The sequence below is a fragment of the Hominimerdicola intestinalis genome (genome assembly GCF_054655215.1).
In genome coordinates this window covers 1-57,671 of record NZ_BAAHNZ010000001.1, presented here as the reverse complement: position 1 = coordinate 57,671, position 57,671 = coordinate 1, and the positions used below count along the sequence as shown (strand labels likewise).

50 protein-coding genes, 1 tRNA gene and 1 other annotated feature are annotated in these 57,671 nt (G+C 43.8%); of the genes, 34 read left to right on the top strand and 17 right to left on the bottom strand.

Annotated elements, in window-relative coordinates; genetic code table 11:
* Positions 1–265: 265 nt before the first annotated feature.
* The 5 genes from nifJ to ilvA form a co-directional block, all read right to left on the bottom strand.
* The gene (nifJ, locus tag ACYQ0H_RS00255; protein ID WP_459810826.1) at positions 266–3,835 is read right to left on the bottom strand and encodes a pyruvate:ferredoxin (flavodoxin) oxidoreductase; all 3,570 of its coding nucleotides are present in this window, start codon (positions 3,833–3,835) and stop codon (positions 266–268) included.
* Between the two features lie 257 nt (positions 3,836–4,092).
* A complete protein-coding gene (locus ACYQ0H_RS00250) occupies positions 4,093–5,253 on the bottom strand; it encodes a chloride channel protein (RefSeq protein ID WP_459810825.1) in 1,161 nt (386 codons plus the stop codon).
* Positions 5,254–5,457: 204 nt separating this feature from the next.
* On the bottom strand, positions 5,458–5,832 hold the full coding sequence (locus tag ACYQ0H_RS00245; RefSeq protein WP_459810824.1) for a RidA family protein: 375 nt from the start codon (positions 5,830–5,832) through the stop codon (positions 5,458–5,460).
* 1 nt (position 5,833) lies between these two features.
* Positions 5,834–6,064, bottom strand: coding sequence for a hypothetical protein (locus tag ACYQ0H_RS00240; protein ID WP_459810823.1), 231 nt, complete (start codon positions 6,062–6,064; stop codon positions 5,834–5,836).
* A 12-nt stretch (positions 6,065–6,076) separates the two neighbouring features.
* Complete coding sequence (ilvA, locus tag ACYQ0H_RS00235; protein ID WP_459810822.1) at positions 6,077–7,276, bottom strand: threonine ammonia-lyase; 1,200 nt, start codon at positions 7,274–7,276, stop codon at positions 6,077–6,079.
* A gap of 511 nt (positions 7,277–7,787) precedes the next feature.
* Between ilvA and sfsA the strand changes: the two genes are divergently transcribed.
* Entirely contained in the window at positions 7,788–8,462 is a 675-nt protein-coding gene (gene sfsA / locus ACYQ0H_RS00230; protein ID WP_459810821.1) for a DNA/RNA nuclease SfsA, read from the top strand.
* 77 nt (positions 8,463–8,539) lie between these two features.
* Here sfsA and ACYQ0H_RS00225 read toward each other — a convergent pair whose 3' ends face one another.
* The 7 genes from ACYQ0H_RS00225 to ACYQ0H_RS00195 are packed head-to-tail and all read right to left on the bottom strand — an operon-like array spanning position 8,540 to position 20,145.
* Complete coding sequence (locus ACYQ0H_RS00225; RefSeq protein ID WP_459810820.1) at positions 8,540–14,152, bottom strand: Ig-like domain-containing protein; 5,613 nt, start codon at positions 14,150–14,152, stop codon at positions 8,540–8,542.
* A gap of 43 nt (positions 14,153–14,195) precedes the next feature.
* Positions 14,196–14,615 (bottom strand): hypothetical protein, encoded by a 420-nt coding sequence (locus tag ACYQ0H_RS00220; protein ID WP_459810819.1) that lies wholly within the window; start codon positions 14,613–14,615, stop codon positions 14,196–14,198.
* A 49-nt stretch (positions 14,616–14,664) separates the two neighbouring features.
* A complete protein-coding gene (locus tag ACYQ0H_RS00215; RefSeq protein ID WP_459810818.1) occupies positions 14,665–16,368 on the bottom strand; it encodes a serine/threonine protein kinase in 1,704 nt (567 codons plus the stop codon).
* Positions 16,369–16,379: 11 nt separating this feature from the next.
* Positions 16,380–17,144, bottom strand: coding sequence for a PP2C family protein-serine/threonine phosphatase (locus ACYQ0H_RS00210; RefSeq protein ID WP_459810817.1), 765 nt, complete (start codon positions 17,142–17,144; stop codon positions 16,380–16,382).
* 24 nt (positions 17,145–17,168) lie between these two features.
* Positions 17,169–18,521 (bottom strand): DUF6382 domain-containing protein, encoded by a 1,353-nt coding sequence (locus tag ACYQ0H_RS00205; RefSeq protein WP_459810816.1) that lies wholly within the window; start codon positions 18,519–18,521, stop codon positions 17,169–17,171.
* A 15-nt stretch (positions 18,522–18,536) separates the two neighbouring features.
* Positions 18,537–19,853 (bottom strand): WG repeat-containing protein, encoded by a 1,317-nt coding sequence (locus ACYQ0H_RS00200; RefSeq protein WP_459810815.1) that lies wholly within the window; start codon positions 19,851–19,853, stop codon positions 18,537–18,539.
* Between the two features lie 10 nt (positions 19,854–19,863).
* On the bottom strand, positions 19,864–20,145 hold the full coding sequence (locus tag ACYQ0H_RS00195; RefSeq protein ID WP_459810814.1) for a prepilin peptidase: 282 nt from the start codon (positions 20,143–20,145) through the stop codon (positions 19,864–19,866).
* Between ACYQ0H_RS00195 and ACYQ0H_RS00190 the strand changes: the two genes are divergently transcribed.
* The 5 genes from ACYQ0H_RS00190 to ACYQ0H_RS00170 are packed head-to-tail and all read left to right on the top strand — an operon-like array spanning position 20,133 to position 24,294.
* Positions 20,133–20,669 carry a Firmicu-CTERM sorting domain-containing protein gene (locus ACYQ0H_RS00190; RefSeq protein WP_459811217.1) on the top strand — a complete coding sequence of 179 codons (537 nt, stop codon included), beginning with the start codon at positions 20,133–20,135 and terminating at the stop codon, positions 20,667–20,669. The two genes, ACYQ0H_RS00195 and ACYQ0H_RS00190, sit on opposite strands and share 13 nt — an antisense overlap.
* The gene (gene xrtG / locus ACYQ0H_RS00185) at positions 20,666–21,259 is read left to right on the top strand and encodes an exosortase family protein XrtG (RefSeq protein WP_459810813.1); all 594 of its coding nucleotides are present in this window, start codon (positions 20,666–20,668) and stop codon (positions 21,257–21,259) included. The genes ACYQ0H_RS00190 and xrtG overlap by 4 nt, the downstream gene beginning before the upstream one ends.
* The gene (locus ACYQ0H_RS00180; protein WP_459810812.1) at positions 21,243–22,619 is read left to right on the top strand and encodes a TIGR03111 family XrtG-associated glycosyltransferase; all 1,377 of its coding nucleotides are present in this window, start codon (positions 21,243–21,245) and stop codon (positions 22,617–22,619) included. The genes xrtG and ACYQ0H_RS00180 overlap by 17 nt, the downstream gene beginning before the upstream one ends.
* A 30-nt stretch (positions 22,620–22,649) precedes the next feature.
* Positions 22,650–23,822, top strand: coding sequence for a diguanylate cyclase domain-containing protein (locus ACYQ0H_RS00175; protein ID WP_459810811.1), 1,173 nt, complete (start codon positions 22,650–22,652; stop codon positions 23,820–23,822).
* Positions 23,809–24,294 carry a 6-carboxytetrahydropterin synthase gene (locus ACYQ0H_RS00170; protein ID WP_459810810.1) on the top strand — a complete coding sequence of 162 codons (486 nt, stop codon included), beginning with the start codon at positions 23,809–23,811 and terminating at the stop codon, positions 24,292–24,294. The genes ACYQ0H_RS00175 and ACYQ0H_RS00170 overlap by 14 nt, the downstream gene beginning before the upstream one ends.
* A 54-nt stretch (positions 24,295–24,348) precedes the next feature.
* On the opposite strand, the gene ACYQ0H_RS00165 is transcribed toward ACYQ0H_RS00170, so the two are convergent.
* From ACYQ0H_RS00165 to ACYQ0H_RS00150, 4 genes are all read right to left on the bottom strand, one after another.
* Complete coding sequence (locus ACYQ0H_RS00165) at positions 24,349–25,599, bottom strand: SGNH/GDSL hydrolase family protein (RefSeq protein ID WP_459810809.1); 1,251 nt, start codon at positions 25,597–25,599, stop codon at positions 24,349–24,351.
* A 146-nt stretch (positions 25,600–25,745) separates the two neighbouring features.
* Entirely contained in the window at positions 25,746–26,888 is a 1,143-nt protein-coding gene (locus tag ACYQ0H_RS00160) for an ABC transporter ATP-binding protein (RefSeq protein ID WP_459810808.1), read from the bottom strand.
* Positions 26,889–27,060: 172 nt separating this feature from the next.
* Positions 27,061–27,768: a pseudouridine synthase gene (locus ACYQ0H_RS00155; protein ID WP_459810807.1), complete on the bottom strand. Its 708-nt coding sequence runs from the start codon at positions 27,766–27,768 to the stop codon at positions 27,061–27,063.
* A gap of 100 nt (positions 27,769–27,868) precedes the next feature.
* On the bottom strand, positions 27,869–28,339 hold the full coding sequence (locus ACYQ0H_RS00150; protein ID WP_459810806.1) for a DUF4830 domain-containing protein: 471 nt from the start codon (positions 28,337–28,339) through the stop codon (positions 27,869–27,871).
* A gap of 161 nt (positions 28,340–28,500) precedes the next feature.
* On the opposite strand from ACYQ0H_RS00150, the gene ACYQ0H_RS00145 reads away from it, so the two are divergent.
* The 13 genes from ACYQ0H_RS00145 (at position 28,501) to guaB (ending at position 40,504) form a co-directional block, all read left to right on the top strand.
* Positions 28,501–29,994, top strand: a complete 1,494-nt coding sequence (locus ACYQ0H_RS00145) for a peptidoglycan D,D-transpeptidase FtsI family protein (RefSeq protein ID WP_459810805.1) — start codon at positions 28,501–28,503, stop codon at positions 29,992–29,994.
* A 344-nt stretch (positions 29,995–30,338) separates the two neighbouring features.
* Positions 30,339–31,076 carry a nucleotide-binding protein gene (locus ACYQ0H_RS00140; RefSeq protein ID WP_459810804.1) on the top strand — a complete coding sequence of 246 codons (738 nt, stop codon included), beginning with the start codon at positions 30,339–30,341 and terminating at the stop codon, positions 31,074–31,076.
* A 61-nt stretch (positions 31,077–31,137) separates the two neighbouring features.
* Positions 31,138–31,545, top strand: coding sequence for a methylglyoxal synthase (locus tag ACYQ0H_RS00135; protein ID WP_459810803.1), 408 nt, complete (start codon positions 31,138–31,140; stop codon positions 31,543–31,545).
* A 17-nt stretch (positions 31,546–31,562) separates the two neighbouring features.
* Positions 31,563–31,775 (top strand) — a binding site (T-box leader).
* Positions 31,776–31,896: 121 nt separating this feature from the next.
* Positions 31,897–33,243: a histidine--tRNA ligase gene (gene hisS / locus ACYQ0H_RS00130; protein ID WP_459810802.1), complete on the top strand. Its 1,347-nt coding sequence runs from the start codon at positions 31,897–31,899 to the stop codon at positions 33,241–33,243.
* A gap of 47 nt (positions 33,244–33,290) precedes the next feature.
* The gene (locus ACYQ0H_RS00125; protein WP_459810801.1) at positions 33,291–33,608 is read left to right on the top strand and encodes a hypothetical protein; all 318 of its coding nucleotides are present in this window, start codon (positions 33,291–33,293) and stop codon (positions 33,606–33,608) included.
* On the top strand, positions 33,608–34,120 hold the full coding sequence (locus ACYQ0H_RS00120) for a hypothetical protein (protein ID WP_459810800.1): 513 nt from the start codon (positions 33,608–33,610) through the stop codon (positions 34,118–34,120). Before ACYQ0H_RS00125 ends, ACYQ0H_RS00120 begins: the two co-directional genes overlap by 1 nt.
* A 35-nt stretch (positions 34,121–34,155) precedes the next feature.
* Entirely contained in the window at positions 34,156–34,944 is a 789-nt protein-coding gene (locus tag ACYQ0H_RS00115) for a hypothetical protein (protein ID WP_459810799.1), read from the top strand.
* Positions 34,941–35,435 (top strand): hypothetical protein, encoded by a 495-nt coding sequence (locus ACYQ0H_RS00110; protein ID WP_459810798.1) that lies wholly within the window; start codon positions 34,941–34,943, stop codon positions 35,433–35,435. The genes ACYQ0H_RS00115 and ACYQ0H_RS00110 overlap by 4 nt, the downstream gene beginning before the upstream one ends.
* Positions 35,436–35,467: 32 nt before the next feature.
* Positions 35,468–37,243, top strand: a complete 1,776-nt coding sequence (gene aspS / locus ACYQ0H_RS00105; protein WP_459810797.1) for an aspartate--tRNA ligase — start codon at positions 35,468–35,470, stop codon at positions 37,241–37,243.
* 72 nt (positions 37,244–37,315) lie between these two features.
* Positions 37,316–37,510, top strand: a complete 195-nt coding sequence (locus ACYQ0H_RS00100; RefSeq protein WP_459810796.1) for a hypothetical protein — start codon at positions 37,316–37,318, stop codon at positions 37,508–37,510.
* Positions 37,511–37,597: 87 nt separating this feature from the next.
* Entirely contained in the window at positions 37,598–37,975 is a 378-nt protein-coding gene (locus tag ACYQ0H_RS00095; RefSeq protein WP_459810795.1) for a metal-dependent transcriptional regulator, read from the top strand.
* Between the two features lie 35 nt (positions 37,976–38,010).
* Complete coding sequence (locus tag ACYQ0H_RS00090) at positions 38,011–38,832, top strand: PRD domain-containing protein (RefSeq protein WP_459810794.1); 822 nt, start codon at positions 38,011–38,013, stop codon at positions 38,830–38,832.
* A gap of 193 nt (positions 38,833–39,025) precedes the next feature.
* On the top strand, positions 39,026–40,504 hold the full coding sequence (guaB, locus tag ACYQ0H_RS00085; RefSeq protein ID WP_459810793.1) for an IMP dehydrogenase: 1,479 nt from the start codon (positions 39,026–39,028) through the stop codon (positions 40,502–40,504).
* A gap of 163 nt (positions 40,505–40,667) precedes the next feature.
* Here guaB and ACYQ0H_RS00080 read toward each other — a convergent pair whose 3' ends face one another.
* Positions 40,668–41,966 carry a GDSL-type esterase/lipase family protein gene (locus tag ACYQ0H_RS00080; RefSeq protein WP_459810792.1) on the bottom strand — a complete coding sequence of 433 codons (1,299 nt, stop codon included), beginning with the start codon at positions 41,964–41,966 and terminating at the stop codon, positions 40,668–40,670.
* 221 nt (positions 41,967–42,187) lie between these two features.
* Here ACYQ0H_RS00080 and ACYQ0H_RS00075 point away from each other — a divergent pair, with 221 nt between their 5' ends.
* The 15 genes from ACYQ0H_RS00075 (at position 42,188) to ACYQ0H_RS00005 (ending at position 57,375) form a co-directional block, all read left to right on the top strand.
* Positions 42,188–43,303: an SGNH/GDSL hydrolase family protein gene (locus tag ACYQ0H_RS00075; RefSeq protein ID WP_459810791.1), complete on the top strand. Its 1,116-nt coding sequence runs from the start codon at positions 42,188–42,190 to the stop codon at positions 43,301–43,303.
* A 106-nt stretch (positions 43,304–43,409) separates the two neighbouring features.
* Positions 43,410–44,792, top strand: a complete 1,383-nt coding sequence (locus tag ACYQ0H_RS00070; protein WP_459810790.1) for a glycine--tRNA ligase — start codon at positions 43,410–43,412, stop codon at positions 44,790–44,792.
* A 464-nt stretch (positions 44,793–45,256) separates the two neighbouring features.
* A complete protein-coding gene (locus ACYQ0H_RS00065) occupies positions 45,257–46,348 on the top strand; it encodes a class II glutamine amidotransferase (protein ID WP_459810789.1) in 1,092 nt (363 codons plus the stop codon).
* 30 nt (positions 46,349–46,378) lie between these two features.
* Positions 46,379–47,884: a glutamate synthase-related protein gene (locus tag ACYQ0H_RS00060; RefSeq protein ID WP_459810788.1), complete on the top strand. Its 1,506-nt coding sequence runs from the start codon at positions 46,379–46,381 to the stop codon at positions 47,882–47,884.
* A 249-nt stretch (positions 47,885–48,133) separates the two neighbouring features.
* Complete coding sequence (locus tag ACYQ0H_RS00055) at positions 48,134–48,565, top strand: 4Fe-4S dicluster domain-containing protein (RefSeq protein ID WP_459810787.1); 432 nt, start codon at positions 48,134–48,136, stop codon at positions 48,563–48,565.
* A 12-nt stretch (positions 48,566–48,577) separates the two neighbouring features.
* A complete protein-coding gene (locus ACYQ0H_RS00050) occupies positions 48,578–49,804 on the top strand; it encodes an NAD(P)/FAD-dependent oxidoreductase (protein ID WP_459810786.1) in 1,227 nt (408 codons plus the stop codon).
* Between the two features lie 22 nt (positions 49,805–49,826).
* Complete coding sequence (locus ACYQ0H_RS00045) at positions 49,827–50,549, top strand: GltB/FmdC/FwdC-like GXGXG domain-containing protein (protein WP_459810785.1); 723 nt, start codon at positions 49,827–49,829, stop codon at positions 50,547–50,549.
* Positions 50,550–50,646: 97 nt separating this feature from the next.
* Complete coding sequence (locus tag ACYQ0H_RS00040) at positions 50,647–51,963, top strand: glutamine synthetase family protein (RefSeq protein WP_459810784.1); 1,317 nt, start codon at positions 50,647–50,649, stop codon at positions 51,961–51,963.
* Between the two features lie 47 nt (positions 51,964–52,010).
* Positions 52,011–52,580, top strand: coding sequence for an ANTAR domain-containing response regulator (locus ACYQ0H_RS00035; RefSeq protein ID WP_459810783.1), 570 nt, complete (start codon positions 52,011–52,013; stop codon positions 52,578–52,580).
* Positions 52,581–52,710: 130 nt separating this feature from the next.
* Complete coding sequence (gene fba / locus ACYQ0H_RS00030; protein ID WP_459810782.1) at positions 52,711–53,574, top strand: class II fructose-1,6-bisphosphate aldolase; 864 nt, start codon at positions 52,711–52,713, stop codon at positions 53,572–53,574.
* Positions 53,575–53,644: 70 nt separating this feature from the next.
* Entirely contained in the window at positions 53,645–54,157 is a 513-nt protein-coding gene (locus tag ACYQ0H_RS00025; protein ID WP_459810781.1) for a QueT transporter family protein, read from the top strand.
* 97 nt (positions 54,158–54,254) lie between these two features.
* A tRNA-Leu gene (locus tag ACYQ0H_RS00020) sits at positions 54,255–54,341 on the top strand.
* A gap of 516 nt (positions 54,342–54,857) precedes the next feature.
* Complete coding sequence (locus ACYQ0H_RS00015) at positions 54,858–55,808, top strand: recombinase family protein (RefSeq protein WP_459810780.1); 951 nt, start codon at positions 54,858–54,860, stop codon at positions 55,806–55,808.
* Positions 55,756–56,889, top strand: a complete 1,134-nt coding sequence (locus ACYQ0H_RS00010; protein ID WP_459810779.1) for a recombinase family protein — start codon at positions 55,756–55,758, stop codon at positions 56,887–56,889. Before ACYQ0H_RS00015 ends, ACYQ0H_RS00010 begins: the two co-directional genes overlap by 53 nt.
* Before the next feature lie 99 nt (positions 56,890–56,988).
* Positions 56,989–57,375, top strand: a complete 387-nt coding sequence (locus ACYQ0H_RS00005; RefSeq protein ID WP_459810778.1) for a hypothetical protein — start codon at positions 56,989–56,991, stop codon at positions 57,373–57,375.
* Positions 57,376–57,671 lie beyond the last annotated feature (296 nt).

Genomic DNA, 57,671 nt, shown 5'->3' with positions numbered 1-57,671 from the left:
GCCGGTTCAGGAAAAGCTGTCTAACAGAAGTTCTTATATCCTGTTTGCCTCAGAAGCTGCGCTCAGCTGTTTTCTCTAAGCCGATTTCTATTTTCGATAATTATTAATTATTATTGATCAGAATATTACATGGCAGGGGATTTAGGATACAAATTATATCATAAAGTTGCCGCTTCGTCAATAAAGTTCACAAATTAGAAAATACTCATCGCAAAAAAGATCCTCCGTGCAATACACACGGAGGATCTTTCATCAAAAGCGTTGATTACTTTTCTTCGTTATTATAAAGCTTAGCATATCTGACAAGATAATCGTATCTGTCAGCGGCATTCTTAACCGCCTTGTCAAACAGCTTCTCAGCTCTCTCAGGATTCTGTCTGGCAAGAGCGTTGTAACGAACCTCGCCCATAAGGAAGTCCTTATAATCCTTGCTCGGAGCCTTGGAATCCAGAGTAAACGGATTCTTGCCCTCAGCCTTGAGCGCAGGATTAAATCTGTAAAGGTGCCAGTAGCCGCACTCTACAGCCTTCTTCTCCTCAGTCTGAGCAATAGACATACCGCCCTTGATACCGTGATTGATACACGGAGCGTATGCAATGATAATCGAAGGACCGTGATAAGCCTCAGCCTCGGAAATAGCCTTGATACACTGATTGTAGTCAGCGCCCATTGCAATATGAGCAACGTATACATAGCCGTAGCTCATTGCGATTCCGGCAAGATCCTTCTTCTTAACTTCCTTACCGGCAGCTGCAAACTGAGCAATAGCGCCAGTAGGAGTAGACTTGGAGGACTGTCCTCCTGTATTTGAGTAAACCTCGGTATCGAATACGAAGATATTTACATCCTCGCCTGAAGCAATAACGTGGTCAAGTCCGGAGAAGCCTATATCGTAAGCCCAGCCGTCGCCTCCGAATACCCACATGGATTTCTTGCGGAGGTAATCCTTATCCTTTAAGATCTCGTCTGCCGCCTTTGTCTTTGACTTCTTGAGCGCTTCTACAAGTACATCTGTTGCAGTTGAATTAGCCGCACCGTCGTCGATAGTAGAAAGATAACCCTCGACAGCCTTCTTAAGTGAAGCTGACTTTGTAGTCTTTTCAAGCTCAAGTACCTTAGCGATAGTTCTCTGTCTGATTGTATTCTGAGCAAGGAACATACCGTAGCCATACTCTGCATTATCCTCGAACAGTGAGTTAGCCCAAGCAGGACCCTTTCCTGCCTTATTGGTTGTATAAGGAGTTGAAGGCGCTGAACCGCCCCAGATAGAAGAACAGCCTGTTGCGTTAGCAATGTACATTCTGTCACCGAAGAGCTGTGTTACAAGCTTAGCATAAGGAGTTTCGCCGCAGCCTGCGCAGGCACCCGAGAACTCGAGAAGCGGCTGCTTGAACTGTGAACCCTTTACTGTAGTCTGCTTGAACTTTTCAATTACCTCAGGCTTTTCGGGAAGCGTACGTCCGTAATTGAATACCTCCTGCTCTGCCAGCTGAGTTTCGAGCGGCATAAGGTTAAGAGCCTTGTTGCCCTTCTTTCCAGGACATACGTTTACGCATGAGCCGCAGCCTGTGCAGTCGAGAGCGGACATTGTTACCATAAAGTAGTAACCCGGCATACCTGTCATAGGAACAGCCTTTTCCTGTGCAAGCTTAGGAGCCTTTTTCAGCTCTTCCTCAGTCATTACACATGGACGGATAACCGCATGAGGACATACATATGAACAGAAGTTGCACTGGATACAGTTTTCAGGGATCCACTTAGGAACGTCAACTGCGATTCCTCTCTTCTCAAATGCAGCAGAACCCTGTGGGAATGTACCGTCAGCCATATCAACGAAAGTCGAAACAGGAAGCTCGTCACCCTTCTGCTCGTTGCAGGGGATCTGAATTTCGTTAACGAACTTTTCAAGAGTCTTATCAGCACACTTAGCCTTAGGCATACCCATAGCGGTATCCTTGGCGTTCTTCCAAGCCTCAGGAACCTTAACCTCTACAACCTGCTGATAGCCGGCGTCGATAGCGTCGTGGTTCATTTTAACGATAGCGTCGCCCTTCTTGGAGTAAGAAGCGGTAGCTGCGTCCTTCATGTACTTAACTGCGTCCTCGATAGGAATGATATTGGCAAGCTTGAAGAATGCAGACTGCAAAACAGTATTGATCCTGTTGCCGAGTCCGATCTCCTTACCGATCTTAACGCCGTTGATGATATAGAACTTAATGTTATTTTCTGCGATATATCTCTTGACCTGTCCCGGAAGGTGCTTATCAAGCTCCTTCTCTGTCCACTGGCAGTTGAGAAGGAATGTTCCGCCCGGCTTGATGTCAGAAACCATATCGTACTTTGTAATGTATGATTCGTTATGGCAGGCAACGAAATCAGCCTGATTGATAAGGTAAGTCGACCTGATAGGAGTCTTGCCGAATCTCAGGTGAGAAACCGTTACGCCGCCCGACTTCTTGGAGTCGTAAGCAAAGTATGCCTGAGCATAAAGGTCGGTATGGTCACCGATGATCTTAATGGAGTTTTTGTTAGCGCCTACAGTACCGTCTGCGCCCAGACCCCAGAACTTGCAGGCTGTTGTTCCGGCAGGAGCGGAATCAAGCTTATCGTGAGCGTCAAGCGAAAGGTTTGTAACGTCATCGTTGATACCGATCGTGAAACGAGCCTTGTAAGAATCCTTCCATGAAGCGTTCCAGTAAACCGCCTTGATCTGAGCAGGAGTAGTATCCTTTGAACCAAGACCGTACCTTCCGGAAGCAACAGGAATATCGTGGAACTGAGTACCCTTGAGAGCTGCAACTACGTCGAGGTAGAGAGGCTCGCCGAGAGAACCCGGCTCCTTAGTTCTGTCGAGAACGGATATCTGCTCGCAGGTCGAAGGAATAGCTTCAACAAGCTTGTCAGCGCAGAAAGGTCTGTAAAGTCTAACCTTAACAAGACCCAGCTTTGTTCCTTCCTTCTCGTTGAGGTAATCAATAGTTTCTTCAATTGTATCACAAACCGAACCCATTGCAACGATAACATGAGTTGCATCGGGAGCGCCGTAGTAATTGAACAGCTTATAATCAGTGCCGATCTTAGCGTTTACCTGATTCATGTAATCCTCAACAACGGCAGGAATAGCGTCATAGTAGCCGTTGCAGGCTTCTCTTGCCTGGAAGAAGATATCGCCGTTCTGAGCGGAGCCGCGGAGAACCGGGTGCTCAGGATTGATAGCCCTGTTTCTGAATTCCTGAACAGCGTCCATATCTACCATCGAAGCTACGTCTTCCTTGTCCCATACCTCGATCTTCTGGATCTCATGAGAGGTCCTGAATCCGTCAAAGAAATGAAGGAAAGGTACTCTTCCCTTAATAGTAGACAGATGAGCTACGGTTCCGAGATCCATTACCTCCTGAACGTTTGAGGAGCAGAGCATTGCGAAGCCGGTCTGACGGCAGGCATAGACGTCTGAGTGATCTCCGAAAATATTAAGAGCGTGAGAAGCTACGCATCTTGCAGATACATGAATTACGCAGGGAAGCAGCTCGCCTGCGATCTTATACATATTAGGGATCATAAGAAGAAGTCCCTGAGAAGCAGTATAGGTCGTAGTAAGAGCGCCGGCCGCCAGAGAACCGTGAACAGTTCCGGAAGCTCCCGCTTCGGACTGCATTTCAGCAACCTTTACGGGCGTGCCGAAGATATTTGTCTGACCCTTTGCAGACCACTGGTCTGTAACCTCAGCCATTACTGAGGAAGGGGTGATCGGATAGATAGCAGCGACTTCTGTAAATGGGTATGAAGCCCAAGCAGCAGCGTTGTTTCCGTCCATGGTTTTCATTTTTCTTGCCATTTTAGAATCATTCCTTTCTCGATATTTTGAACCTTTGACAAGTACAAAATTCGTATGCCCGAATGCCTCTCAATACGCAACGGAGCATTTTTTCACAAAGCGGCGAATCAATATGTGAAAATTTTCACAATCAAATCTGCTTTAACTATTATATTATAACACTGAATTGTTCTTTTGTAAATAGCTTTTCGTATTTTTTTCATGGTTTTTGCCTGCTGTTCATAAAGCTCAGCCAGAGTGAAAGCTGAAGGGCGTTCTTACTTTGCATTTATATTTATATATTCAGGTTTCAGCTTCGAGTACATTATCTTCTGGCTTGAATACAGTCCGTAATATCCCGAAAGCATATAGCTTACGCCGCTTGCCGCAGCAAAAAGCAGCAGACCCTCCGAACCGAATATTTCAAGGCTCAGAAAAATAGAAGCTGCGGGACAGTTGACTACTCCGCAGAAAAGCGCAACTACCCCCACGGCAGCGCCGAACTGCGGCTCCATTCCAAGCAGAGGGGCGGCGGCACAGCCGAAAGCCGAGCCTATAAAAATCGTAGGTACGATCTCTCCGCCTTTAAAGCCTGCTCCTATAGTAACAGCTGTAAATATGATCTTAAAGATAAAATCGTACCAGTTTGCTTTTCCCTGTTCCAGCGCACCTATAATTACTCCCATTCCCGCGCCGTTGTAGTCGTATGTTCCGAGAATAAAAGTAAGTGCCGCTATAAATATTCCGCCTGCAAACGCTTTTATATATGTATTTGAGAAAAGCGAGTTCAGCTTATCGTGAGTATATTTCATCGTCATACAGAACAGTATGCTTACAACCGCACAGAGCGCCGAAAGCACTCCTACCTGTACCACAGAGGTAAGGTCAAGCGCCGGAACGAATTGCGAAATACTGAAACGGGTAGGCGCCATTCTGAACAAAAGTGAGACCTTGTATGCAATAAGCGCAGAACCCAGACACGGCACAAGTCCTACATAATATATCACGCCGACGCTTATTACCTCCATAGCGAAAAAACAGGCGGTAAGGGGAGTTCCGAATAATGCTGCGAATACTCCGCTCATTCCGCACATTATTACAAGGCTCATATCCTTTTCGTCAAGCTTCAGCAGTTCTCCGACCTTTGCTCCGATCGAGCCTCCAAGCTGCAGGGCTGCTCCCTCTCTTCCAGCCGAGCCTCCCAGCAGATGAGTTATACAGGTCGACAGAAAGATCAGAGGCGCCATAAGTATCGGAACGTGAGTATTTGTTCTGATAGAGCTGATTATAAGATTAGTTCCGGCATCCTCGTCTGTTTTTGTTATCCTGTAGAGAAAAACTATCGCAAGACCGCCGACCGGCAGCAGATATACCAACTGAGGTAAGCCCTCCCTGACCTCTGTAGCCTTTATTACCGCCATATGAAAGAAGGTTCCCACCAGTCCTCCTACAGCTCCGACTGCCGAGGATATAAATACCCATTTTGCAAACGCCGCTGCAAATTTACCTGCGGAATCCGCTTTCGCCTTTAAAAACGCTTTGTTTAAAATATACCCCGCCGCCTTTCACGATACAATAAAATACCATAATAAAGGGCGAACTCTCAGTCCGCCCTCAGCCTTGCGCCGTAAGAAACGCTTAATTTAAAGCTCCGCAATAACCTCTACCTCTACCAGTACGTCCTTGGGAAGCTCCTTTGCGGCAACGCAGGAGCGTGCAGGCTTTCCGGTAAAATATTCGCCGTATACGCCGTTGAACGCCGCAAAATCAGACATATTCTTCAGAAAGCATACCGTTTTTACAGCCTTGTCCATAGACGTTCCTGCGGCTTCAAGAACCGCCGTCAGGTTTTTGCAGACCTGATGAGTCTGCTCCTCTATAGTCTGAGCCTCGACATTTCCTGTTGCAGGATCTATTGCGATCTGACCCGAGGTAAACACCAGATCCCCCGCCTTTACAGCCTGAGAATACGGACCTATTGCGTCCGGTGCATTCTTAGTATAAACCTTTTCCGACATATCAATCTTCTCCTTTTTTATTAAGCTCGTCGACTGCAAGGGAGATCCCCTTTGTCAGGCACTTGGCAACAATTGACGCATAATCTGGGTAGCTTTCTTTGTCAAGCTTTATCATTCTGTCAAACAGATCCTGAAGCTGACCGTTAACGACTATAGTATAGCCGTTTGACTTCTCGTCCGTATTCTTATCCGATACGGTCGTTTTAAGCATTTTGAATGTTACGTTCTCCATGTTTTACCTCCGCTATTTATTAACAATATTAAAGCCCGCTTCTGACAGAGCCTTTCTTATCTGACCGATATGCTCAAAGTTTCTGGTTTCAAGTACGATCCTCAGCAGGCAGTCGGTAATATCGCTGTCCTCGCTGGCTCTTTCATGATGTATTGAAACGACGTTTCCGCCGAGATTTGCAAGTATCTCAGAAACTCCCCTGAGCTGTCCCGGCTTATCCTCCAGCTGAATAGTAAGAGTATCACTTCTGCCCGATTTGAGCAGACCTCTTTTGATTACTCTCGAAAGAATAGTTACGTCTATATTTCCTCCCGAAACAAGACACACTACGTTTTTGCCTTCTGCCGGTATCTTATCGAACATTACCGCAGCTACCGAAACCGCTCCCGCACCCTCGGCTATAAGCTTATGCTGCTCGATAAGCGCAAGGATAGCCGAGGACACTTCGTCGTCGGTAACTGTAACTATATCGTCAACATAACGTTTGCAGAACTCAAAGGTATGCTCGCCCGGTTCCTTTACCTTTATACCGTCGGCAATAGTTGCGACCGATTCAAGGCACTTTATTTTATCCTCAGCAAGAGATTCGACCATTGAAGGAGCGCCGCTTGCCTGAACGCCGTATACCTTAATATCAGGCTTCAGGGATTTAAGTGCAAACGCAACTCCTGAAATAAGTCCGCCGCCGCCGACCGGAACAACTACCGCATCAATATCAGGAAGCTGATCCAAAAGCTCCAGTCCTATCGTACCCTGACCGGCGATAACGTTTTCGTCATCAAAGGGGTGGATAAAGGTATAGCCCTTTTCATCTCTCAGCTGTATAGCCTTATTATAAGCGTCGTCGTAAACTCCTTCGACAAGACAAACCTCCGCGCCGTAGCCCTTAGTAGCTTCAACCTTTGAGATAGGCGCTCCGTCAGGCAGACAGATGATAGACTTTATACCGTTCTTCGCTGCGGCAAGTGCTACGCCCTGAGCATGGTTTCCGGCGGAGCAGGCAATAACTCCGTGAGCCTTTTCCTCGTCGGAAAGCTGCGATATTTTATAATAAGCCCCTCTTACCTTAAACGAACCGGTTATCTGAAGATTTTCGGTTTTCAGAAAAACGTTCGCCTTTGGATTTATCTTAGGAGCCTTTATTACCTCGGTTTCCCTAATAACCTGCTTCAGAACGTGTCTGGCGTGATAGATTTTGTCAAGTGTCAGCATACCAATCATCCCTCTTAAATTATATTAAAAAATCTCCGTCCCGCAGCCTATGCTGACAGAGACGAAGACGACTCTCCGTGATACCACTCTGATTGCGCTCCGTAAAAATGCGGTGCGCCGCTCATTATCCCTTTAACGGAGGAAAACCGTGCCGTCCTACGGACAATACTTTCAGCGGCAGGCTCAGGAATGATACTAAACCGTGATCTGACGCAGAACTTTCACCTTACATCTGCTCTCTTGGAAAGATCCTTCGGATTACGTTTCCGTCAAAGCCTTTAAATATTTTATATATAGTATTATACACCCGCGCTTTATGAATTGTCAATAGATACTTTGTAAAAAGTGTTAAGACATATGCGCTCGTATACGGAAATCATTATATCCGCCGAAATTGCAATCATCACCAAACAGCCGATGATTGCAATTTCTAAGCTCATGTGCTACAATTAATGCAGCGCCGCACAAGGCTCTGTGCGGTATTAGCATAGTAACAAGGGGATTTTGTATTATGATCTATTCGGATATACACAAGGGAATATTTATCAGCCGCCCCAACAGATTTATCGCAGAAGTCGAAATAGACGGTGTAAAGGAAATCTGTCATGTAAAAAATACAGGAAGGTGCAGGGAACTGCTTATAAAGGGCTGTACTGTATACTGTGAAAAAAGCTTAAAACCCGAAAGAAAAACAAAATATGATCTGATAGCTGTCATAAAGGGAGACCGCCTTATAAATATGGACAGTCAAGCTCCCAACAAAGCCGTATCCGAAGCAATACCGAAACTTTTTAAGGAAGTCGTATCGGTAAAGCCTGAATACAGCTTTGGAGCCTCCCGAATAGACTTTTATATTGAAACGGAAACAGAAAAAATACTGCTTGAGGTAAAAGGGGTAACTCTTGAAGAAAACAACACTGCGCTTTTCCCCGACGCTCCTACCCAACGCGGGATCAAGCATATAAAAGAGCTTGAACGCTCTGTATGCGAAGGCTACAGAGCCTGCATACTGTTTCTGATACAGATGAACGGAGCAGAATGCTTTATGCCTAACAGAAAAACCCACCCCGAATTTGCCGAGGCGCTGAAAACGGCAAGTAAAAACGGAGTGGAGATAATGGTATACGATACTGACGTTAAGGAAAATTCCATGAGGGTCAGCAAGCCTGTCAAATTTGTTATTTAAACATGACACCGATATAAAACATGAAAAACGACGGACTCCCGATCAGCCGGCTATTCCCGGAACGTCCGTCGTTTTTGTTATCGTTTCAGACCTTTTCTTCTTACTGCAAATACTATGATCATGCCTGCTGCCAATACGGTCAATATTATTGAGGTAATAAGCAGCGGGGTATTGGTATAAAAGAGCACCCACTTGCTGGTAGTTACAATTATATCGCTGTATTCCGATTTGCTGCTGTTTCCTGCGGCATCAGTATATCTGATAATTACAGAATCATATTTATCCGCTTCAAGTTCAAATTCAAAGCTCTTATTCTCTTTTGTCAATACCTGAATATCTTCATATGAATAGTCTTTTATTTTTTCATTATTGACTAAGACCTCAACAGAATCAAGTTTTATATTATCGGTTACATCAAATTTGACCTCTTTTACGGGAGTATTGTATACCTCCTTGCTGGAAAGATCCGCAGCATTGCATATCGGACTAGTATTATCCACCGCAAATGTAAGCTCCGCTCCGGAATTAACGCTTTCCGATAAATTCTGAGCCTTATCAACGGAAGAAACCGAGAGCCTGTAAACGCCGTCGCTTTCAAACAGCTTTTTATCAATAGTATACATATACTGATACCATTCTCCGTCAGAATTTATCTGTTCCCTTTTATAGCTGTCGGAAGTAAGTTCTATAGTCTGATCGTCCTTGTATACTACTACAGACGCAGCTTCCGGTTCTATAGGGTCGGGGTTTGTTTCTATAACCACAACGTCGCATGCCTGTTTCAGGTATTGATCTGTCATTTTTTCGGTTTCTTCGGTAAATTCAAAAACTGAACCCTGACGGTTTACTGAAAATTTCATCACTTCGGTTTTTTCTGTAAATTCAACTGTACTGTTATTTACAGCCGCCTTGGTGCATATATTCCCCGCCTTATCGTATATGCGGCATTTAAGCGAATACATACCGTCATTTTCCAAATTTTCTATAACGTATTTTTTGCCGTGCTCAATAGAAGTGATATTATTGATCTCAGCCTCTTTTGTTTCATATCCGTTTTTAGACGAAGAAACATATTCCAGAATCACCTCCGCTTTATCAAAATTAATATCCGTCGTTTCGATCGTCAGGCCTATCGTTTCATCATTATTTGCTGAATTTGCGTCAATGCCTTTAATTTCAAGGGAAGGAGAGGTACTGTCTATATAAAAGCTTTGACTGTACTTTTCAGACAGAACGTTTCCTCCCATATCCTCTCCGCTTACGGCAACAGTATAATAGCCGTCATCTGAAAATTTAATAGTTGCAGTCCGAATATCTCCGCTGCTCTTCCACTCTGAAGCCTGCGGCGCTTTAACAGGTCTGCCGTCCAGTTCGGCGTCGACTGAGATAAGAAAACGTGAAGCGTCAAAATTATGCTCAATAACAGTTATTGTTGCGGTACGTCCTTTACTATAATATATTTTATTCTCGCAGCTGTTATTATCATAAGCGACCGTAGCTTCAGGAGCCGTTGTATCAATAGTAAATTCACTCGGGCTGACTGAGCTGCCGTAGCTTACGCTTTTAGTATTCTTATTTCCCGCCATATCGGTATATTCTATATCAAACCTATAATCTCCGTCCTCTGAGAAAACGATCTCTGCCGTATGAACAGATCTATCCGGATCGGACGGATTTTCCGTACTGCTCCAGCTTTTGATCTTCGGTACAGAACCGTCGGTATTGCTTATTGCTGCTTTTACACCGTCCTCGCTGAAATTGCGTTCTGTAATACGGATGACCGCAGTTCTGGGCGAGTTAAATATCTTCCTGTTTTTGCTGTCGGGAGAGTTATTGTCAAAGCTTACCTCTATTTCAGGCGGTGTAATATCAATCTTTAAAGCAGCTGATTTTTTGGACGAATTTCCGCAGTTATCGGTTACCGTTACCTCTACAGTTACATTATTGCTGTTATTAAGATCTGCGTCAACTACCAGAGTTCCGTTCCATTTCTGCACCAGATCGGATTTCAGCGAACTCGTTTTGCTGTATTTAAACAGTTCGCCGCTCTGTGTTACCTGTCCGTCCTTCAGCACCCTGTAGCTTACAGAATTTAAACCTGAATATACATTGCCGGCTTGCGGAATATCTGCGGCTTCTATATTTACAGTTACATTACTGCTGTAAAAGCCGTTTATCGGCTGCTCCGGAGAAACAGTGACCCCGGGGGCGCATTTTTCAACGGAAGGCGCTGTTCCGTCAATAATAAACCCGTCTGAATTGATATATATAACATTTCCTGCGTAGTCAGTTATTCTGGAATATACTATGCCCTGAACGCCGCTTCCTGTATCGAACAATACATAAGAATTATCGGAATATATCCATAAATCAGACGATTTCAGATAGTCTATGCTTTTTTCGCTGTCGCATATCATATACTCCACAGAGTATATTCCGCTCAGCTCATCATGAGCTTCTATTGAGGAGACCTGCGATATATTCTGAAACAGATCAAACTTTAAGTTATCAAAAAAGCTGTTCCAGAGCTTGCCGCTCAAAGAAGCATTCCAACTTCCTACCGTTATTATACCCGACGGCAGCTGTTTATCAACTGTAAATTCATACGGCGCCGCCGACGAATAAGTATTTATCTTTCCCTTATTTCCCGCAAGATCCTTATATTCTATCCCGAACCTATAGTTTCTGTCCTCGTCAAATGAGATAACTGCGGTATACTTTCCGCCGCTGAACTTCCACGAATCAGCTGAAGGAGCTTCATAACCGAAACCTGAGAAAACAATATCCTCAGCGTTAAAATTATCCTCCTTAACAGTAATAGTCAGCTTGCGATCCTTGTTAAAAAACCTGCCGTTTGCCGCATTGTTATTGTCAAAGGATATTCCTATTTCCGGAGCGGTTTTATCAACTGTAAATTCATCTATCGATACCATTTCTCTGTTAAGCGCTGTATCGGCAGTACTTGCTTCAACTATATATTTACCGTCCGATGAAAACGTTATGCTGCCGTAATGAGTATTTCCGTCGGAGTATATATTTTCAAGCTCCGAATATTTTACCACTCTGGTATTGGTTTTTCCTCTGACCGTTTCTGTTACCTTTACAAACGTTTTAGAGGGTTCAAAGTTTGTTTCCGTAAAGGCAATTTGTACCGTTTGATCTTTATTATAAAACCTTTTATTTACGCTGTCGGTGTTTTTTAAACTTATGTTTATCTCCGGCTTAATAGTATCAAGGATAACGGTCTCTGTTTTTCCGTCAGAATTCTGTAAATATAAAGGCGCTGAAAAATTTCCCGCGTTATCCTCCGCCGTTATTTTTATCGTTCCCCTAAACTGATTCAGCTTGTCAAGCTCTTCCTCAGGCAGATTAAACCAGCTGCCGAAAACACCGTTCTTATCTGAATTATTTACTAAAGTCCCGCTGTATTTGCCACTAAAAGATTCGTACCCTGATTCGGGAGTACACTCATATTTTATGCTTTTTACCCCTGAAAGAGAGTCAAGCGCTGAAACGTTTACGATTACTGAGTTTTTATAAACTACTGAGCTTATAAGCTTTACTATCCAATTATCGGACAAGGCTATTTTAAGTTCAGAGGGACCTGATCTGTCAATAATACAGTCGTAATGCTCCTGCGACTTATGTTCTAAAATATCGGCGGCAGTTACCTTGATCTTATAAATATCTTCCGCTGTCAGCCTTATAACGGTTTTCAGTCCACCGCCGTTATCGGTCCATTCAATATCGGGAGCATACTGATTTTTTCCCGATACCTCTACGTCTATATTATCGGCGGTTATATTTTGATCCTTAATGTTTATAACCAGATCAAAGCTGTCCTTGAAAATATTATCTGAACCGCCGGACTGCGGATAAATCTGAATTTCAGGAGCTGATGTATCAGCAATTAATTTTGTATTCTCTGTTTTTGAATATCCGCACATATCCTTACAGTAAACGCTGATCTCATTCAGCCCCTCCTCTGCAGGTATCGTTAAAACAGTTCTGCCGCCTTCGCTGCTGTCAACGGAATATTCAACACTTTTTCCGTTGACTGTAACGCTAAGTGCGTCAAGGTTCAGATTAGATTCGGTTATTACCGCCGTTACCGAGCTATTGTCAGTACAGTAAATTCCCTCGTCAGACTTTTTCATATCGGAATAATCAAAGTTAATTACGGGAGCAGTTTTATCTATTACAGCTGTTATAGTTTGGTCACCTGAAGAGTTTCCCGCTTCATCGGTATAGCTGGCGGTTATATTATATCTGCCTTCTTCAGACAAACTAATCTTCTTTTCGCAATTACCGTTATTCTCTACCGACTTCTCAGAAGAGTTTATGGTTATTTTAAGGTTTTTATCTGAATAATCATTATCGTATACTATTACCGATATTTCCGTGTCATGATCAAAATAAAGCGTTCCGTCCGATCCCGCAGTAATATTCTCACATTTGATTTCAACTACAGGTTTTATCTTGTCGATTTTAATTTCGTTCAATTGAATAAGATTTGTTTTTGCTTCTCCGTTTTCATCACACAGCATCAGTTCAACCTTTGCGGTTTCTGTAATAACCAGCTTTTTCAACACCTCGCCGTTACAGTAAATATATCTTCCATCCGCCGCTTCTATAGTAACGTCGCTTTTATAAACCGTTCTTCCGTATTCACGCTCTCCGTCTATTATAATATCGTTTTCAGTCGCGGTATTAGACACTGTAAAAGCCTTTTTACATTCAGCTTCCGAGCTTTCTGCCATTATTTCAAAGGTATATCCGTCGCCCATATAAGAGGGGATAACAAGCTTACCACCGTCAAGCTGAGTTTCCTTTCCATCGCAGAGCAGTGTATATTTTATATCGTCCTTAGCGTCCTCAGGCGCAAAATCCGATGAAAAAGTTACTGTACTGCCGGGCCTCAGCGCTCCGTCAGCTTTTATATCCGATATACTTTCTATAGTAATAACCTCAAACTCTGCGCTGACATTGCAGTCTTGAGTAATATTCTTCAGTTCATATGTATAAACACGTCCGTTAGATGTCATATCCTGCGTAATTTCAGTATCGTTTACCCTAACGCCTTTTACCCTGTAATACTTATCGGGAGTAACGGTTATAACCGAACTGCCGTTATAATCAACTTCTGACGGCGTTATTTCAACAGTTCCTCCGCTGCATTCCTCGGAGGTTATTTTCTTTTTGGTAATACGTTTTTGATATTCCTGTTCATCTATCAGCTCAAAACTGTTTCCCTGTGATTCCTCGTCAAAAACAGCATAGAATGAAAAGCTGAATTTATCATATATATTTCCCGAAATATCATAGCAGTCAGAAACCTCTGAATCAAACTTTATATATTCACAGCCGTTGGTATAGCTATGCTCAAATTCGGTATTGCAGTTAAGAGAAACCGAAACGCTTTCCTCAGAAACATAATATTCTGTTTTCCATGCGTCATTGTTTGCTTCCGCTGCAACGGATATATGATTTTGTATATTATCTGCGTACGGATCTCCGAGCCCCCTGCTGAAATTAAAAACGATACTGCAATTTTCCGAAATATATGCAGATATAGCGGCGCTTTCTCCAACGGCAGTCAATGCTCCCCAATTCAGTGAAGCTGCCGCAGTTGCAGCCGCTATTGCCGCTGAAAGTATCCTTCTTGTTTTATTTATTATTCCTGCGTTCATTTTACGTCTTCCTCCGTTTTATTCAGTTATCCGATGCCCTAAATCATATCGCCGTTCCCTCGGTCATCAGTATATCGACATCTATAGTATAATTTATATGCTCAGGTTCTCCGTATTCGGATAACTGCTCCAATATAACAGTTTCATCTGTCTGAAACCCGGACAGCATATCCGTTTTTCCGTATTCCAGAAGCGCCGTATCACTTTTAGAGCTGTTACGAGCATTTGCGGCAGACGGCGCCGGTATCTTCTTATCTTCTCCGGCGTTTTTTCTTCTTATCTGTTCTACGGCCTTTTTCTGCGCCCTTCCCGACAGTTCATTTATTATGTTTTTAATTCCAAACGCAAAAAATAATGCTATTCCGGTTATAAGAAAACAAATACTCAGCGCATAACCGATATATGATAAAATCTTCAGTGTTTCAGCGCTCATAACGCCGCCATGCTTTTGGTCCGATAACAAAGCATGGACTCCCCCCTTTTTATTAATTGTTATTTAATCCGTCAAGCTGTTACGATCCAGCGCCGCCATATACAGCTTCGGCATATCTTACCGTTCCGTCTATTCTATCAGTAACCGATTCCTTTATATCCTTAGTTATATCCGTTGTTACTGATATCTCGTTCAGCCTGCTTTTTATGTAATCAAGCATTTCGGCGATCTCTTTATAGGTCACTCCGTCGGATTTGAATTTTACAGCGTACTGCTCGATCGAACTTTGTATAAGCTCGTACAATTCAAGCTCTACTATTTCTCCCTCGTTTTTTTGACTGACCATATCAACAAGTCCCGAATAATTATCAAACAGCTCACGGTATATGCCGCTGTCGCTGGCTTCGGCGGTATTCATAACTATATCCCTGTAAAACAAACCTATATCCCTGTATATTACAGCCATGCTGCTATGTGCAAAGGAATCGTCAGCTGAAGATAACGCCAAGTCAAACCATTTTATTGCCGATTTCATTCTTATTGCTTTATTATCCGAAAGACTGTCCTTTGACGGATCAGACCCATATTCGTAGTAGTACCAGTAAAGCTTTCCAATTTCAAAACAAACGTCAGCATAGCTTTTGTTATTTTCTTTTAAACCGTCCTCATTTTTAACAATAGCTTCCTGAAGCACTGTTTCCTCTTCAAGCGAAAAAACGCCGTCGCTTTTCATAGAATTTATCAAGCCTATATATGCGTCCGCTTTATCAGGTCTGAGCGAAACGGCTTTTATATAGCAATCGTTTCTGAGCGCTGTTTCATTCGTTTTCTCAGCTGTTTCAAGCAAGGCGGAATAATTATCATTGATCTTTGCTGACGATGCCTTTCCCAAAACTATTCCTGACGTCAGAAATAAAACAGACGCAGACGCAGCACAGCAGAATACCGCAAGCTTTTTCTTTAAGGATTTTCTGTACATATCGTCGATTTTGTCATAGTTGTTCAGATCATACATCAGCTCTTCGCAGGACTGATAGCGGTCGTTCGGATCCTGCTGCGTACACTTTAAGATTATTTTTTCAAGTCCTGACGAAAGTCTGGGATCAATATCTCTTATAGGCAGTATTTTATACGGCGGGTCGCAGGGACTTGTTCCTGTTATGAGATGATACATTGTAGCGCCGAGTCCGTAGATATCCGTTCTGGCGTCGGTCTGCCCGTGACCGCCGAACTGCTCGGGAGCGGCATATCCGATAGTTCCCAGACAAACGGTATCAGCAATATTCCGTTCCTTGAACTCCCTTGCCGTTCCGAAATCAATAAGCATTATCCTGCCGTCAGGTCTGAGCATAATATTTCCCGGCTTTAGGTCACGGTATATGATCGCAGGCTCTCTCGAATGAAGATACCCCATAACATCGCATAGCTGCTTTGACCATTCGATCACATCTTCCTGACGCTGCGGCCCGTTATTTTCAACATAATCAAGCAGCGGCTTTCCTTCAATATAATCCATTACGATCAAGAAGGTATCGTCGGAATCAATCACGTCAATTATACTCGGCAGGTTAGGATGATTAAGCTTTTTCAGAAGATCAGTTTCAACTATAAGCCCCTGCTTTACTACCTCATAATCCTTTACCCCGTCTTTTCTTACCTCTTTTATTGCCCACTGTTTATTTGCTTTTTCATTCATAGCAAGATAAACTACACTCATTCCGCCCTGTCCGATTTTATTCAGGACCTTATACTTTCCGTCAATTACTGAGCCGATCTCAAGCATTTATATCCACCCTAACAGCATTTTACAGCCGCAACTGAAATATTGTCTTCTTCGCCGCGCTGAATATTTAAATTTATAAGCCTGCGTGAAACATTGTCCAAAGCTTCGCACGATCTTATTCCTTCCGGAGCATACGCCTTAAATATCTCGTCCTCTCCAAGCGTATGCCTGAAGCCGTCGCTGCATATCAGATATACCGTATCCTTTTTAGGCGCTGAGCAGACAAATTGAGGGGTTACTATACTTGAAGCGCCTATGCATTGGAGCAGTACGTTTCTTCTTCCGTCTGCCGCCGCCTGCTGAGGAGTCATTCTTCCTTCCCTGATCTCTCTGGCAACAAAGGTCTGATCTTCAGTCAGTCGCACAATACTCTCCCCGACCTCATATGCCCTTGTATCTCCTACATGGCCGACTATATAAAATCCCGGTGTGATAAGCATTACGGTACAGGTAGTTCCAAGCTTGATACCTCGGCTTTTTCCGTAATTTATAAGCCTTGTATTATTTTCTTCGATTATATTCCTCCACTGCTCGGAGATCCTGTCCGTTTGCATATTTATAGCTCCGCCTGAAATATAATTTCCGAACCAGGCGTCAAATGCTTTAATAACAGTTGCACTTGCCTTTTCGCCGCAGGAAAGCCCGCCCATTCCATCACATACCGACAGTATAGTAAATCTTCCTTTATCCGTAAGCGCAGACTTTATAAGCAGTCCGTCCTGATTGGTCGTCTTTTTTGTTCCTATATCGGTTTGTGCAGAATATAGGATATTCATATCCAGAAGCACCTCTTTTACCCCTTAATAAAACCTGAACTCAAACTCCTCATTTGCAAATCTGATCTTATAGCCCTGCTCAAGCCTGATCTCCTCATTGCTGTTTATCATATTCCCGTTAACAAATGTATGATTTGTAGAGTTGGTATCTACTATATAATAATCGTCGCCCCTCCTGATTATATTGGCGTGGCTTCTGCTTATCGCCGTATTATCGCTGATACAGTAATCAACAAAGCTAGGCTCTTTCCCTATTCTGAATACAGGCTTGTCCAATGAAACAGAAGTATTTGTTTTAAGCCTGTAAAGCGTCGGTACTGCATTAGGACTCAGCATTTCCTTTGAGAGGACCGTTGTATTCATATTTGCCGCCGGCTGAGAAGAAAGTGCTTCTATAGGAATATAGGAAGGTGCAGCTGCACTTTGCTGAGAAGGCGCAGTCTTAGCAAAGTCTGTAAATCCGCTGCTGACGGATTTAACCTCAGAGCTGCTATGAGCAGCAGCTGACGGCGCTGTTTGCTTTATCTCCGCTCCGGGAATAGCCATTGACGGAGCATCGGAGGCCTTTGCTTTCTTTTCCTTCTTATCATTCTTATTTTTATTAAAACCAAAGCTGAATGATTTTTTCTTTTTTAAAGAGCGGCCGTCTTCTGCCGACGAGGCCTGAGGTATATTCTGATGACTGAAATTAATCGGCACAACAGCCGCTTCTGTCTTAAGATCACGATTTATAACCGGCGCACTAACTTGAACTGCTTGGTTAATCTTTGGATCTACTGCAGACTGATTTATAATTTCAGGACGCACATATTCAGCAGGTCCTTCTTCTTTAAGCATTTTATCCGCAAAATCGCGTATGCTCTTTAAAGTACAGCTTTGATCGGTATTTAAAAAAGTGATTATCTTTGCGATATAATCACAGTTTTCGCTTTGGTCAAACTGTGAGCAGAATAAAATATTTTTAAAAAAATCCTTATAGTTCAGCTCTGCTTTTTCCGTCAGAAAAGGAACGCATACCAAGAATGCCTTAGAGGTACTTACATCAATATAAATATATTCGGTATTCAATACAAAAGATGAAAGCTCAAGCATATAATCGTCGCAGTTCATCAGCGCGCCGCAGATCCCGGACATTACCGTAAGAAACTTCTTCTTAGTTATCACTCCGTCAAAAAACATCTTCATGCTTACCTTTGCAGTAATATTGTATTTAACAAACCTGTCGCTGTTGTTCTGCATAAATATCAGCGGAAGTACCCCGGGTATAGTATTATTTGTTATCATCCCCAACGCAACGGTATCTATAGTTTCCGTTTCATCAGCCTGATAAACAAGATAATTTGACGTATTTCCGTTTTCGTATGTCCAAGTTCCCATAATTTAACCTCACGATCATTTATTTTCTGCTTCTTTTGAAAGCATAACAAACTCTATTGCTTTACAGCTGTCGTTGTCAGACGTTACTATAGCCTTTCCGCTGTTCATTACATATCCGGCAGAGTTAAAAGCAAACTCTGTGCCCTGCTTATTATCCAATGAAATATATCCCCATCCGGATTCCTTCTGTACCGCCGCAAAGCCGTTTGAAAATGACCTTGCTCCGTTATACTGAAAATCTATCGTTATTTCGCCTTCATTTGAAACATAGCCCCATTTACCGTCACGGCAGACTGCCGAAGGCATATCCGATACAAACATATCCGCATTTTCAAAGTCTTCGTTTCCGACCATATCCCCCGACTTATCATACAGATTATATTTTCCGTCCTTTGAAGCGAAATACAATCCGTTATAAGAGCAAACTCCGTACTCATTTATTATCACATCATCATAAATAAAATCCGTAACCTGTTTCAGATCGTCATCTATAACTGCCCATTTTCCGTCTTTTTTTACGGGAGCGATCCCGCTTTCAAATGCCCCTGCATAATCGTAATCAAAATTAAATTCCTCAAAATCTTCATTAACATATCCGTAGCTTCCGTCCCTGAGAGCAGGGGCATAACCGCCGCTTATCAAGCCGAGATACTGATAGGAATTATCGGGAACAAGCTTTCTGTTGCCGTTTATATCTATATAATACCACTCACCGCAGTCGCAAACGGGTATGACTTCCTTTTCACTGCTGTAGGCTCCTATTTCATCGTATTTATACTTGATCTTTTTCTTTAAATTGCTGCTGCTCATACCCCAGCCCTTTTTGCTCATAACAGGCACATATCCGTTATACTCAGTTTTAAAGGCGCTAAGGTCAACATATATTTCGCTGTACTGAACGCTTAATTCATCATAAAGAGCATTAATATTTCCCCCTGCCTTGTTTTTCCTTGCTTCAAGAACAATATCCGCCGCATCATCGTAATTTTCAAGACTCATATAATAATCCGCAAATTTTATGTATATGCTTTCATTTTTCGGATCGGCATTTTTTGCCCTTTCGTATATTTCCTCCAAGCCCTTTTCATCATTCAGGTTTTTATATGAATCAAATATTTTAAGCATTATATCATAATTATCCGGATCCATTTCCAACGCCTTATTATACTGCTCAACGGCGTCTATATAAATACCCTTTTCCGCCAATGCATCCGCATCTGATATACACTGAGCATATTCAATCTGCGACTGCTTTTTATTATTGAATACGGAATACCACGTCAGCGCCGTAAATATTATCATAACGATCAAAACCAGTCTGGCATTATTCATATTGATCCCCTCAGCCTTCCAATCCTACAAAATAAACTAGTATAAAATATGTCATCATTCCAAGAAAAACAAAAGGCGCCATCGGTATGCTGTCCTTAGCCTTGTATTTTTTTGAGAGCATTAAAATTATTCCTGCCAGCGCAGCATAAATAAAAGAAAACATCATTACCGAAAGAACATTGGTCCTTCCTGTATAAAAGCCGATAAGCGCAAACAGCTTTACATCTCCGCCGCCCATTTGATTGCGCGAGATCAAAAGCATTACCACAGCTACAAAAACTGAGATCGCCAAGCTACGATGACTGGAACGATAAGCCGCATACTAAGATACAATATCCGTGGGACGACGCTAACTATTATCATCAGGGGGCGCTGTTCCGTGACGAGCAGTACGTTTATCTGCACGTCAGAATGAGCGAAAGAAGCTATACGCAGTTCAACGGATATAATTACTGCTTTACCGCAGACGGAAAGGAGACCTATGTTGCGGTAGTTCCTCCCGAGGGGGAGCAGATCGGAGAAGGAAACAATACTGTAGTTGTAAGGGCACAGAACGGCTATTCTCTTATTGACGGCGCCGAGGGCGTTGTAACCAGAAAGCAGGGAGAGCCTGACGAATGGGAACTGAGGATACCGCTGTCGTTCTTATCGGATCAGCCTGAACTTATAAAGGAAATAACCTTTCATTCGTCAAATCTGGGACCACAGAATATAATCGCTACGGGAACTCCGACGCTTCCGTTTCTTGTCGCCGGAACAGGAGCAGCTATAGCTGTCGGAGGATTTCTGCACAGCAAGAGGAAGAAGGATAAATGAATATTGTAACGGCAGTATGCCTTATTATATGGATATATCTGCTTACAGTGCTTCATCGTGCAAGGCTTCCGTTTTTTAAATTTCTGGTCGGAAGTGTAGGACTGTTTATATTCATGATGATAATTCTCCAGCCTGTAGTTACCGTTCCGCTGTCCAGGCTCGTAGCTGCAGGAGCAGGCGTGATAGGAGATCTGACCGGAATTTTCAGATCGTATTATCAGTATTCTCTTATATTTATAGAAAGCGGACAAAGCGCGATCTCCATGTATATCGACTATGAATGTTCCGGGGTAATAGAGATATTTGCACTTACCGCGCTTATATGGTTCTTTCCGCTCTACAGTCTGCCAGAACGGGCGGCGGTGAATATAATCGGAATTATCTGGATATATGCTGCAAATATCCTGCGGCTGCTTGTGATCTGTCTGCTTGTCCATTTTTTCGGGGACGATATTTATTACTTCGCTCATGCGATCTTCGGAAGAATTATATTTTACGGACTTTCTGTAGTTTTGTATTTCAATATATTTACAAAGTCGCAGATAATACGTCAGAAGGTGGGAAGATTCAGCTATGACTCAGATTCTTAACAGCTTCGCTCAGCATATGATCTTCTGGGCGGCATGGATAATCATACCCCTGGTCATAGAAATAATTCCTGCGCTGGGCGGATTTATAATATTAATAAAGAAGCGGCTTTTCTCCAAGTCGGAGGAGAAGCTTGAGATCTACCCTGAAATTACGCTGATAATACCTGTATATAACTCTGCGGATACTTTGGAGGGCTGTCTTGAGTCGGTTTTTAATTCAGATTATCCTAAGGCTAAAATAGATATAATGCTTGTAAATAATATGAGCAGAGATAACAGCTTTGAGGTTTTCTGCCGTTGTCAGGAAAAATTCCCCGAGCTTTCAATGCAGTGGCTCAACGCAAGGCAGGGAAAATCAAAAGCGCTTAATCTTGCGCTTTTCAACAGCAGAGGCAAATATATAATTCATATCGACAGCGACGGAAAGCTTGTATCCTCCGCCCTGAAGAATATGGCGGAAAAGTTTGAGCGTAATCCGAATATACACTGTCTGACCGGAGTGGTTCTGACCGATCCTCAGCAGATCGAGCAGACGGAAAGCTTTCCTATGAGGCTTTTCCGCAGGTGCGAATTTCTGGAATACTGTCAGGCGTTTCTGGCGGGACGGAATTTTGAGTCTGAGCTTGACAGCATATATACGCTTTCGGGAGCTTTTTCAGCTTTCAGAAAGTCGGTTATCCTTAAAACAAGGCTTTATAATACCGATACCGTATGCGAGGATACGCACGTTACCTTTCAGGTAAGGAAGCTGCTGAAAAAGAGCGTTCATTTATGTGAGGACGCACTGTTTTTTGTAGACCCTATTGAAAATACGGGAAAGCTTTATACTCAGCGTCAGCGCTGGCAGGTAGGAGAGCTGGAGGTATCGCATATGTTTCTGAAAAAGGAGATGCGCTCCAACGGCTTTTTCTCAAACTTTCTTATAAGGACGCTTATTTTTGACCACACGTTTGCGTTTCCGAGAATGATCTGGTACTTTGCGCTTATATGCCTTGCAATGCTCAATTATCCGTTTTCGCTGATAGTAGGCTCGGTACTGGTGCTTTATCTGCTGTATGTTATTTCAGGCGCGCTTTTTTACCTTAATATAATCAGCTATCTGAAAAAATTCACTTCAATAAGGCGGTATTATATCAGGAAAATATATTTGCTTCCGCTTATGCCGCTGTATAACTTCTATATATTCTGGATTAGGTTTGCGGGGATCATAAACAGCATTACGCTTCGCAGCGGCTGGAAAACCTCGTCGTTTCTCGAGGAAAGACAGCGTTTCTGCAAAGTCATTAGGAACGACTTCGCGCCTATATCAAGGCTTGTTTCAAGACTGAAAAGACTTGTCAATACTGATGGACAGAAGTAAAATTATCTGAGAGGAGGCGCCGTTTTCGCTATGAAAAGATATAGTATAAAAAAGGATAAAAGAATTATTTTCGTTCTGACGGCGGCGGTAATTTCCATCGTATTGACTGCTTTTGTTATGACCTTTTTCAGGCGTCAGGAAAGCAGTCTGAGGGAAAATATCCTGAGCATGAACAGCGATATGCAGCAAAGCCAGATAAGCGCGGCGCTTGCAAGCGGCTATAACAGTGCAGAGGAGCTGAAGAACAGTCTGCTGAAGCTTGATGAAAGCAGCTCATATTGGTTCGTGTATTCGTCAGACGGCGCAGTGTTTGAAAAAAATGAGGAGCAGACTCAGGCTTTAAAGGGCATGACTTTGGAGAATATTCGGGAGTATTACGAAAGAAAAGGCGGAGAGGGACTTGACGGTCTGTTTTCATATATAGACGGCGGCAAAAGCTTTTCGGCTGTTGTCGTAAAGGATAAGCAGACGGGCGCTGAGCTTATCTCAGCACAGTTCGTTACCATAGGAGGTCAGACTTACTGCGCAGGAAGGTCGGTAAAATGCTCTTACATATATTCGTCTGCAAGGATAAGCGAGCATATTCTTAGGCTCAGGATAGTTTCGGGGGCGGTATGCGCAGTAATTATTGTTCTTTCAGTTTTATCTGCGGCGGTAATTTGCAGGAAAAGCGAGCGGATCGCTGCGCTTAAAGCCGAAGGTGAAGAAAAGAGCAGAAAGATCCAGCAGCTCTGCGACAGAGAAGCCTGGGACGGGGAGGAGCAGACTGACGCTCTTACTGGATTGTTCAGCCGCAGCTTCTTTGACGCAATAATAAAAAAGCTTTCGGAGCGCAGGGCAGAAAATGTAAGGTTCGTGCTGCTAAGAATAACTGATCTTTACGGTATATGCTATCTAAAGGGCCATGAAGCCGCAGACGGTATTGCTGCCGCAGCCGCACGGGAGTTTTCCGATTGCTACAAGGACTGCGCCTGTGCAAGGCTTTCATATGATACGTTCGCCGCTGTTCTGGCAGGGGGACATTCAGAGGATAAGACTTCAGAGCTTGAAAAAATGCTGAGAAGAAACTGTTCGGAAGCTGAGTTCTCTGTAAAAATATCAGACAGCGGAAAATCGGCTGAAGTATTGGCGAAGGCGCTTTCGGAGCTTAACGGTCATACAGGTGCAAATAAGAAAGGCAGGGCTGTAAGTGAGGTTTTGTGAATATAAGTTCAAGTTTTATATAAATGCCAATCACGCTATTTATATAGACGGGGTACTGGGTGAAAATCATCCTCATACCTGGGAGATAACGCTTGAAACTATAAAAATACGGAATGATTTTGTTCAGTTCGACGCAATTGAAAAAAAGGCAGAGGACTTTCTGGCACGTTTTCAGGACTGCGATATGAACAAGACCGAGCCGTTTGACACTATTAATCCTACGGTTGAAAATATAGCGGAGTATTTAAAGGACGAATTAAGCAGGATACTATGGGATAACGGCTGGCTTCTTTCAGTTATAGAGGTTGCCGAAACTCCGTCGAGATCTTATATAATAGACGTTTCCGACGACGCTGAACTTTTTAAGGAGCAGGCGGCAAAGGACGAAGCCGGCAGGGCGTATGCGTCTATTGACGAGGCGGCGGAGCAGAGAGTAGAGGAAATTCTCCGAGCCGCAGAGAAAAGCGAATAAATTAAAAAACGGCGTTTCTGTTTCAAGAAACGCCGTTTTTTGTATGCTATTATTTTAATCGTCCAGCGTATATCCGAAGCCGAGGATCTGCATATTGTTTTCCTCTGCCCCCTCAGCCATAGATATCTCAATTTCGTATTCGGTATTCTCAGGCTGCATTCCGATATTTATGATCTGGGGATTGCCCCAGCCGGACGGCGATACCGCCTCTATATCAAGCTCATCGTAAAGCTCGCCGCCGCAGGTTACTTTAACGTGAACGGGACCGAAGTTTCCCTGCTTCATCTCTTTATATATAAGATAAACAAACTTTCCTGTAAATTTAAATTTCAGCGGTTCGTTATTACCTCCGGGAACATATGACCAGCCGTTTGTAAAGCTTGCAGTATCAGTTCCTTCTTTCCAATCTCCCAGCGATTCCGGGGTAAGATTTGTGTTTTCGTAAAGGTGTGCTCCCAGCTGCCTTGGAGTATAAAGCGGCTCGGCAGGATAAACGTATTCCTCAGCCGGAATATCTGATACCGTATCAAAATAGTAGTCTATCATTTCAGCGACCAGCTTGTGTCCCTCTGTATTCGGGTGCGACTGATCGTCAGAGAAATCCTCCCACTTCATTTTATTATTTTCAAACATATAGCGCAAAGCATCGCAGTAGGATATCATAGGCAGGTCATAGTGTTCGCCGATAGCTTTCATGTAATCCTGTGCGGAATAATCCTCAGCAGTTACCGAGAACAGAAGAACCACCGCTACGTCCCTCTCCAGAAGCTCCCGAACGATACTTTCGTAGGAGTTTTGATGATCGGCGTCCGTTCCGTCGTTTACGGCAAACTCTATAAAGCAAATGTCCGGCTCGTACTGAAGAACGTCGCGTTCAAGACGAAGTATACCCAGCTTTGAGGGAGTTCCGCTCAAGCCTGCGTTGCAGTATTTTACATTGTCGCCTGTGCCGAATTTCTCAGAAAAATGGTCGTAAGTAAGCTTAGCATAGCAGGCGCTGTCGCCGGCGGTAAGACCCTCGGTAATAGAGCCGCCCAGATAAGCCACAGTTACGTCCTCGCCGGACTGCGCCTTTTTTATCTTTTCCTGCATTTTACCGGTATTGCCATAAGAGAACAATGCTTTTTTCAGCATTGCGTCGTGCCATTCCTCATCGGTTTCAGGTGTTTTCTCAGCGGCTGAATCAACTGACTGAGATACGTCGGAGCTGCCCGAAGCGGAGCTGTTCTCCTTGCCGCAGCCGGAAAGAAAGGTAAGTGAAAGTCCTAGTGCGGTCAGAAAGGCAGCAGCTTTTCTTAAATTCATACAAATGATCCTCCTAAATCGTTTTCGTACCTTATATACGCAAAAAAGCATGGACAAAGCCATACTTTCTGCAAAAAAACTGTAAACGGTTTCTTATTCCATACAGACAAAAAGTACGGTCAAAGCCGTACTTTTTGAAATATTTATCAGTTTACAACTGCCTTTTCTGTTTCCTTATCAAAGATATGAATCCTGTTAGGATCAATAGCAACCTGAATTTCGTCCTGAGGTCTTGCTGTAGAACGAGGCGAAACTCTTGCGGTAAGCGGAATACCTTCGCAGGTAAGGTACAGATAGGTTTCAGCACCCATCATTTCGGTTACGTCAACGGTTGTTTTGATAATTCCGGTCTTAGCTGTTGAAAGGAACATCTCTTCATCGTGGATACACTCCGGACGTACGCCGAGAACAACCTCCTGATCAACCAGCGGCTCCAGAACTTCAGGATCAGCCTTAGCTTCGGGAACTTCAACAGTGTATTTAACTCCGCGGGTAGTCTTTGTATCCTCAGAACCGAATTCAACTACATACTTGCCGTCGATCTTGAGCAGTTTAGCGTCGATAAAGTTCATCTGAGGCGAGCCGATAAAGCCTGCAACAAACTGGTTAACAGGATTGTTGTAAAGGTTGGTAGGCGTATCGATCTGCTGGATATAGCCGTCCTTCATAACAACGATTCTGTCGCCCATTGTCATAGCTTCTGTCTGGTCATGAGTTACATAGATAAATGTAGTACCCAGCTTATTATGAAGCTTTGAGATCTCGGTTCTCATCTGAGCACGGAGCTTAGCGTCAAGGTTTGACAGAGGCTCGTCAAGCAGGAATACCTGCGGTTCACGAACGATAGCTCTTCCCAGAGCAACACGCTGTCTCTGTCCGCCCGAAAGAGCCTTTGGCTTTCTGTCAAGAAGGTGAGATATGTCAAGTATTCTTGCAGCCTCTTCAACCTTTCTTGCGATCTCGTCCTTAGGAACCTTACGGAGCTTAAGACCGAAAGCCATATTCTCAAAAACGGTCATATGAGGATAGAGAGCGTAGTTCTGGAAAACCATTGCAATATCTCTGTCCTTAGGAGCGATATCGTTAACGAGTCTGTCGCCGATATAAAGCTCGCCTTCGCTGATCTCCTCGAGTCCGGCGATCATTCTAAGGGTCGTTGACTTACCGCATCCGGAAGGACCAACGAGAATAATAAACTCCTTGTCCTTGATTTCAATGTTGAAGTCGGAAACCGCAATGACACCGCCTGCATACTTCTTATAAATTTCTCTTAATGATACACTTGCCATCTTTATAAGGACCTCCCTATTTAAATTTTACTAATTACCATATTAGCTATACTAATATCATAACAAATTTTTCATATCCAGACAAGAGTTTTTTTCACTAAACTTTATTATAACTCTTTATAAATAATGACGAAAAATCAACAATGGTTTCCAATAAATGGAAACTAAAACGTTATCGTGCCAAAAGTTTTTCAACATCTTTGTGCAATATCTCCAAACACTCTCCAAGGGCTAAAGAGGGGTCAAGAGCAAGCGCTCCGATAGCTGTTCTTTTAAGAAAAACAACATTGTTTCCCAGACTGTGAAACATTCTTTTGACCTGGTGAAACTTTCCCTCATGAAGGATCAGGGTACATTCAAAGGCGTCATCGCTACCCGAAAATTCAGCGGGAAGGCATTTTTCATTTCCGTCTATAGTCATTCCAGCGGCAAATGCTTCCCTGTAGCTTTCCTCCCACGGTTTTTCAAGACGGACAAAATAGGTTTTCGGAACATGGCTTTTCGGTGAAAGCATTTTATGAGCAAGCTCTCCGTCGTCGGTAAGCAGTACAAAGCCCTCGGTATCTTTATCCAGACGCCCGGCAGGGAACATTCCGGTTCTGCGGTACTCCTCGGGGATTATTTCCAGAACTGTCTGAGATACGCCGTCCCTTGTGGAGCAGACTACTCCCTGCGGCTTATTGAGCATAATATACAGGTATTTCCGATAGCTTATTTTTTCTCCGTCCACATATATTTCTGCCCGGCTTTCGTCTATCTGAGTATCGGGCTTTTTTATTGCCCTTCCGTCTGCGGTAACTCTGCCCTTTCGGCACAGTTCTTTTACCGTACTGCGGGAAATATCAGGACGCTGGGAGGAAATAAATTTATCTATGCGCATAATATCTCCTTTCCCCTAATGCTTTTATACAAAGCTATTATAGCATACCTTCGCAAAAAAGTAAAGGGCGGATAATTTATATCCGCCCATGTAAATCAGCCTATTTCATTTCGGGGTTTTTCAGTCCCTGAATAAAACCGTCAAGCTCGGTGCAGCAGACATCTCCGCCTACAAGAACGCCGTCGCATATCATAAGATTGCATATCATGCAGTCCTTTTCCTCATGCCCCTTGTAATTCAAGACCTGATAGGTGTAAACTTCAACGGTCTTTCCCTTGTACTTTTCAAGATCGAAGCCCTGCTTTTTCTGCAATTCGTTATACTTTTTATATACGTCGTTGAATTCCTCAGGTATTGTTATTACTTTGCATTCGGTGTATTCCTCCGATACCTTCCAGCCCATTGATTTCATGAAGTCCTGCCGCTGAGCTTCGGTTTTCAGAGTATAGACCGTAGGCTTTCCCGCTTTTCCGATTATCATTGCTATAACCACGATAATACACAAAAGAATTGCCGCCGCACCGGCAAGCGCAGCTCCGGGCTTTTTAACTTTTACTGTTTTAACAAACATATATCTCCCTCATTTCCGGACGCTCGTCAGCCACGTCCTGTGTTTTGTAAATATATATGCCTGACGTTTTTGTTTAATTACAAAGAACAAGCTGCGGATAAAAATATTTTTATGCGGTATATTAGAAGTAATGATATTTAAGCGCCGAGGGAGGAAATAAAGTGAGCGTTTCAAGAAAGCCCAGAATAATCGCAATGGCGGTTCTGATTCTGGTTTCCGCAGCCGTCTGTGTAGCTGTGCTGTTCAACGTTCAGCTTTACGCTGTATACGCAATATGGAAAACGCCGAGGATAACGTCGGTAAGAGAAACGCTGTATGCTGTTAGGGGTAATATTTATGACAGGAACGGTGTGCTTCTTGCTGGTACGGACGAAAACGGAAAGAGATATTATCCCGAAAATACCGCCGTTCATATACTAGGAGCGCTGAATTCTTCGGGAGAGCCTCAGGGCGGCGCAGAGCTTGCCTTTAATTCTTATCTTCTGCCGCAGGAGGGCTATGCTGAGCTTGAATATACGACCTTAAAAGGAGTTACCTATCTTTCAAATGAAAATATAGTTCCTGCTCAGAACGGCAGGGACATATATCTTACAATAGATTCAAGAGTTCAGCTTAAAGCGGAAGAGCTGCTTAAAAATGCAATGAACGAATATCAAAACGGCGTTTCCTACGGTGACTGGGCGCCGCCCTCCGGTTCGGGAGGAGCGATAACTGTTCTGGATACGGAAACGGGGGAGGTGCTTGCAATGGCGTCTGCTCCTGATTTTGAGCTTGCGGATTTTTCCGAAAATTACGATGAAATAATAAAAAACGATAATTCTCCGCTGCTCAACAGAGCGTCTCAGGGGCTTTATCGTCCCGGCTCGACGCTTAAAACGTGTACTGCGATCGCCGCGCTGTCTGAAGGCGTGATCTCGCCCTACAGCTATTTTTTCTGCAAGGGCAGCTACGATCTGTCCGGAATGGAGTTTTCCTGTATGAACGAGCATAGGTTCGTTACAGTAAAAAAAGCTCTTGAGGTAAGCTGTAATATTTTCTTTTATAAAACGTCGCAGCTGCTGGGCATTGATGATCTTGTAAGCTACGAAAAGGGTTTCGGGCTGGGTGAAAGCCCTGATTTTGCACTTCCGGCATACGGAGGACGTCTTGCGTCGCCGGAGCTTTTTGAAAGCATGGGAGAGGTCTGGACTGAGGGTCAGCTGCTTCAGGCTGCTATCGGTCAGTCTGAGACCGCCTGTACTCCGCTTCAGATGGCTCTTATGGCGGAGCAGATCGCAAACAAGGGGGTAAGATATGCTCCCAATATCGTACTAAAGATTACGGACGGAAATTCAGATGACGTTTATAAGCCGGGAACAAGGATAAGCGCCGCTGCTCAGGACAAGAACAAGGCGTATGAGATTTGTACAGAGGGCATGACTGAGTCTACAAAGTATACCTACGGTCAGTATTCGCTGTCGCAGCTTGATGAACCGGCGGCGATAAAAACAGGAACTCCTCAGTCTCCGCGCGGCTATGACAGTGCAGTAATAGGATTTTATCCAGCAAACGATCCTAAGATAGCGTTTTCGGTAATGCTTGAGGGAGGCGCAAACGCTAAAAATACCGTCGGCTTCCTGATAACGGCTGCAATGGACAGGGAGACGCAGTATTAGCAATTGAATCCGAAAATACGCCGAAGACCCGATACGGAAAATAAGTCTTCCGAAAAATAATACTCAAACGTTTTCGGAGATTTGATTTTAATCAAATGAACATTGTGCAATATAGCTAATAATCATGTAAAAAATTAATGTGAATTAACGATTTTATACTTTTTTGCAATTTAAGCTTTGACAATTTCAAATTCTGTGGTAAAATAAATAGTAGGTAACATCGGTTAGGGTCTTACCGTTTGACTGGTATTTTTTGTATTTTAACGGCTTCCCCCCGATGCTGATATGATATTTCATTCTGCGTTAAGGCGCAGTTCTGATAAACGAAAGGAGCAATAGGAATTATGTCAAAGATTATTGCAGTTACTTCGGGTAAGGGAGGAACGGGAAAATCCTCAATAAGCGCCTGTCTCGGCTACGCTCTTGCAAAGCAGGGAAACAGAACGCTTATAATAGAGCTTGACTTTGGATTAAGGTGTATGGATATTATGCTCGGTATGCAGGGAAATATTACCTATGACCTAGGAGATGTTCTTGAGGGTACCTGCGACGTTTACAAGGCTACAACCACCGTAAAGCTTGCTTCAAATCTAAGCGTTCTGTGTGCGCCGTCCGACCCGTTCGTTCAGCTCAAGGCGGAGGACATTGAAAAGATAACGTCTGAAATGAGAAAATATTTTGAATACATAATTATAGATACTTCTGCCGGTATCAACGGTTCGGTTTTTGATATTGTAACCAATTCCGATCTTATTCTTATAGTTACAACTCCGGATCCGGTATGCGTACGCGACGCAAGAATGATGTCTGACGAGTTTTATAAGAGGGGAAATCAGAAGCAGCGGCTTATAATCAATAAGGCGAGCAAGAGGATATTCGAGTTTGAGGAAATGGACGATCTTGACGCTATTATTGACACTGTAGGGGTTCAGCTGCTCGGAGTTATTCCTGAGGACAGCGCTATACCGCTTGCTACAGGAAAGGGCGCACCTCTTTCGTCAAGCTCTATGGGATTCCTTGCGTTTTCCGCTATTTCCAGGAGGATCAAGGGAGAGCATATTCCTATATCTATAAAGATCTGATAATATAAGGCATTTTCAGGAATTTAAAATTAACGACTTAATTGAATTGGGGGGACTTATATTGAATATTGCACTTATCGCTCACGATTCCAAAAAGGAGCTGATGGTACAGTTCTGTATAGCTTACTGCGGAATACTGAGCAGACATAATCTCTGCGCTACCGGAACTACGGCGAAGGTAGTCGGCGAGGCGACCGGACTTAAAATACAGCGCTACCTAAGCGGCTCGCAGGGCGGAGATCAGCAGATAGGAGCAAGAATTTCATGCAACGAGATCGACATACTTCTGTTTTTCAGAGATCCTCTTTCACCGAAGCCGCACGAGCCTAATGAATTTAATCTGCTCAGGCTATGTGACGTTCACAATATTCCGGTAGCTACTAACATTGCAACTGCCGAAGCGCTTATTCATTCTCTTGAGCGCGGCGATCTTGACTGGAGAGAGATCGTCAATCCTGCAAGGTATTGATTTTTTACAGCTGAATATAAAATGCGACGACGGGGAGAGTAAGTTTATTTTAAGCTTTTCAGCGAGGGCGGAGGGTGAAAGCGCCTAAGTTTTGGTAAATCGAAGGACGCCTCACGAGCTTGCGGCTGATAAAGGCCGTGCGTAGCCTCTGCGTTAAAGAGAAGATGAGCGGCAGGAATTTCTAAAATTTCTGCAATTAGGGTGGTATCACGATCACGGTCGTCCCTTTTTACAGGGGCAGACCGTTTTTGTATTTTATACGGCTCACTGACTGATATTATGTTGTTATCAGAAGTTTTCCGTACAAAAGCGGAACAGAAAACGAGTAAACCAGAAAGGACATGAAAAAATATGGCGTTATCAGTACAAAGACCAAAGGGAACTCAGGACGTTGTTCCTGCTGAGGTTTATAAATGGCATACAGCCGAGCAGATAGTCAAGGATACAGCCGAACAGTTCGGTTTTAGGGAGATACGCATTCCTACCTTTGAGGAAACAGGTCTGTTCGTGCGCTCGGTAGGCGATACTACCGACGTTGTTCAGAAAGAAATGTACACGGTTTCGGCTTCCGGCGGAAGCACCTTTACTCTCCGCCCCGAGGGAACTGCCGGAACTATAAGAGCGGTTATGGAAAACGGGTTACTGAATGAGGGTCTGCCTCAGAAGCTCTTCTATATTCTGTCCTGTTTCCGTCATGAAAAGCCTCAGGCGGGACGTTTAAGAGAATTTCACCAGTTCGGCTGCGAGCTTATAGGCGCGGCTGATCCGGCGGCTGACGCTGAGCTTATAGCCCTTGCTAAGTCGGTTATAGACAAAGCCGGGCTGAAAAATGTTGTGCTTAATATCAATTCGATCGGCTGTCCCGAATGCAGGGCGAATTATCATAAGGCTTTGAAGACTTATTTTTCCCAGTATAAGGATAAGCTCTGCGCTACCTGTCAGGAGCGTCTTGAGAAGAATCCTATGAGGCTGCTGGACTGTAAGTCAGACGAGGATAAGAAAATCGCCGAAGATGCACCGGTTATTCTCGATTATCTCTGTTCGGATTGTCAGGAGCATTTTGTCGGCCTGCAGGAAAACCTAAAGCTTATGGGAATAGATTATAAGATAAATCCGAGGATCGTAAGGGGACTCGATTATTATACCAGAACCGTTTTTGAGTTCATTACTACAGATATAGGAGCTCAGGGAACGGTATGCGGAGGCGGACGCTATGACGGTCTGATAGAAGCTCTCGGAGGGAAGCCTGCTCCGGCGCTTGGCTTCGGAATGGGTCTGGAAAGACTTATACTTACAATGCAGAAGCAGGGCTGCGAGTTTTTGGAGCCTAAGACCTGTGATATTTATATTGCCGCTATGGGAAAAGAGGCAAAGGAAAAAGCCTATAAAGTTATTTCTATGCTGAGGGAAGAAGGCTACAGAGCGGAATATGACCTTGTAGGAAGAGGACTTAAGGCTCAGATGAAGTACGCTGATAAGATAAAAGCCAGATATGTAATGGTACTGGGCGAAAACGAAATAAATACGGGATCGGCAAACGTAAAGAATATGAAAACCGGAGTTCAGACTCAGGTCAGTCTTGATGAAGGGCTTCTGGACGACTTCGGCGCCTGCTATTACGATATGCTAATGGAAGAGGACGAGATGTTCCGAAGCTTTGCAGAAAACTTCGGAAACAGCGATCGGGAGCAGCAGTGAACGGCTGTTCCGAATAAAGTAAGGATCAATGAAAGGAAGTATAAATTATGAGGTGCAAGCAGTGCGAAAAGGTAGCGGTTTGCGAGATAAAGACACCGCTGGAATACAGCTATGCCCTGGAGGCGCTGAGCAAAATGGTAAAGGCGGGAGAGCTTGAAATCACCTATCAGACCTGTCCTATGGAGCTGATAATACTCAAGGACGGCAGATTCTTTGCAGATAAGCTGTTCCATCAGTTCAGGTGTACAAAGTGCGGAACGGTCTACGGAATGTTTATAAACACCAAATGCGGCGGAGAGATAAAAATAAACGACAAGGTTTTTGATCCCTCCGATTATCCGGATAAAAAAGAGGAAGATAAATAATGCTGCTGATATTGCCTGTTAGCTACGAATTTGAAACGACGCTGACTCCTAAAAGAGTCGCCAGAAAGCTTGATGGAGAGATCGTAGAGCACAGACCGACTGTAAATATAATGTCGCAGGGAAAATTCATGAAAAGGTACCGTAACGAGTCTGTTTACTACGGCAGACGCTCCTCCCGAACCGATTTTCAGATATTTCATCATCAGGCGAAAAAGCGCGACGGCGGTACTACCGGATTTTACGGAAGGATCGAGAAAACTCCCGGCGGCTCAAAAATATCGGGAAAATTCAGAAAACCGCTTTATACATATGTTTTTGCAGTATTGTGGACGCTAATAGCAGCGCTTCTGGCTCTTACCCTGCTTGCGCTTGAAGAAAAGACAGGAGCAGTATGCTTTGCCCTTTTATGGGCGGCAGGTATCTTCTTTATGTTCTGGGACGATAAGAAGAAGTATTTAAGAATGTACCTAGATACGTTTCCGAAAGCGGCAGAGAATGAGGACGGCGGATAATAATCAGCTATAAAAATAAAAACCGAGGGTGAATAATGAAGGTTATATGCGGTACCTGCGGAAACAAATTTGATCCGCTTAAAAACGGAGGAATATGCGCACATTGCGGAATGAGAGTAAGCGGCGACGTTATTCGGGAGGCTGAAGAAAATAACGCCGTACAGGGCGAAAAGCTGAAGGATATTTTAAAAAGCTATCTTAACAGAAAGCTTGCTCAGGATATGAAAAAATCACCTCTGAGAAAAGCCCCCGTTCAGATCACGCTCTGCATTGTGCTGATTTCGGCGATTGCGGGAGTTGCGATATACAGCTATAATGAATATACCAACACAGTAAAAGCTAACAGCGGCTATGAAAGTACAGTTAATATGCAAGTCGAAAGCTGTGATATGAGTGAAGAGCTTACGCTTAGCGGAACCTCTGTAAAAATAATAGGCTGCAAAAAGGCTGACTATAATGAGTCTGTAATTTCTGACGGCTTCAAGCTTATCGAAATAAGCTACGAACGCGGTGAATATGCCGGCTCTCTTGTTCTGTCGTACGTTTATCTTAACGACGGAGAGGTATACGTCAAGCCGCTTGATACTTATGAACTGGAAAAGGTTTTTGATAAAGACACAGACCGGCTTAGGGAGCTTGGATATGCCGACAGTTTCCGTGCTCAAACTGATGACGAGGCGGGAATAGGAAAGCTTGTTTTTGCAGTCCGTGAAGATATTACCGAGTTTACTCTTTGCGCATATAAAATGAATGAAGCCGAGGGCGGTGCAGTAAGAGCCGAGGTAAGATACGACATAGCTGTAAAGGAGGATAAGGCGGAATGATCAGCGTTATTATCGAAGCCGTCTGGCTCGCAGTTAAAAAGCTGTTTCAGTATTTCGGCATTGCGGCAGTGCTTCTTATCGCATTGTTCATCTGTGCTTCGGCTCTTCCCAATTACGCAAGAGAAGAAGCAAGGATTCAGGCTATGTATCAACGAAGCGTTGAATTTATCTCTCTTGAGGAAATAGAGCCGACTGACTACAGCCGTGTTTTTAAACTGAGATTTAAAAATAACGATTCAGATACTCTGAATGGTTTTTCTTTTACTGTCAAGGATAAGGACGGTAACATTATTTTTACGGATTTCAACTCAGAATATGAGGAACTGGAAATTCACAGAAGTCCCGTGATAGTGCAGACAACTCCGCCCGGTTGTGAAAATATTGTATATCTGAGTATTGACGATTATAAGCTTGAGGGTATTGATAAGCTTTATCTGTCTGAGATCAGCGATTCCGATAAAGATGACCCGGGAACCGAGTTTGAAATATAATTTGAAATTTATTTGCAAAGGAAGTAATAAAAATGAAGCTTGACACAATGAAAGGCTTGAAAAGAACTCATTACTGCGGAGAAGTACCCAACGAACCGCAGGAGGTTGTAGTATGCGGCTTTGCCGACAGAGTAAGAGATATGGGAAACCTTATTTTTATAAATCTCCGCGACAGAACAGGGCTTGTTCAGCTTGCCTTTAACGACGCTACCGACAGAGAGGTATTCGCTAAGGCGCAGACCGTCAAAAGCGAGTATGTTCTTATGGCAAAGGGTAATATTCAGAAGCGTGAAAGCGTGAATAAAAAGCTGAAAACAGGCGAGATAGAAATTATAGTAACAGATCTGAGAATACTCTCAAGGGCTGAAACTACGCCATTTGAGGTTGCAAATTCCGAAAAGGTAAACGACGAGCTGAAGCTGAAGTACCGATATCTTGATCTGAGGAATCCAAAGCTTCAGGAAAATATGATAAAGCGTCATAAGATAGCTCAGGTAACAAGAGAGTATTTCTATGAGAACGGTTTTCTTGAAATTGAAACGCCTATGATGATGAAATCTACTCCTGAGGGCGCAAGGGATTATCTTGTTCCTTCAAGAGTTCATGCGGGAAAATTCTACGCTCTTCCCCAGTCGCCGCAGATTTACAAGCAGCTGCTTATGATCTCCGGCTACGACCGCTATATTCAGCTTGCAAGATGCTTCCGTGACGAGGATCTTAGAGCGGACAGACAGCCTGAATTTACTCAGATCGACCTTGAGATGTCCTTTGTTGACGCAGAGGATATCCAGGAGTGCGTAGAGGGATATATAAAAAGACTTTTCAGCGAGGTAATGGGAATAGATATTAAGCTTCCGCTTGAAAGGCTTACCTTTGCCGACGCTATGAACCGCTTCGGCTCTGATAAACCTGATACACGATTCGGAATGGAAATTCAGGATATTTCAGACGCTGTAAAGGACATTGATTTTGTCGTGTTCAAATCTGCGCTTGAAGCCGGCGGCTCTGTCCGTGCAGTCAATGTCAAGGGCGGTGCGGCGACTTATACAAGAAAGGAGATCGACAAGCTTGTTGAACACGCTAAGGGCATCGGCGCTAAGGGACTTGCCTATATCCGCTGGGCCGACGAGCCGAACTGCTCCTTCAAGAAATTCTTAGGCGAGGGCGATTTGGAAAAGATCTGTTCTGCCGTTGACGCCGAAAAGGGAGATCTTGTGCTTATCTGCGCCGACAGAACCAAGGTCGTTCTTTCAACGCTCGGTGCTGTCAGGCTTATTGCCGCAAAGCGTCTTGACATTATTCCTGAGGGCAGATACAACTTCGTATGGATCACCGAAATGCCGTTCTTTGAATTTGACGAGGAGAATAACACATGGGTGGCAGCGCATCATCCCTTTACAATGCCTATGGAGGAATGTATGGAGTATCTTGACAGCGATCCTGCAAACGTTCGCGCTAAGGCTTGGGATCTGGTACTCAACGGAACGGAGCTTTCAAGCGGTTCTATGAGAATAACCGACTTTGAGCTTCAGCAGAGAATGTTCGAGGCCCTGGGAATGAGCGATGAGGAAATTGAGGCTAAATTCGGCTTTCTCGTTGACGCTTACCGCTACGCCGCTCCTCCCCACGGCGGAATGGGAATAGGACTTGACAGACTTGCAATGATCATGTGCAAGGCTGACAGCCTGAGAGATGTTGTAGCGTTCCCCAAGGTTCAGAATGCAAGCGAGCTTATGAGCGCATGTCCTTCGGCTGTAGACGAAAAGCAGCTTGAGGAGCTGCATATAAGAACGGCGGCAGCAGAATAAGCGGTAATGCAGATACTGCCTTTTCTCATCAGGAATATGATCGGGAAATACTGAGGACTACTCTGTTTTATAATGATATGCTTGATGCAGGGTGCGGAACAGGACGCTCTTTGTAAAAGTATACTCAGTGACAGTGAGGTAAGGCTTGAAAGGCTTGTTCGGATGTTTAATGCCGACGGCGGCAGGCTTAAAAAGTGCGGTGTAAAGGCGGAGCTTGTGAAGCGTTCAGTTTCGGAACAGGGTTACTTCTCGGAATTTAACTTGTGATCTCCCTTATGGTAGATCATTGGTTGCAATTATTATAAATATATGCTATAATAACCTAAAAACAATAAAAGCGAGGTGTCAGTATTTATGGCTATCAGGGAATCGGGAGAGGATTATCTTGAAACGATCCTTATCTTACATGAGCGGACCGGCTATGTCAGATCTATAGATATAGCGGCAGAACTGGGTTTTTCAAAGCCCAGCGTCAGCAGAGCAATGGGGATCCTGAAGGAGAGCGGTTTTATTACCGTTGAGCCGGACGGTCAGATCGTACTGACTAAGCAGGGTTATCTCAGAGCGAGAGAGGTTTACGACCGCCACCTGCTTATTACAAGGTTTCTGAGAGATGTTCTTATGGTAAGCGAAGAAAACACAAATGCCGACGCCTGCAAGATCGAACACGTTATAAGCCATGAGACCTTTGAAAAGCTTAACGTTTTCGTAGACAGCTATCTGAAAGACTGACGCTGATATTTATTTCTTAGGGGGGAGCGGCTGAAATGAAGATAGTAAAGGTGCTTAACAATAACGTTGTAATAGCTGACGGCGGAGCGGGAGAGGTTGTCGCTATGGGCAGCGGACTTGGCTTTCAGAAGAAAAAGGGAGATATTATAGCTAAAGACCGAATAGAAAAATACTTTACTCTTGCCGACGGCGGTTTGTATGAGGAATTCAGCAGACTTATGGAGGATATTGATCCTGCCGCATTAAGGCTTTCGGAGCAGATAATTTCCGAGGCGGAGAGGATCCTTCCGGGCATACAGCTCGGTGAATCACTGCATATATCCCTGTGCGATCATATAAACGGAGTAATACGGCGTCAGGCGGAGGGAATAACGCTTGATAACGCCGTCTGGACTGAGATCTGCAGGATATATCCGGACGAGTTCAGGCTCGGACAGTATGCGGTGGAGCTTATGAACGATAGCTTCGGATACAGTCTCGGAAACGGTGAGGCGGCGTTCATAGCCGTACATTTTATAAACGCTCAGGGCGGCGGCGCAGGAGAGAGCGGGAAAACGGCTAAGCTTATCAATGATATTTCAGAAATGGTAAGGGCGTATTTCAAAATTGAGCCTGATACGTCCGGAGTAAGCTACTATCGGTTCATAAGCCATATAAAAAGCTTTGCCGGAGCAGTTCTCGGCGGAGTCTTTTCCGAGGAGGACAGCGGTCTTTACGGGTTTGTAAGTGAAAGGTATCCCGAGGCCTGCCGCTGTGCGGAGCAGATCAATAAAATGATCCAGATAAAGTATAAGGGCCGTATTACAAAGGACGATACGGCGTATCTTGCCTTATATATAGACAGGCTTGTGAGATAAGCCTTGAAAAACCGTTTCCGTCAGAATCCGGAAGCGGTTTTTCAGTACAAGTCGGTTCGACTCAGCATGAAATAAAAAGTTAATTATTTATTTATTGCCCCTGGTTGACTTTTACGGGCAAATGGTGTATATTATTAAGAATAATATAATAAGAAAATGAAGTGAAAAGCTAAATGAAGTGGGAGGTTGTAAAATGCTTAATGAAAACAGTATGAAAGAAAAATTCGGAAAGGAAGGACTTACCTTTGACGATGTTCTTCTTATTCCCGCAGAATCGGACGTTACTCCTAATATGATCAACCTTAAAACCAGACTTGCAGGGGATATTATGCTCAATACCCCTATCATGACTTCAGCAATGGATACCGTTACAGAGTCAAAAATGGCTATCGCTATCGCAAGAGAGGGCGGTATCGGTATTATTCACAAGAATATGACGGTCGAGAAGCAGGTCGAAGAGGTCGATAAGGTTAAGCGTTCAGAAAACGGCGTTATAGTAAATCCTTTTTCTCTTACAGGCGACAGAACGGTTGCCGAGGCTGACGAGCTTATGGGCAAATATAAGATCTCAGGAGTTCCTGTTGTTGACGAAAAGGGGAAGCTTGTCGGTATTCTTACAAACCGCGATCTGCGTTTCATTACTGATTTTGATATTAAGATCTCCGATGTTATGACTAAGGAAAACCTTGTTACTGCCCCCGTAAATACAAACCTTCAGCAGGCTCAGAAGATACTTATGAAGCATAAGATCGAGAAGCTTCCGCTTGTTGACGACAACGGTATGCTCAAGGGCCTTATTACTATAAAGGATATCGAAAAGGCTGTTCAGTATCCTAATTCTGCAAGAGATAAGAACGGCAGGCTTCTCTGCGGCGCAGCTATCGGAGTAACCGCTGATGTGCTTGACAGGGCTAAGGCGCTTATTGACGCTCAGGTCGATGTGCTTGTTCTCGACTCTGCTCACGGTCATTCCAAGAATATAGTTACCTGTCTTAAAAGGGTCAAGGAGGCATTTCCGCATATCCCTGTTATTGCAGGAAATATCGCAACTGCCGAAGCGGCTGAGGCGCTTATCGCCGCAGGTGCAGATGCGCTCAAGGTAGGTATCGGCCCGGGTTCAATATGTACTACCCGTGTTGTTGCAGGTATAGGCGTTCCTCAGATAACGGCGGTTTACGACGTTGCCTGCGCTGCGTCCAAGCATAATATTCCTGTTATTGCAGACGGCGGAATAAAGTATTCGGGAGATATTGTAAAGGCTCTTGCCGCAGGAGCAAGCGTTGTTATGCTCGGCTCTCTGCTTGCAGGCTGTGAGGAAGCTCCTGGAGAAATGGAAATTTATCAGGGCCGTTCCTTTAAGGTATACAGAGGAATGGGTTCGCTTGCGGCTATGCAGTGCGGCTCTAAGGACAGATACTTTCAGGAGGGTGCAAGAAAGCTTGTGCCTGAGGGCGTAGAGGGACGTGTTCCGTTCAAGGGTGCGGTTTCCGATACTATTTTCCAGCTTGTCGGAGGAATCCGTTCGGGAATGGGTTACTGCGGCTGTCCTGATATCCAGACTCTGCACGAAAATGCCAAATTCGTAAGGATAACCGGCGCCGGACTCAAGGAGTCGCATCCTCATGATATTTATATAACAAAGGAAGCGCCTAACTATTCGGCGCAGATATGATCTGAACGTAAAAAAATCGGAGAAAGGTACCGTTAAAGTATCCTTCTCCGATTTCTTTTGTGCAGGAGCAGTCAAATAATACCAGACAACTAAAAAATACGGAGCAGGTCATTAGATCCATGCTCCGTATTTTATATTTCTATGTAATTTGCTTCTGCGCTTTCTATGAGATCAGCCAGCCGAGTATTTCAAAGTTCTTTGCGCCGCTCTCGTCGACCGTAACTGTTACCGTGTGCTTTGCGGCCGTGTCCGAAGTATAAAGCTCGCTGTTTGTGGCATAATCGCCCCAGCCGCCTGTAAAGTCGCCGTTTACGTTTCCTACGTCCTCGCCGTCGATGTTAACAGTCACGCTGCCTGTATTTCCGTCAACTGTTTTATAATACAGCATACCGAGGTTCTTGAATTCCATCTCAAACGTAACAGAGCCGCCGGTTTTTGTTGCCCAGCCGTCCGCAAAGTTCCACGGGGAAGAGGGCTCTGTAAACGCTCCTGCGTCTTTTACTGTAATATCTCCGTCCTTCTTGTTGGCAATAGCCGCCGCCGCATATTTATCTCCCGTGGGGGATTCTGCGTCAAACGGCTTTGGCTCTTCGGCTGAATCCGCAGTTTCCTTTACCTTTGAAGCAAAGTTGATAAGCATCTGACCGAGCATTATATGTCCCTGATCGTTGGGGTGAATATTGTCCGGTGAAATATCTTTCCATGCGATATTTCCTGCTTCTACCTCAGGAAGAACTGCGTCATGGTATGAGATTATCGGAATATCATATGCAAGACCGATCTCGGAGTGGACCTTCTGAGGACAAGTACCATCCTCCATAGTCATTTCCACCAAAACTACTGCGGGATTGTTTTCGGCTGACAGGCACTTTCTGATAAGGCTGTCCATCGTAGCCTTGTAGAATTCGTTGTCAACGTCGTTTATAAACTCGATAAAAATAATATCTGGCTGAGCGTCTAATACGTCTTTCTGAACCCTGTGAACTCCCAGATAAGAATCGGTAGCGCCTATTCCGGCATTGGTAACGTCAACGTAGTAGCTTACGTTTTCCTCCCACCAGGTCTTGAACTGGTTTACATACTGATTTGAGCTTGAAGAGGTCACTGAGCCTGCGGTTATCGAGTCACCGAGGAAGGTTATCTTAGTTGTTTCCTTAGGATTGTCCACGGCGTTTTTCAGCTTCTGCGCAAGCCTTGAGGTATCGCCCTCGTTAAGAACAGAGCGGATCAGCATATTTTCCGTACAGCCCTGTGCAATATCTACAGCTCCGTCGTTTACAGGAGCTTTCAGTTCGCTCTGAGGCTCCGACGGCTTGGAATCGTCTTCGCTTTCGCTGGTCTGGGAGGACTGCGCCGAGCTTTTTACGTCATCTGAATCAGAGCTTGAATCTGAACCTCCGCAGCCTGAAAAAGCCATGGCGGTCATCATCAGCGCAACTGTGAATGCAAGCTTTTTTTTCATAGCAATATATATCCTTTCTTTGCTTCGGGCTGTTTTTACGCCCGTATTAATTATTTACAGCAAAATTATTATACATCATAAACAGCTGATTTGCAAGCGTTTTGCACAAAAAATCTGTATTTTGCATGAACTTTTTTGTGAAAACGATTTCTATTCTTGACATCGGATACGGCAGAGAGTAAAATAGAAAAAAGGTTTATGTAATAGGTTCGGAAGGAGGAATGCCCGAAGCTCAGGGCATTATGATTAATATGGAGTTACTGAATGATATGAAGCTTATTTCGGCGGACGACGAAAATATTTCCTATATGGGAAGAACGGAATATACGGATAAAAAAGCTGTTAAATTCGTATTTGCGGGAATGTCGGCAACTCTCAGATTTAAAGGAACGCAGATCTCGGCAGTGATCTTTAATCACAGATTTTACAATATTATGGAACTTGGAGTAATTATAGACGGCAGAGAGGATAAGGTGCGCTTTGATACTGATCATGAGAAATTTACTTTGCTTCTTGCCGAAGGCCTTGAGTACGGTGAGCATGAAGTAACGCTGTTCAAGCGTCAGGATGCGTCGCACTATTTTGATTTTTACGGCTTTGCGGTCGATAAGGATGCCGAAGCGTTTCCTCCCGCTGCAAAGCCTGGCAGAAGAATAGAGTGCTACGGAGATTCCGTTTCGGCAGGAGCGGTATGTGAGGCTGTTGAATATACGGGGAAATGCGACCCGGAGAACAACGAGGGACAGTGGGATAACGCTTGGCATTCCTATTCAATGATAACGGCGAGAAATCTCGGGGCGGAAATTAACAATATCGCTCAGGGCGGAATTGCGGTTTTTGACGGAACAGGCTATTATCACGCTCCCAACTATATCGGAATGGAAACGGCGTATAATAAGGTATGCTACTTTCCTGAAGCTGAGGGGGGATATTCGGAGTGGGATTTTTCTCGGTATACTCCCCATATAGTTATTCTTGCCGTAGGTCAGAACGATCAGCATAATGAAAAAGACGGCGATCCCGATATTAATGACCCTCAGTTCAGAGAGCGCTGGAAATCGGGATACAGAAAAATAATCAAAGAGCTGCGTTCAAAGTATCCGAAGGCACAGTTTATAATGCTGCTGACGGTGCTTATGCATGATCCGGGCTGGGATAAAGCGGTGGACGAAATAGTATGCGGGCTTAAAGCAGAGGGAGATAAAAGGATCTCTCATTTTATGTTCAGGCGTACAGGAAAAGCAACTCCCGGTCACCCAAGACTGTCGGAGCAGTATGAAATGGCGGAGGAGCTTACGGCGTATATTTCAAATATGGATACCCAAATCTGGCAATAAATCAAAATATGTATAAAAAATTCTAAAAAATTTTGAAAAACCCCTTGACAAACTGAAATTTATAGGTTATACTATAATACAGATAGATAATTGAGGAGAATTAATAATGCAGAATTCTGAAAAGACCATGGATAAAATCGTTGCTCTTTGTAAGAACAGAGGCTTTGTTTATTCAGGCAGCGAAATTTACGGAGGTCTTGCAAATACATGGGACTACGGTCCTTTGGGCGTTGAGCTGAAAAACAACATCAAGAAGGCTTGGTGGAAAAAGTTTGTTCAGGAAACCCCATATAACGTAGGTCTTGATTCGGCGATCCTTATGAACCCTGAAACATGGGTGGCTTCCGGTCATTTAGGCGGCTTTTCCGATCCGCTTATGGACTGCAAGGCTTGTAAGACACGTCACAGAGCCGATAATCTTATTGAAGATTTCGACGGCACAAACGTTGCCGGCTGGACGAATGAGCAGATGATGAGTTACATAAGGGATAAAGGAATTGTTTGTCCTGAATGTGGAAAAAGCGATTTTACAGATATACGTCAGTTTAACTTAATGTTCAAGACCTTTCAGGGGGTTACCGAGGATTCAAAATCCGAGTTGTATCTCCGTCCTGAAACGGCGCAGGGCATATTTGTTAACTTTGCAAATATACAGAGGACCTCTAGAAAGAAAGTACCTTTCGGCGTAGGACAGATCGGAAAGTCTTTCAGAAATGAGATAACTCCCGGAAACTTTATTTTCCGTGTAAGAGAATTTGAGCAGATGGAGCTTGAGTTCTTCTGCAAACCCGGTACAGATCTTGAGTGGTTTCAGTATTGGAGGACCTATTGCAGGAATTTCCTGATAGACCTTGGTATCAAGGAGGAAAATCTCAGACTGAGGGATCACGATCCTGAAGAGCTTTGCTTTTATTCAAAGGCAACTACAGACTTTGAATATCTCTTCCCGTTTGGTTGGGGCGAGCTTTGGGGCATTGCCGACAGAACAGATTACGACCTTACTCAGCATCAGAATCACAGCGGAAAAAGCTTAGAGTATTTTGATCCTGAGGATAATTCAAAATATATACCTTATGTTATCGAGCCTTCTCTTGGCGTTGAAAGACTATTCCTTTCAATAGTTACGGAAGCTTATGACGAAGAGGTTATCGACGCGGAAAAGAACGATACCAGAACTGTAATGCGACTGCATCCGGCTCTTGCACCTGTAAAGGCGTGTGTTCTTCCGTTGGTTAAAAAGCTTAAAGAGCCTGCACTCGAGCTTTACGGCAAGCTTGCGAAAAAGTTTGCTATCGAGTATGATGAGTCCGGTGCAATAGGCAAAAGGTATCGCAGACAGGACGAAATAGGAACTCCTATCTGTATAACCTATGATTTTGATTCTCTTGAAGACGGCTGTGTAACGGTTCGTGACCGTGACACAATGGAGCAGGAGAGGATCAGGATTGAGGAGCTTGAAGCTTATATTGAAAAGAAGCTTGAGTTCTGATTGATTTGATTTAAAAGATCTTGTATCTTTTAATAGCTGGCAGGTTTGCTTTATTATAGCAAACTAATGGGAGCGAGTTGTCAGGCCGGTAACCTGCTGCGCTTCTTATGGTGAATTAAGGGGGTAAAAACATCCGCTTCGGTAGTGGGTGTTTTTACTTTTTATTGGGGAAAATAATGCAGCTGGTTTTCTATTATTTGAAGGAGGATTGCAGAAATCTTTCAAAAATCAGTACAAAAAGCAGATATTTATGATATGATTTGCACAATTTTGAATTGATGTATCAAAAATATTGCAAAATGGGTTGACAAAATCTTATATTTATGATAGAATAACATACGCAGAACAAAGACGTTCATTTTACGGGCTGAATAAGCCTGTTTAATGTGCGTCTTTTTTTGTATGCGGGAAATTTCCGGTCAGCAAGCCGGGTAAATACATTTAATTTATAAGGAGGAAATTGTATGCTGCGTGAGGGTGAGATCAGAATTCCGTCTGGGTGTGCAATATCGGGGATAATTTCAAAAAGCGGTAAAAATATAAACGGCTCGGAGATAGTTAGATCTATAGCTACTATGCACGACCGTTCAAACGGTCTGGGCGGAGGGTTCGCCGGCTACGGAATTTATCCGCAGTACGCCGATCATTACGCTTTTCATGTTTTCTATGATGGAAATAAGGCGAGAGAAGAATGCGAGAGATTTCTTGATAAGCATTTTGATATAATAAACCTTTCAAAGATACCTGTAAGGAAAAGCGATAGGATAACGGCAGAACCCCTTATCTGGAGGTATTTTGTTGCTCCCCTGCCGACAAAGCTGAAAGATTCACACCTTGACGAAAAGGAATTTGTAACAAGGTGCGTTATAAATGTAAACGCCAATATCGAAGGAGCGTATGTTTTCTCCTGCGGAAAGAATATGGGAGTTTTCAAGGCTGTAGGCTACCCGGAGGACGTGGGGGAATATTTCAGGCTTGATGAATACGAGGGCTATTCCTGGACTGCTCACGGAAGGTATCCTACCAATACACCGGGCTGGTGGGGCGGCGCTCACCCCTTTGCAATGCTGGATTATTCGATAGTTCACAACGGCGAGATCTCAAGCTACGACGCAAACAGAAGAAATATTGAAATGTACGGCTATAAATGCACTCTTCAGACCGATACCGAGGTAATTACATATATTATTGACTATCTGCTGAGAAAGCAGAAGCTTACCTTAGAGGAGTGCGCCGAGGTAATCGCAGCGCCGTTCTGGTCTACGATAGACAGAATGAGCAAGGAGGACGCTGACAGAGCGAAATATCTTAGAAATGCGTTTTCTAGTCTGCTTATAACAGGGCCGTTTTCAATAATCCTCGGCTTCGAGGGAGGATTGATGGCGCTTAACGACCGTCTAAAGCTTCGTTCAATGGTTATCGGTGAAAAAGATGACAGGGTATATATGGCAAGCGAGGAGTGCGCTGTAAGAGTTATAGAGCCTGAGCTTGACAAAATATGGACCCCGAAAGGCGGAGAACCGGTAATAGTCACGCTTGACAGCTGTAAAAGATGATATTTTTAAGTGAGAAGGGATGGTATTGAAATGGCTGTAGATTTTCTTTATCCCGAATATGAGATAGTAAGGGATTACAATAAATGTATCGGCTGCCGAGTATGCGAAAGGCAGTGCGCTAACGGTGCTCATTCGTATGACGAGGAGCTTGATAAAATGGTATCGGACGATTCAAAATGCGTTAACTGCCACAGATGTGTTTCGCTTTGTCCGACAAGAGCGCTTAAAATTGTTCATACAGACCACACGTTTAAGTATAATTCAAACTGGACAGGAGAAACGATTGCTGAAATATACCGTCAGGCAGGTTCGGGCGGAGTGCTGCTTTCGTCAATGGGAAATCCGAAAAATTATCCTGTTTACTGGGATAAAATACTGCTCAACGCTTCGCAGGTTACAAATCCTCCGATCGACCCGCTGAGAGAGCCTATGGAAACAAAGGTATTTCTGGGCGCAAAGCCGAAGAAGATAGAGAGGGACGAAAAGGGCAGGCTTATAAATAATCTTTCGCCGCAGCTGGAGCTTTCTTCTCCGATAATGTTTTCTGCAATGTCCTACGGCTCTATAAGCTACAATGCTCATGAAAGCCTTGCAAGAGCCGCAGAGGAGCTTGGAATTTACTACAATACCGGAGAGGGCGGACTTCACCCCGATTTCTATAAATACGGGCCTAACACAATAGTACAGGTAGCCTCCGGACGTTTCGGCGTTTCAAAAGATTACCTTAAAGCCGGAGCGGCTATTGAAATAAAAATGGGGCAGGGCGCAAAGCCGGGTATCGGCGGACATCTTCCCGGGATCAAGGTTTCCGAGGATATTTCAAAGACAAGAATGATACCCGAAGGCTCGGACGCTATTTCCCCTGCTCCTCATCATGATATTTATTCAATAGAGGATCTGAGACAGCTTGTTTATTCGCTCAAGGAGGCTTCAGACTATGAAAAGCCGGTTATCGTAAAGATCGCCGCAGTTCATAATGTTGCGGCTATAGCTTCGGGTATTGCCAGAAGCGGAGCGGATATTATCGCTATCGACGGCTTCCGCGGAGGAACAGGAGCTGCCCCAACAAGGATAAGGGACAACGTCGGAATCCCTATAGAGCTTGCTCTTGCCGCGGTAGATCAGCGGCTGAGGGACGAAGGGATAAGGGATAACGTTTCAGTGGTTACAGGAGGTTCTATACGGTCTTCAGCGGATGTTGTAAAGGCAATTGCCCTTGGCGCTGACGCTGTATATATTGCGACCGCCGCCGTTCTTGCGCTCGGCTGTCATCTTTGCAGAACCTGTCAGACAGGTAAGTGCAACTGGGGAATCGCTACTCAGCGTGATGATCTTGTAAGAAGGCTAAATCCGGAGATCGGCTATAAAAGGCTAGTCAATCTTGTACGTGCATGGGATCATGAGATAAAGGAAATAATGGGCGGAATGGGTATTAATTCTATAGAAGCCCTCAAGGGAAACAGGCTTATGTTAAGGGGAATAGGACTTACCGAAAAAGAGCTTTCGATCCTCGGAATAAAGCATGCCGGTGAATAATTTTTGTATTGTCGGCAGTCATGACAAAATTCGGGAAATCAAAAAAGCCTTTGACATTTCCAACAAAATTATAAAAATATATTTGTGCAAGTAAACGATTTATATTTTAATAAAAAACTTTTTCGTTCATAGTTGCACATTTGCGTGCAACTTTCCCCCCTTTTTCGCCTATTAGTAGAGGGGGTCGTTTTCAGACGGACTTCGGGAAGCTGGTTTTAAGAATAATTAAGATTAAGGTTGGGCAGTATTATGAAACGAATTTATGTAAATGAAAAGTGGTGTCTTGGCTGTCATCTTTGCGAGTATAACTGCGCTTACGCAAACTCAGGCAAGGACGATATGGTCAAGGCGCTGAAAAATGTAAAGATCAATCCTCGGATAAGGATCGAGGAGAAAAACGGGATCGCCTTTGCGGTACAGTGCCGTCACTGCGAAGAGCCGCTGTGCGTTAAGGCCTGTATTACCGGTGCGCTTTCGGTCAGGGAAGGGATAATCGAGGTAGACAGGGAAAAGTGCGTCGGCTGCTTTACCTGTATTCTTTCCTGTCCGTACGGAGCGATAATGCCGGACGACGACGGTCACGCCGTTCAGAAGTGCGAGCTGTGCATAAAAAATGCAAACGGACAGCCCGCCTGTGTTGCCGGATGTCCTAATAAGGCTATAGTTTTTGAGGAAAGATAAGGGGGCGTAAATATGAGTAAATATGTTATTATCGGAAACTCGGCAGGAGCGATAGGCTGCGTCGAGGGAATAAGAAGCGTCGATAAGGATTCGGAGATCGTGCTTATATCAAGCGAGCCGTACCATACCTATTCACGTCCGCTTATCTCCTATCTGCTGTGGGGGAAAACCGATGAGCAGAGAATGAAGTATCGTCCCGACAGCTTCTATCAGGACAATAACGTCAAAACAATGCTCGGTAAAACGGCAGTAAGCATTGACAGCGCAAATAAATGTGTAAGGCTTGATTCAGGCGAGTGCATTTGTTATGACAGTCTGCTTGCGGCAACCGGTTCTTCTCCCTTTGTTCCCGTTATTAAGGGACTGGATACCGTTGAGAAAAAGTTCACCTTTATGAAGCTTGATGACGCTTACGCTTTGGAAAAGGAACTGAAGCCGGATTCCAGGGTACTTGTTGTAGGAGCAGGCCTTATCGGACTGAAATGCGTAGAGGGAATTGCCGGAAGGGTCGGAGAAATTACCGTTGCCGACATGGCGGACAGGATACTGCCATCGGTTCTTGATCATGAGGGAGCGCAGCTTGTTCAGAGCTTTATCGAGGAGCGGGGAGTTAAATTCTGTCTTGGCGACAGTGCGGCTGAGTTCAGTAAAAACAAGGCGGTTCTTAAAAGCGGAAAAGAGATCGATTTTGATATTTTGGTGTTGGCTGTGGGAGTACGTCCGAACGTTTCACTTCTCAGGGAAGCAGGCGCAGAGGTAAACAGAGGCGTAGTTACCGATGAGAAATGCCGCACCTCGGTCAAGGATATTTATGCGGCGGGCGACTGCACCGAATCCTACGATATTTCCGCCGGAGCAAGCAGAATACTTGCGCTTCTGCCCAACGCATATTTGCAGGGGGAAGCTGCCGGAATAAATATGGCAGGCGGCGAAAAGCTTTATGATAACGCAATACCTATGAACGCAATGGGAATGTTCGGCTATCATATGATAACAGCAGGTACATATGAGGGCGAGGTTTATGCCGAAAAAAGCGGCAGGAACTACAAGAAGCTCTTTTATAAGGACAACAGGCTTGTCGGATATATCATGATAGGCGATATTGCAAGAGCGGGGATCTATACCGGTCTTATCAAGAAAAAGACTCCGTTGGATTCCATTGATTTTGAACTGATAAAAGCCAGACCTCAGCTTATGGCTTTTTCAAAAAAGAAGCGCGCTGAGTTTCTTGCGAGATAAGTGCAGTAAGGGGGAATAATTTATGAAGATCACAGCAGGTTCAATGCATTTTAAGGAGCTTAACGAAAAGCTGAAGTCCTGTACCGACGAGCCGATAGTAATAGACAGCTGTCTTGGACAAAGGTATATAGCCTCGGGAAGAAGCAGGGGCGATATTATTATAAACGGAACTCCGGGAAACGCTCTGGGGGCATATCTTGACGGAAGCGATATTACCGTTTACGGCAACGCTCAGGACGCTGCAGGAGATACTATGAACAGCGGAACTATTACTGTTTTCGGCTCGTCCGGCGACGCAACAGGCTACGCTATGAGAGGCGGCAGGATCTACGTCAGGGGAAACGCCGGCTACAGAGCGGGTATCCATATGAAATCGTATATGGAGCATATTCCGGTGCTTGTTATCGGAGGAAGCGCCGGATCATTTTTGGGAGAATATCAGGCGGGAGGATATATTATCGTTCTGGGGCTTGATTCAGAGGGCGAAGCTCCCGTCGGAAATTTCTGCGGAACGGGAATGCACGGCGGAAAAATATTTCTGAGAACAGAAACGCTTCCGCAAGATCTTCCGGCTCAGGTAAAGGCGGCGGAGGCGGAAGAAAATGATATGGCGGAGATCGACGAGTATATTTCGGAATTTTGCGGAAAGTTCGGAATTGATAAGGACGAGGTGATCAACAGCAGGTTCTATGTCCTGACTCCCGACACAAAAAATCCTTATAAACAGCTTTACACGGCAAATTAAATGTTGTATAATAATAAAAGATCATTTTCGGCAGCTTATGAGCAGTCAGGAAAGGATCACAACTATAGCAAAATTGCGGCGGCAGGAGGAAAAGCGTATGAAATATACTGAAAAAGAGGTACTGCAGTTCATTGAGGAAAATGACGTAAAATTTGTAAAGCTGATGTTCTGCGATATATTCGGGCGGCTGAAAACAATTTCTGTAATTTCTCGGGAGCTTGCAAAGGTTTTTGAGAGAGGACTTGCTTTTGACGCTTCAAAGGTAGAGGGTTTTATGAATATTACCGATGGGGATCTGCTGCTATTCCCCGATCCTAATACGCTTTCGCTGCTGCCGTGGAGACCTCAGCAGGGCAGGGTCGTAAGGTTTTTCTGTAATATCAGAAACAGCGACGGAACGCCCTTTGACGGCGACGGAAGATTTTTTCTTAAAACCGCTATGGATTACGCTCGTTCCAAGGGATATATTTTTCAGATAGGAACGTCCTGCGAATTTTATGTTTTTGAAACTGACCAGAACGGAATGCCAACTAAGATTCCGCACGATTACGCCGGCTACTGCGACGTTGCTCCAGCAGACAGAGGGGAAAATCTAAGAAGGGATATTTGCCTTACGCTTGAACAGATGGATATTGTTCCCGAAAGCTCCAGGCATGAGGCGGGGCCGGGGCAGAACGAGATAGATTTTCAGTATTCTAACGCTCTTAACGCAGCGGATAATCTTATTACTTTTAAAAACGTAGTTAAGTCTGTTGCGTCAAGAAACGGAATGTTTGCCTCTTTTATGCCGAAGCCTTTGCCGGACAAATGCGGCAGCGGTCTGCATATTTATCTTTCCTGTATAAGAAACGGAAAAAATATATTCAGTACGAAAACCGATTTTCCTGAAGAAGCAAAGAGCATGATCGCCGGTATCCTCAGGGAGATACGTGCTATGACGTTATTTATGAACAGTACCACCAATTCATATTCAAGGCTCGGAGAGCATCTTGCACCGAAATATGTTACCTGGACTCATAAAAATTACGCTCAGCTTATGAGAGCGCCGTTAAGCGCAAGTGAAGAAAATGAAATGATCCTTCGTTCTCCTGACAACACCTGCAATCCGTATTTTGTACTGGGTCTTCTTATATACGCTTGTCTTAAAGGAGCGGCGGAGAAAGTACAATTATGCGGTCCTGCCGATTTTGATCTGCACAGCGCTGACGCAGAAACGCTTGCCGGCTTTGAGAGGCTGCCCTCAAGTCTTGAGGAAGCGGTAAACTGCGCTGGAAAAAGCGAGTTTTTAAGAGAGCATCTTCCTGAAAGAACTCTGGATTATTATATTTCACGGAAAAAGTCGGCATGGAAGGAATATATAGGAGCTCAGGACAGAGAGCTGTATGAATCGGTAAAATATTTCCGCACACTTTAAACTCATGACGGAAACGATCAACAGTCAGAATGAGGGGGTGTGTCGGAATGGATAGGGTCCTTATCGTATCCAGCAGCGAAAAGGCGTCCGAGACCATAGCTTTGCTGATAAAGGAAGCCTTTCCCGTATGCAGGCAGTCGACGGTAAATTCAGGCTTGGAGGCAAGGCGCATTGCCGTATCGGGCAGCTATGACGCAGTTATTATAAATTGTCCGCTTTCCGACGAATACGGAAACGAGCTTGCGGAGCTTATTACCGATTCGACCGTAGCCAGCTGTATTCTTATAGTCAGGTCTGAAAATTCCGATTCTGTCAGCGAAAGGGTAGAGGATATGGGCGTTATGGTAATTCCAAAGCCGTTGAACAGGCAGGTATTCTATCAGGCGCTGAAGTTTGTCAACGCTTCTAGGAAAAGGCTGCTGGGACTTCAGAACGAGAACATAAAGCTTCATAAAAAGCTTGAGGAGATCAGAAATGTAAACCGCGCGAAGCTTGCGCTTATGCAGTATCTTAAATTTACCGAACAGCAGGCGCACAGGTATCTGGAAAAGCAGGCGATGGATCTTAGGGTCACAAAAAACGAGGTGGCCTTAAAGGTAATAAAAATGTACGAATAGTTTTTGTGTGTTCAAAGTGTTAAAATATAATAACAATATTGTTAAATTGGAGAAAATCCGTTGCAATTTGACCTGTGAGAGAGTATAATATATTTGTTGTTTAAAAATGCACGACGAAAGGGTGTTTATAATGTTGGTTTCAACTAAGGAAATGATGGCTAAGGCCGTTGAGGGACACTATGCGGTAGGTCAGTTCAATATCAACAATCTTGAATGGACAAAGGCTATTCTTCTTACTGCTCAGGAGCTTAACTCGCCTGTTATTCTGGGAGTTTCAGAGGGCGCAGGAAAGTATATGTGCGGCTATAAGACGGTAGTAGGAATGGTAAACGGAATGCTGGAGGAGCTTAATATCACAGTTCCTGTTGCTCTTCACCTCGACCATGGCTCTTTTGAGGGCGCAAAGGCCTGCATCAATGCCGGATTCTCGTCAATTATGTTTGACGGTTCTCATTATCCTATTGAAGAAAACATTGCAAAGACAACAGCTCTTGTAAACACCTGTGACGTTTTAGGTATATCCCTTGAAGCCGAGGTCGGTTCGATCGGCGGCGAAGAGGACGGAGTTATCGGAGCAGGCGAATGTGCTGATCCTGATGAATGCAAGATGATCGCTGATCTCGGAGTAACAATGCTTGCTGCCGGTATCGGAAACATTCACGGTAAATATCCTGAAAACTGGGCAGGACTTTCATTTGAAACTCTTGCGGCAGTTAAGGAAAGAGTAGGAGATATGCCGTTGGTACTTCACGGCGGTACAGGAATTCCTGCTGATATGATCAAGAAGGCTATTTCACTGGGCGTTGCAAAAATCAATGTAAATACTGAATGTCAGCTTTCGTTCCAGGAGGCTACAAGAAAGTATATTGAGGACGGCAAGGATCTCCAGGGCAAGGGCTTTGACCCGAGAAAGCTTCTGGCTCCGGGCTTTGAGGCAATTAAGGCTACCGTTAAGGAAAAGATGGAGCTTTTCGGTTCTGTAGGTAAGGCGTAAGTTTAATATACAATATAATACGAGTGTAACCCAGACCACCACTCGATAATAAAAACAAGGAGAAATCAGTATGGAGATTTTTAATTCGCGACGTATAACCAATATAGGCGTTGTTGCGGCAATTTATGTAGTCGTTACTCTTTTAGGAAGCGGACTTGCTTATGGACAGGTTCAGTTCAGGGTATCCGAAGCATTGGTGCTTCTGTGCTTTTTCAACAAGGATTATATTCTTTCAATGTCTATCGGCTGTTTCATAGCAAATTTATTCAGCACAGTAGGCTTGATAGATACGGTCGTAGGAACGGCAGCGACGGTGATCTCCGTAGTACTGATATATGTATGCAGGAACAGGTTAAATTTATTTGCGGTTTCGCTTTTTCCGGTAATATTTAATGGAATTTTTGTCGGAGCTGAGCTGAAGCTTGTATCAAATTTACCGTTTTTCGCAAGCGCAGCGTGGGTTGCGTTAGGCGAATTTGTATGCGTATCGGTTTTGGGCGTTGTGCTTATAAAGGCTTTGTCAAAGAACAGGCGGTTTATGAAGCTTATAATGGCAGGGCACAATGCTGATTCAATTAGTTAACTGGGGCAGGCAATAGTTTGTCCTTGTATAAATCGCTCGAATTTTCTTTGAAGATTCGGTGTCTTGAAAGAAAATTCGAGATGATTTTAATTTATATGCGGATATGGCGGAATAGGCAGACGCGCTGGCCTCAGGTGCCAGTCGGGGCAACTCGGTGCAGGTTCAAGTCCTGTTATCCGCACCATATTACACTGACAAAATAGATGAAAGTGCCTTAAAGCCCGTAGCTACGGGCTTTTTTGGTACTCAAATGACGAAAAAAAGAGGTTAAAAACCATAGATGAAAAAAGCCGAAAAACACCGGCTGACGGGATTCGAACTCTCGACATTTAAATAATTCAGAATATAAAGGCATATTTGAGAAAAATAATCTCAGATATGCCTTTGTGTATATAAAAAATAGTATACAAAATTCATAAGACCGTTTTGTCTGATATCACGAAAGTGATGTTAAACAAAATGGTCTTTTTTTATTGAAACTATGAAAACATAAAGTAGATAGAGGTGAAAGCATTATTGATAGGATTATTGTTATAAATCAGCATGAACTGGAATTCCACTTGATCGGCGGATTAAGATTTAAAGAAAAAATCTGACGGAAGATATCCTGCACAAATTGCAGGACTTTTCTTTGTTGGTTTTGGTACTGGATTTCCGCAAAGCCTTGTGGTATCCTTATAACTTGAAAGGAGTGAGATAAATGCCTAAAAACAGAGTGTTACCGTTTGGGTACTACATGAGGAACGGAGAAATAGATACCGAACCGAAAGAAGTCTATGCTGTGTCAACGATTTTCAGCGAATATCTGAAAGGCAGCAGCTTACTTCAAATCGCAAAGCTGATGGAGTCTGAAAAAATCAGATATACCGCCGATTCTGAAAAATGGAACAAAAACATGGTCAAGCGTATAATAGAAAATGAAAGGTATCTCGGAACTGATAAATATCCGCAAATAATTGACGAAAATATTTTTAAGCAGGCAAATGAAAAACGGGTACGGAAAGCAACTTCGCTTAATCTGATGTGTGATGATGTTCAGGCAGTACGAAAACTTACATACTGCGCTGAATGCGGAGAAAAGCTTTTCAGAAAAACTAACGGCAAGGGACGTGAATACTGGAGCTGCTCAAATCCCGGCTGCTTTAAATTTGAATATCGGCTGACGGATCAGATGATAATCGGCGCTGTATTAACTGCTCTGAACTCTGCTATTGCAAATTCAAGCTTAATAGAATGCGAAAACGAAATCAGCGCCTACTCCCCCACTTCCGATATTCTCCGTCAACAGAATGAAGTCAATCGGATGACAGATTCTCCTCTGGTGGATTTTGACAGAGTCAAGGCGGAGATTTTCAGACTGGCTGAGATGAAGTACGATTGCTGTACTTACAATGATAGTCTGCAGAAAACAGCGGAAATAAAGGCTGTTCTTAAAGATCACGAACAACTAAATACGCTTGATATTGGCTTATTAAAAAACTGCGTAAACAGGATTTTAATAAGCCATTATTGTACCATAGAGGTCGAGCTGATCAACGGAGTAAAAATTAAAAATACTACTGAAAAGAACAATTCTGCTTCAATAAGGAGGGAAAATAATGGACGCAACTCCGAATGTGAAAATAATTCCTGCGAAAACGCAGACAGCTGAAAACCGCAGTAAATACCATCAACTTCGTGTTGCCGCATACTGCCGTGTATCCACCGAGCAGGAGGAACAGCAAAACAGCTATCAGGTTCAGATAGCTTACTATACCGACCTTATAAACAAAAAGAAGGAATGGACGTTAGCCGGAATTTTTGCTGACGAAGGAATCAGCGGAACTCAGACTCAGAAGCGTACCGAGTTCAACCGCATGATCCGTATGTGCAAAAACAAAAAAATAGACCTCGTAATTACAAAGTCTATTTCAAGATTCGCAAGAAATACTGTGGATTGCCTTCAATATGTCAGACAGCTCAAGGATTTAGGAATCGGAGTGATTTTTGAAAAGGAAAACATCAACACCTTAACAATGACTTCGGAATTTATGATAGCTCTGTACGGCAGCTTCGCTCAGGCAGAATCGGAATCAATAAGTAAAAACGTTTCGTGGGGTAAAGAAAAAGCGTACCGTAACGGTAAAGTTCCGTTTCAGTATAAGCATCTGCTGGGGTATAAAAAAGGAGCTGACGGCAAGCCGGAGATCGTTCCTGAAGAAGCTGAAACAGTCAGAATGATATATGACCTGTTCCTTGACGGCTTCAGCATGACTGACATTGCCAAAAGGCTGACACTTTTGGGCAGAAAAACAGCTCACGGAAATACGGAATGGCACAGGGAAATAATAAGGTCAATACTAAAAAATGAAAAATATGCAGGCGACGCTCTTCTGCAAAAAACCTTTACCGTTGACTGTATAACCCACAAGGTAGTGAAAAATAACGGAGAGCGTCCCATGTATCTTGTAACCGATCACCACTCCCCAATCGTAGACAGAGATACCTATAACCGTGTTCAGCAGGAGCTTGCAAGAAGAACTTCAAAACGAAAAGTCAGCGACAAGACCATAACGGAACAAGGCAAATACAGCAGCAAATATGCTTTGAGCGAACTGCTGATTTGCGGAAGCTGCGGAACTCCGTACAGGCGGCAGATATGGAACTCAAACGGGAACAGATATGCTGTATGGCGGTGCATTAGCCGTCTGGAACACGGTAAAAGATACTGTACGAACTCGCCTACTTTATAGGAAACAGTTCTGGAAAAAACTATTCTGAATGCGGTAAATGAGTATTTCGGATGTCGTGATGAGATTGCCGAAATACTAAAAGCCAATATCGGCAGCGTCATGGAATATCAGGGACAGGATGAAATAATATCGATAGAAAACCGATTAAAAGAAATCGATAAATCAAGAAACGATCTGGTCGGACTGATAGCATCCGGCGGCTGTGACGAGGATAAGCTTGACAGTGAATTCGCAAAGCTTTACCAAGAAGAACAAAGCCTTAAGGAACGGAAAGAAGCCTTAAAAGAAAAAATGCGTTTATCAGCTGATACGCAGGGCAAAATTGATTCTGCTATGGATATGATAAAAGATGAAAGCTTAAGGCTTGAATTTTTTGATAACGTCATAATCCGGAAGCTGATCGAATGCATTAAGGTTATAAGCAAGACTGAGCTGCTTATAATTTTCAAAGGCGGAGTCGAGGTTAAGGCTGAATTGCAGAAATAGCTAAAATAAATTAGATAAAATTGGTAATAATGTCTATTTACAAAATTACGCTGAAATGATAAAATATATATGTTCTCTTTATATGTCTACTAATTGAAATACCGCTTGTTTCTATACAAGCGGTATTTCTTTATATTAAAATAATTTCCCCTTGAAAAACCCAGCCCGTTGATATATAATTAAAATACAGTTAAAAATAAGGCAATAAAAAAGCGAGTATCCGAAAAGATACCCGTCGAAAGATGTCGTAAAATAAATCGTTTTATGGTTTTTATTGATTTTAATTAACTGCTTAT

What these genes read in the sequence shown, in the direction of transcription:
- ACYQ0H_RS00240 (WP_459810823.1), bottom strand. Translation starts at nt 6,064, where the DNA reads ATGGAGAACGTAACATTCAAAATGCTTAAAACGACCGTATCGGATAAG.
- ACYQ0H_RS00070 (WP_459810790.1), top strand. Translation starts at nt 43,410, where the DNA reads ATGCAGAATTCTGAAAAGACCATGGATAAAATCGTTGCTCTTTGTAAG.
- fba (WP_459810782.1), top strand. Translation starts at nt 52,711, where the DNA reads ATGTTGGTTTCAACTAAGGAAATGATGGCTAAGGCCGTTGAGGGACAC.
- ACYQ0H_RS00100 (WP_459810796.1), top strand. Translation starts at nt 37,316, where the DNA reads ATGATATGCTTGATGCAGGGTGCGGAACAGGACGCTCTTTGTAAAAGT.
- ACYQ0H_RS00225 (WP_459810820.1), bottom strand. Translation starts at nt 14,152, where the DNA reads ATGAACGCAGGAATAATAAATAAAACAAGAAGGATACTTTCAGCGGCA.
- ACYQ0H_RS00165 (WP_459810809.1), bottom strand. Translation starts at nt 25,599, where the DNA reads ATGAATTTAAGAAAAGCTGCTGCCTTTCTGACCGCACTAGGACTTTCA.
- ACYQ0H_RS00075 (WP_459810791.1), top strand. Translation starts at nt 42,188, where the DNA reads ATGCCCGAAGCTCAGGGCATTATGATTAATATGGAGTTACTGAATGAT.
- ACYQ0H_RS00180 (WP_459810812.1), top strand. Translation starts at nt 21,243, where the DNA reads ATGACTCAGATTCTTAACAGCTTCGCTCAGCATATGATCTTCTGGGCG.
- ACYQ0H_RS00050 (WP_459810786.1), top strand. Translation starts at nt 48,578, where the DNA reads ATGAGTAAATATGTTATTATCGGAAACTCGGCAGGAGCGATAGGCTGC.
- ilvA (WP_459810822.1), bottom strand. Translation starts at nt 7,276, where the DNA reads ATGCTGACACTTGACAAAATCTATCACGCCAGACACGTTCTGAAGCAG.
- ACYQ0H_RS00035 (WP_459810783.1), top strand. Translation starts at nt 52,011, where the DNA reads ATGGATAGGGTCCTTATCGTATCCAGCAGCGAAAAGGCGTCCGAGACC.
- ACYQ0H_RS00245 (WP_459810824.1), bottom strand. Translation starts at nt 5,832, where the DNA reads ATGTCGGAAAAGGTTTATACTAAGAATGCACCGGACGCAATAGGTCCG.
- ACYQ0H_RS00025 (WP_459810781.1), top strand. Translation starts at nt 53,645, where the DNA reads ATGGAGATTTTTAATTCGCGACGTATAACCAATATAGGCGTTGTTGCG.
- ACYQ0H_RS00115 (WP_459810799.1), top strand. Translation starts at nt 34,156, where the DNA reads ATGAAGGTTATATGCGGTACCTGCGGAAACAAATTTGATCCGCTTAAA.
- ACYQ0H_RS00140 (WP_459810804.1), top strand. Translation starts at nt 30,339, where the DNA reads ATGTCAAAGATTATTGCAGTTACTTCGGGTAAGGGAGGAACGGGAAAA.
- ACYQ0H_RS00110 (WP_459810798.1), top strand. Translation starts at nt 34,941, where the DNA reads ATGATCAGCGTTATTATCGAAGCCGTCTGGCTCGCAGTTAAAAAGCTG.
- ACYQ0H_RS00160 (WP_459810808.1), bottom strand. Translation starts at nt 26,888, where the DNA reads ATGGCAAGTGTATCATTAAGAGAAATTTATAAGAAGTATGCAGGCGGT.
- ACYQ0H_RS00080 (WP_459810792.1), bottom strand. Translation starts at nt 41,966, where the DNA reads ATGAAAAAAAAGCTTGCATTCACAGTTGCGCTGATGATGACCGCCATG.
- ACYQ0H_RS00055 (WP_459810787.1), top strand. Translation starts at nt 48,134, where the DNA reads ATGAAACGAATTTATGTAAATGAAAAGTGGTGTCTTGGCTGTCATCTT.
- ACYQ0H_RS00125 (WP_459810801.1), top strand. Translation starts at nt 33,291, where the DNA reads ATGAGGTGCAAGCAGTGCGAAAAGGTAGCGGTTTGCGAGATAAAGACA.
- guaB (WP_459810793.1), top strand. Translation starts at nt 39,026, where the DNA reads ATGCTTAATGAAAACAGTATGAAAGAAAAATTCGGAAAGGAAGGACTT.
- ACYQ0H_RS00045 (WP_459810785.1), top strand. Translation starts at nt 49,827, where the DNA reads ATGAAGATCACAGCAGGTTCAATGCATTTTAAGGAGCTTAACGAAAAG.
- ACYQ0H_RS00215 (WP_459810818.1), bottom strand. Translation starts at nt 16,368, where the DNA reads ATGCTTGAGATCGGCTCAGTAATTGACGGAAAGTATAAGGTCCTGAAT.
- ACYQ0H_RS00010 (WP_459810779.1), top strand. Translation starts at nt 55,756, where the DNA reads ATGGACGCAACTCCGAATGTGAAAATAATTCCTGCGAAAACGCAGACA.
- ACYQ0H_RS00065 (WP_459810789.1), top strand. Translation starts at nt 45,257, where the DNA reads ATGCTGCGTGAGGGTGAGATCAGAATTCCGTCTGGGTGTGCAATATCG.
- ACYQ0H_RS00150 (WP_459810806.1), bottom strand. Translation starts at nt 28,339, where the DNA reads ATGTTTGTTAAAACAGTAAAAGTTAAAAAGCCCGGAGCTGCGCTTGCC.
- ACYQ0H_RS00090 (WP_459810794.1), top strand. Translation starts at nt 38,011, where the DNA reads ATGAAGATAGTAAAGGTGCTTAACAATAACGTTGTAATAGCTGACGGC.
- ACYQ0H_RS00060 (WP_459810788.1), top strand. Translation starts at nt 46,379, where the DNA reads ATGGCTGTAGATTTTCTTTATCCCGAATATGAGATAGTAAGGGATTAC.
- xrtG (WP_459810813.1), top strand. Translation starts at nt 20,666, where the DNA reads ATGAATATTGTAACGGCAGTATGCCTTATTATATGGATATATCTGCTT.
- aspS (WP_459810797.1), top strand. Translation starts at nt 35,468, where the DNA reads ATGAAGCTTGACACAATGAAAGGCTTGAAAAGAACTCATTACTGCGGA.
- ACYQ0H_RS00040 (WP_459810784.1), top strand. Translation starts at nt 50,647, where the DNA reads ATGAAATATACTGAAAAAGAGGTACTGCAGTTCATTGAGGAAAATGAC.
- ACYQ0H_RS00210 (WP_459810817.1), bottom strand. Translation starts at nt 17,144, where the DNA reads ATGAATATCCTATATTCTGCACAAACCGATATAGGAACAAAAAAGACG.
- ACYQ0H_RS00015 (WP_459810780.1), top strand. Translation starts at nt 54,858, where the DNA reads ATGCCTAAAAACAGAGTGTTACCGTTTGGGTACTACATGAGGAACGGA.
- hisS (WP_459810802.1), top strand. Translation starts at nt 31,897, where the DNA reads ATGGCGTTATCAGTACAAAGACCAAAGGGAACTCAGGACGTTGTTCCT.
- sfsA (WP_459810821.1), top strand. Translation starts at nt 7,788, where the DNA reads ATGATCTATTCGGATATACACAAGGGAATATTTATCAGCCGCCCCAAC.
- ACYQ0H_RS00155 (WP_459810807.1), bottom strand. Translation starts at nt 27,768, where the DNA reads ATGCGCATAGATAAATTTATTTCCTCCCAGCGTCCTGATATTTCCCGC.
- ACYQ0H_RS00205 (WP_459810816.1), bottom strand. Translation starts at nt 18,521, where the DNA reads ATGGGAACTTGGACATACGAAAACGGAAATACGTCAAATTATCTTGTT.
- ACYQ0H_RS00095 (WP_459810795.1), top strand. Translation starts at nt 37,598, where the DNA reads ATGGCTATCAGGGAATCGGGAGAGGATTATCTTGAAACGATCCTTATC.
- ACYQ0H_RS00120 (WP_459810800.1), top strand. Translation starts at nt 33,608, where the DNA reads ATGCTGCTGATATTGCCTGTTAGCTACGAATTTGAAACGACGCTGACT.
- ACYQ0H_RS00200 (WP_459810815.1), bottom strand. Translation starts at nt 19,853, where the DNA reads ATGAATAATGCCAGACTGGTTTTGATCGTTATGATAATATTTACGGCG.
- nifJ (WP_459810826.1), bottom strand. Translation starts at nt 3,835, where the DNA reads ATGGCAAGAAAAATGAAAACCATGGACGGAAACAACGCTGCTGCTTGG.
- ACYQ0H_RS00175 (WP_459810811.1), top strand. Translation starts at nt 22,650, where the DNA reads ATGAAAAGATATAGTATAAAAAAGGATAAAAGAATTATTTTCGTTCTG.
- ACYQ0H_RS00005 (WP_459810778.1), top strand. Translation starts at nt 56,989, where the DNA reads ATGGAATATCAGGGACAGGATGAAATAATATCGATAGAAAACCGATTA.